The following is a 57,671-nucleotide window of genomic DNA, read 5'->3' on the forward strand; positions in this document are numbered from 1 at the left end:
GCGCAGTCGGCGAATTAATCGTTCGCGGACCTAACGTTATGAAAGGATACTATAATGCACCAGAAGATACAGCTGCGACATTGAAAGACGGCTGGCTATATACAGGTGACTTGGCGAAAATGGATGAAGAAGGTTACTTCTATATCGTGGATCGTAAAAAAGATATCGTCTTAGTTGGCGGTTATAACGTATACCCTCGTGAAGTAGAAGAAGTATTATATACGCACGAATCAGTAGCGGAAGTTGTCGTAATCGGTGTTCCTGATGAAAACTTAGGAGAAGCTGTGCGAGCGTACGTCGTTTTGAAGCAAGCAAACGTAACAGAAGAAGAGCTAATGCATTACTGCACGTTACATTTAGCGAAATATAAAGTGCCGAAAAGCATTGAGTTTTTAATAGAATTACCGAAGAATACGACGGGTAAGTTGTTAAGAAGAGCATTGAGAGAGAAAGCGATGCAAGTGTAATGAAGAAAAGGTCTCCTAAAAGATATTTTAGGAGACCTTTTCTTTGTTTATCGTAATAACTTTTTCTCATATGAAATGTAGTAGGAAATTTGTATATATAATAGCGGAGCGTGTTCAACTATTTGATATGAGTAGTAATGAAGATATTCTTCCTACTTTCTTACATAAAATTTTTAATTTTGGATATTTGTATCATATGTTTCTGCAACAAACACAAAGTCTACATGCTCTTTATCAATAAAAATACTTGTTTTAGATGGAAGACCTGTTATGGTAGAAACAATATCAACCTCAACAAGGTCAAATCCTACACGATAAGCATCTTCAATTTCAATTCCACCAGTTAGAAAATGCAATCCATCCCCAAATGACTTAAATACAAATACATTTTCTTTCAAACTTTTATTATCCATTTCAATCCATTCTTCGTTAATATAAATCTTAAATGTCGTGCACTTTGGAACACACTCGATGTGATGTATCCCTTTATAACTATTAAGCGAAAACATATAGGTATGAGTTTCTTTAAAGTTAATATCTATCCCGTATTTAAAAGCAAAGGTTTTATATACCATTTCATAAAACAATGGCATTACAATATCATCCCATGCGTCATAGGCAAAAGCATGAATTGGTATTAGATGAGGATATAAACTTACAATCGCTTTTTGAAAATTAAGTAAGATGGTTGTATCTGTAATTTCTTTTAAAGAATCATCTATTTCATGATCATAATCTTTCGAAATTCTGTTATCAATCATATGAAAAACTCCTTACATAGTCTTCTATATACTACGTTTTTCCGCATCATCAGTTTGTGCCTTCTTCAACTAAATTGCAAGTTTAACCGATGATTCCAAAAAAGCCCTTGTCTTATTTTATCAATTGTTAAATGTGTTTATCTTTAAACTTCAATACGAAGATTAAACATGAAGGTGCGGGCGGAAAAGTAACAGAAACAAACTTTGTATACGACCCGATTAACCAATTATTAAATGAAGCACTACCAAACGGAACAAGTAAATCTTATACATATGATGGATTTGGAAACCGTACAAGTGTGAAAGTTGTAGAGAATGGAAAAGAAACAAAGTCTATAGCGGCAACGTTTAATGAAGGAAATCAACTTGTCAAATTCGGAAACGAATCGTTAACGTATGATGCGAATGGAAATCGTACATCTGATGGAAAGTACAAGTATACATGGAATGAAAATGACCAACTTGTAGCGATTACAAAACAAGGTGAGAGCAATGCATTCGCAACGTATAAATATGATGAAAATAATCGTCGTATTGAAAAGAGTGTAAATGGTCAAGTAACACGCTACTTCTATGATGGAGACAGCATTAACCCATTATATGAGACAGATGGTAGTGGAAATGTTCTTCGTCAATATGTATATTCCACAAGTGGTACACGCTTAGCTATAAAATCAAAAGGGCAAACGTTATACTACTACTACAATCCTCGTGGTGATGTTATTGCGATGACAGATCAAAGCAGAGAAGTTGTAGCAACGTATGAAGATGCGTGGGTAATGTTTTGAAAAGTGATACGAAAGGTATTTTAATAAATATTATATCGCTATATTAATAATATATAATACGATTCCTTTATTACAAAGAACAGAGAATTAGGCACATAAAAAAATCTTTTCCATAACATGAAAAGAACGAAAGAATTTTGTTATTTAAATAAAAACCGAGCCACCCTCTAAATGGCGGTTCGGTTTTCTTTATCTATTTTTTCTCTACCAATTTCTTATTCTTCCAATCTAGTGTGAACAATTTATTAAATGTTTTTTGATCAACGTCTTTTACGTTGTTTCCAACCCAGTTTGCAGTTCCGAATGTGTAGCCTGGACGAAGTTGGTAGTCGTCGGCGTGTTTTGTATAAGCGACCTGTAAGTTAGATTGATCTGTATTTTTTTCAGAGATAACAACAGCGATCATACCAGGAGAGAAACCGCTATTTGTTAATGCTGGAAGTTGATCCATCGGTATTAAATTACCTTTTGCATCAGATTCATATAGGTATGTGCGAGAGTACATAAACAGTTGGTTTCCGTATAAAGAATGGTAGGAATCACGTGTGTAAATACCCCAGTTTTGATTGTTAAATCCGTTAAAGAATACGTTCCATTTTACGTTTTTGTTTGTTTGGTCAATTAAATTTGTTTTATAACTAGTTTGTTTATAGCTTACAGAGTCCGACCAAGTGACTTGACCAGTTGCACCCGCTTCAGCGCTAGGGCCATTAGGCGTTACAGAAGCTTTAACAGAGCCACCAAGTTGATAAGATACGCTAGATGTTACAGTCGTTTCTTCTACAGCATTTGTAGGTGCTACGTTAAAGAAACGAGCGCTGTTATCTTGAAGGTTAAATGCAACATCATATTGTGAAGGATAACGTAATGTTGCACTAGCGCCAGGGATTGGGTAGTTATCAATAGGTGCATCACTTATAGTAGAATTTGCTTTTAGAAAACTACCAGTTGTATTAATAACGGCAATCTGTTTATCAGCGCTTGGGTCATCGATAAAAGTCACCTTTAAAGACATTGTCATATTATCAGCTTGATCATTATTAAATGTATTATAGCTCGTATGTGTTTTTGCATTTTGCCCGATATCTGTTACAACTTGCGATGTTGTTTGAGCATAAGCAGCAGGTGTTGAAAGAGTTACAGCGCTACTAGCAAAAACAGCGGATAATGCTAAACATTTTAAGTATGTTTTAGAACGTTTCATACAATCACTTCCTTTTATCTTTGTCGATATATGTCGTATTACATTTATATCGTAACATGAAAATAAAACGGAATGGATGGTTATGCATAATTGCATAGATGAGTTTTGAAGGATAAAGATAATAGAATTTCATCCAACACTTAAGACTCAAAAATGTCCATTACAGCCGTTCTTAAAAATTTTAAGACAATATGTTTATCAATGTTCTTATTCTGAAGATTGAAGCGCTTAATATTTACGTTATAAGTGCATAACAAGTTATAATAGAAGAAATCAATAAGGAGGCTGGCTGTGAAGAATCTTCGTTATCTCAATATATTTACCATATTAATTATATACACACTACTTATGTTTTACATCGGCTGGAACGGATGGATTTGGCTTCATGCGGTATTTGGCTGGGAATCTTGGGGATATTATGCTTTTATAGTTGCATTTATTTCATATGCGTACATTCTCGTGCAAGTGTTTAAGTTTTTGCCATTTCTGCGAACGATAGGTTCGATTTGGTTTGCGGTTATACAATATGCGCTTATGCTGTTGCCATTAGCTAATATTATGGTCTTTCTTTTACAGTTTTCAGTAGAGAAAGAAGCGGCAATTATTTGGACAGGGGCGGCTGTGATAGCTGCATTTATCTTTATCTTTGCGTATGGAGTATTTAATGCGTATAGCCCGGTAGTAAGAAAGTACGAGGTGCACATACCGAAAAAGGTAGAGGGGCGTAAAAGTTTACGCATTGCGATGGCTTCTGATATGCATTTCGGTAAACTGTCTGGCGTTTCGCATTTAAAAAGACTTGTTCGTCATGTAAATGAGATGGAGCCCGATATTATTTTGCTACCAGGTGATATTATCGATGATCATCCAGGTGTGTTCATTCAAAAGAATATGGGACCAATCATGAAACAAATAAAAGCACCATTAGGCGTATATGGCGTATTAGGAAACCATGAATACTACGGTAGAGCGGTTCCAGAGTTTCTACAAGAGATGGATAAGATTGATATTCGTATTCTTTTAGATGAAGTAATTACAATTGAAGATGACTTTTATCTCGTTGGAAGAAGAGATAAAACAGAGCGAGATCGTCAAAGCTTTGAACAATTAATGAGTACGGTAGATAAATCGATGCCTGTTATCGCAATGGATCACCAGCCATTTGAGTTAAAACAAGCAGCGGATGCTGGCGTAGATTTATTATTATCCGGTCATACACACCGCGGACAAATGGCGCCCAATCATATTGTAACGAGAAGAATGTACGAGCTAGACTGGGGATACGCACAAAAAGGCGCGTTCCATGCAATTGTTTCTTCTGGATTTGGATTTTGGGGACCACCGCTTAGACTTGGTAGTAGGTCGGAGATTGTGCAGGTTGAGGTTACGTTTGAATAGGTGTTATGAAATAGAGAGCTGATGGCTCTCTATTTTTTCAATAAAAACAAATAACAATAAATACTTATGTTGGTGCTAATTTCATAAAAGAGACTCAATTAAAATAAAGGGGGATTGTAAGTGATCATATCAGATGTACTATACGGAGAATTTGAAGTGGATCAAGTAGTAGAAGAATTAATTTTAAGTAAGTCTGTGCAAAGACTAAAGGGAATTCATCAAGCAGGCGCAAGTTACTTAATGAACGAGAAATGGAATGTAACGCGCTTTGATCATTCAGTTGGTGTTATGTTATTAGTGAAAAAACTAGGTGGTTCAGTAAAAGAACAGATTGCTGGTTTACTGCATGACGTATCGCATACTGCTTTTTCCCACGTGATTGATTACGTTTTTGATAATGAAGATGAAAGTTATCATGAAGAGATATTTAGTTCTGTTGTGAAAAACTCAGAAATTCCAGCGATTCTTGCGAAGTATGGTTATAACTATGAAGATATTTTGTTAGATGATTCGAAATGGACGTTACTCGAAAGGTCAGCACCAGAATTATGCGCAGACAGAGTGGATTATACATTACGAGATATGTATACATATGGGTATGTTTCTTTAGAAGAAGTTCACAGTTTTTTAGAAGATGTCATCGCTGTAGATGGGAAAATGGTTGTTCAAAGTGTCGAAATGGTAGAATGGTTTACAGAAACGTATTACAAGGAAGTAATCGATTTCTTTATGGAACCAATGAATATTTACGGAAATGATATGTTAGCGAAAACGTTAAAGGTAGCTCTTCATAAAAGGATTATTCATGCAGATGATTTTCTTCTTGAAGATGAGGAGCTTATTTCGAAATTGCAACAATGTAATGACCCCGAAGTAGAAGCTTTATTAAGCAAAGTTCATCGAAATGTAAAAGTAAAAGAAGATAGAAACGATTATGATTTACATCAGAAAAATAAAGTGCGTCTTATTGATCCGCCGTTACTTCGTGAAGGAAAAATCGTTCAGTCGTCTGTTGTGTCAGAAAACATAAGACAGATGAGTGATATTGCTTATGAAAAAGCGGTGAGAGGGATGTATGTGAAATTGATTTCGGAATAAAAAAGAAGTAGCGCATCTTTTTTAGAGCGCTACTTCTTTTTTATTAATGATCAAACCAATTCCAAATCTCAATATCTCCAAGAGTCGCATAACGTACGTGCGGGGAGTTTTGTAATTTTAATAACTCTTTCGATGGGCCAGTAATAACAATTCCGTATACTTTTACACCGTTACCCTTTACATATTGATAACGTTTATCTAAGTTTAGTTCTTTCTCAGAAAGCGCTGCTATTTTGCTTACCGTTTTTTTATGGATAGAAAGGACGCGCATCATTTCGGTTACTTTGTCTTCTTGCGTTTTCTGCCCGTCAGTTTCATTATCGAGGAATCTTACATGTTCTGGAAACCCTATAGCTTCTCCGCCATGTAGGATATAGTCATCTACATTTTTTCTTTCTTGTCCTGTATCTAAAGCGTACCATACAGGAGTTGGAGGGAGTTCTTGTGCCTCGAATATGCTATATAAAAGCGGTTCTAATTCTTTTAAAGTGTAAGCTTTATCAAAAGAAATTGCTACTTCTGCAACGGTTCCATCATGTACTTTTGCAAGTGTATCCCATACTTTTTTTGATGAATCCTTTAAATAATCACCCTGCTCTGTTTTTGGATGAACAAAGAAGAGTTTTGGTTGATAGAACGGATTCATCCAAGTTTGCTTCGTGATATCTACAGATGATAAGAAGCTTTTTGTTTCTATTGTACCGAGGGGCATTTCTTTTTTACCGACGGTTCTTACTAAATCAAATTGGCTATTCGTACGGAAAAAAGCTTCTACACTTGTTCCGCCTGCCATAACGCGGCTATTTGGGATAGTTGCTTCAAGTGCAAGAGAAGGAACCTCTCTAATTTCTTTTAGCCTTTTATCATTATTAGCTTGAAAATAAAAGGCTGATAATACCCCGCCGATTATATAGATAACGATGCAAATTGATAATATAAAACCAAACGTTTGTAAACGATGTTTCCACTTAATTCTCCAAAAAGGAATTTTAAGATCTTTTGGAGGTAACTTTTTCTTAATTGGTTCTGTCTTTGTTAACAGCTCATCTAAGTAAGCTTCACACTCTTCACATGACTCAATATGACTTTCTAACAGTTCTTGTTCATCATACGTGAGCGTTCCGGTTTCATACTTCTTCCATAGTTTTTTTAATTCTGTACAGCCCATCTGTATCACTCCTTTATGCTTTTTATTTCTTTTCGTCCCCTGTGTAATTCAATTTTCACTTTCGCTAATGAGAGACCAGTCATTTCTGCTATTTCCTTATAGGAGAATCCATAGTAATCTCGTAGTAGCAGGGCATTTCGTCGTTCGAGCGGAAGAATGGATAAACTTTCTAACCAACTAGCAATCTCAAATTTTACGAAATATGCATGTTCTGTACTTGGAACGTTTGGTAAATGGAATTCTGCAACTTCTGTTGTTTTATATTTCTTTTCTTTACGATACCAATCGATAAAGGCATTGTAGGCAATTGTAAATAACCACGGCCTAATTTCTTCGCCTTTGTAATAGTCAATATGGACGAGCATTCGGTAAAAGGTTTCTTGCATGAGATCTTCCGCATAGTGGGAATCTCCGGTTAGGGAGAGAAGATAGCGAAATAAATCTTGCATATGCTCGGAGTAAATGTCTTCTAATGATTGTTTGCGTTTCACTACATTTCCCTCCCTTCATACATAACAACGAAATACATATAAAAAAGTTACAATTTTTTATGGAATTATAGTAAAAAACGTCAAGAATTGGATAGGATTCTCTTTTATCATAATACATATAAGGCGGGTGAACAGAGATGGAAAGCTATGAAACACAAATTCAAAGGTCAATTGATTATATTGAGGAAGATGTAATGGAAAAACAGACGCTGCGTAATTTAGCACGTATTGCAGGTTTTTCTGAGTCGCATTTTCATCGTGTATTTCAGGCATTAGTAGGTGATACAGTAATGGAGTATGTTCGAAAGAGGAGGTTAGCCCGGGCAGCTTATCAACTTTCTCATACGGATGAAAAAGTTATTGATATCGCATTTGAGCATGGCTTTCAATCTCACGAAACGTTCACGAGAGCCTTTAAGAAATTATTTCAAATGACACCGAGTGAATATCGAAAACAAGAAATTGAAACACCGATGTATTACAGCGTGAATGTAAAGCAAAGAAAATTAAATCCGTATTTAGGAGGCATACAAATGGAATATCGTATTGTAAATAAACCAGAATTTTTAATGGCAGGTTATGAACTGAAGACGACAAGTAAAGAAGGGAAAAACCATCAAGACATCCCAGCATTTTGGCAAGAATATTTACAAAAAGATCTTGGAACAACGATTCCGAATCGTAAAGATACGAGCCAATGGGTAGAGCTTGGATTATGTACTGATTTTAATTTAGAAACAGGGGACTTCACTTATATTATTGGAATGGAAGTTACAGACTTTGAAAATGTACCAAATGAAATTGCAAAGCGTACTTTCCCTGCAGCAACATATGCAGTATTTACAACGCCGAAAGTTCCTCATAAAGAAATGGTATCGTCTATTCACCAAACTTGGAATGCAGTATTCTCAGAATGGTTCCCGCATTCAGGATATGAACATTGCGGAGTTACAGAGTTTGAACTGTACGATGAGCGTTGCCACGAAGATAAGAGTGAGTTTGCACAAGTAGAGCTTTGGATACCGGTGAAGAAAAAATAATAGGGTAAGAGCGAATCATTGAGAGATGGTTCGCTTTTTTTATAAGTGGATTGTTAAATTTGTATTGTTTTATTTGTAATACATATGAAAATGGTAAAATAAAATAGCAATTAAATATTGCGGGTGGAAGGTTATGCCCTTTCTTCATTTGGTGAAGAAAGGAGGTGTAATCGTATGGAATTTCTTTTGCAAATTTTGTTGGAAATCACAAAAACTATAGCTAGAGAAGGTATAGTTTTGGGATTTAAGAAATTAACGGCAAAAAAGCGCAAAAAGAAGACCACCCGTCTGCCTGCGAAGCGTGGGAAGTCTTCTAAGCGCAAATAAGCTTTAGTTGCAACCTTCCACCTTACGGTAATTAGTTGCAGTGACGGGGTGTTGGAAGCACCTCGTCTACTTCATTTTATGCAAAACTTAGTTAGTTTATACTTCTATTTATAGTATAACAGTTTAGAAATGTATTTGTTAATAGTTTTATTTTTACTTTGTATAGTAGGGAGGTAGGTTAGTATTGTCGGTTTTTGTCGGTAAGTCGATATATTTCGGAAATCGCTGATATAATTCGAGTTGCGCCGATATATTCAAAAAATCGCCGATATAATTTCATATACCGCTAAAACACCTCAAAAAAACGATCCACATAATTTCAATTACCATAAAATTCTCCCAGAAAAGAAAAAAGACGCCACATAGCGTCTTTCCTACGAACGAAACGGAAATACAAGAATAATCGTCGTTCCTTTTCCGAGTGCACTATCAACGGAAATTGTCCCGTTATGAGCATGAACGAGCTGTTTTGTAATGGCTAGGCCAAGTCCAGTTCCGATGTTGCTTTCTTCTGTGTTTGTTCCGCGGTAATATCGTTCAAATAGAAGTTCTTTCGTTTTTTCATCCATTCCTTTTCCATCATCTGAAATGGAGAGTGTAAAGGAATTAGCGTTTTGTGATAGTTTTACGATGACATTAGTCGTTTCGTTATTATGTTTTACAGCATTTACGAGTAAGTTTTCGATAATACGCTGAAACCATTTTTCTTCAATGAAATATTGAATTTTATTTGAGCTCGGTACGAATTCAATATTTTGATTTTGGAGTGTTGGATTGTTAATAAATTGCAATAATACTTTTTGAACGAACTGATTGATTTCAACGTTTACGTGCTGTGCAGGAAGGCTATTATTTTTTAATTGATACGTTAAGCTTAAATCATCAATTAATGTCGTCATATATTGAGATTTCTCTTTCATAACACTACCAAATTGCTGAATATCACGATCAGTCCAGTTATATTGATTCGATTCAAGTAATAATGCGTAGCCATATATAGAGCTAAGTGGTGTTTTTAAATCATGCGTTAGACCAGTAATCCATTCTTCTCGTGTTTGCTGGAGTACTTGCCTCATCGCATCATTTTTTTTGAGTGTAATAGAAAGGTGTTCTAGTGAACTTGTCACATCTCTAAACAAACGGAATGACCATTTTTCTTTACCAGATCGCCGGAACCTGACAGGTTTTCCTTTTTTACTAATAGGTTCTTCATACTTTCCACCAGCGATATTTTTAAGCCAGCGCATCGCATGTAATAACGGTTTCCCGAATTTATTACCGTACCAAATAGAAAGAATGACTAAATAAACAAATACGATAAGAAGGATTAATCCGCATCCGATGAGAAACTTCTTAGTAAATACATCTTCCATTTCATCATCTGGATAGTAGTGCTCATTTTTTGCAGTTACAACGAGAAGGTTGCCACTATTTGCATCGTAAAAGCTAGACGTGTTTTCTTTATGATTCCACGGTTCTGTTTCATTAAGGGCAATTTGTATTGCTGAAAATGTTTTTTTCTTTCCAGTTGGATAGGAAAAAACCTCTTCGCCATTTTGATTAAATATTTGAAGTGCTGCTTTTTCTTTAGACAGTAACTGTTTTTCTTGATCTGTTAATGTGAACGAATCCATCGTTAAAGAGGAATGATCCTTTTGAATTGCTGTCAGTAACGCATTGCTTTTTAACATACCACCATAAATAACAAGTACTTTCTTTTCTTCTAATTCAATTTCCCAATATGTAAATTTATAATTACTTTCGATATGATGTTGTATGTATGCGACTAAAGATGTCTTCGTATAAGCATTCGGAACATCATTTGGTGTATTAAAGTGGTAGAGGATTTTTCCGTTTTCATCTACAACTTGGAGCCAATCATTTTTCTCTTTTATTAAATCTTGCACTTCAGATTGTAATGAAATATGCCCATCTTCTGAAGAGATGTATCTTGAAATTGTAAAACTATCAGAATCTGGAATATTAGGTTCGTATAAAGTACTAGTAAGAAGAAAAATTAAATAAGTAAAAGCAGCAACTACAGCGATAAGTAATGTAACTAAAACAAAAACGTGTTGCATGATAAATTGAATAATAAGTCGTTTATTAAAATTCATATCGTCACCCTACTTTGTAACGAACTTATAACCAAGCCCGCGAACGGTTTTTATATATTCTGGTTTACTTGGATCGTGTTCAATTTTTTCACGTAGTTTTCGAATGTGGACCATAACAGTGTTGTCATCGCCATTATAGGCAGGTGCTCCCCAAACTTTTTCATATATTTCCTCTTTCGAAAATACGTAGTTTGGATTCTCACAAAAGAAGAGTAGTAGTTGAAAGAGTTGAGCGGAACATTCGACAATATGCCCATCTACTGTTAGTTCTGCAGAGTGCTGATCAATTTCAAATCTTCCAAATGAAATCGAGTGTGATTTTTGCTCGTGTGGAACGGTTTGTTTCATATGTCTCCGAAGCTGTGCTTTCATGCGTACTACTACTTCTAATGGATTAAAGGGCTTCGTAATATAATCATCCGCACCGTATGAAAATCCAGATATTTTATCTAAATCAGATGCTTTTGCTGATAGGAAGAAAATGGGACAATCTGTTTGTTGGCGAATGATTGGACAAATATCAAAACCAGATTGTCCAGGAAGCATTACATCTAAAATAATTAAATCGTAATTGTTTTCCTTAGTTAGAGATAAAGCTATTTCAGCTGATGTTGCAGTTGTAATATGAGAAAAACCTTCTTTTTCAAGAATGGTAGTTAGTAATTGTAAAATTGCAGTTTCATCATCAACGAGTAAAATATTTGCTTGGTACATAAACATCCCTCCTAATTTTCTCGAATATCATATCATCCTTTTGTAACTTATGGAATTTTTAAGGAAATTTTAAGGTTTTCTTTCGCAAAAAATTAAGAATCAAATGATATGATAAAAGTAACATAGGGGAGGAGATGAGTGTGAATCCGTTTCAAGTGATGCGAGCTAGATATTTTTTAATTGTATTTGCACTATTAATTTTAATAGCGAGAAGTAGTGGCGATTTGCTAACAAGTATATTTCATATACAAAATTCTTCTTTTATAAATACCCTTATATTCTATATCCTTCCGATGGTATGGATTTTTTATGAGTATAGAAAGCATCACATTTCATTTTCATTGTTTATTAATAAAAATGAAACATTTAACTTGGTGCAAGTTTTATACATTACGGTTATGTTATGCATGTTTAGTTACGGGTATCTTATTTTGTATATGTATAGTTTTGCATGGATTACACCGGACTTTATTATGAATGCCCTGCATGAACCGATTGTAGATAGTACTGGGGGATATGTATCTCAAGTCATTAGGGTCGTATTCATCGCACCAGTTATTGGGGAATTTGTTTTTCGCGGATTTTTACTTCAACGTTTTGCCACAAAATGGGGAACGAGCATAGCGACCATCGTTGTAGCAATATTGTTTGCGTTGTTACATGTTGATTTCCTCGGTGCAGCCATATTCAGCATCGTATTGTCGATTGTATATATTCGTACGAAAAGTTTACTCATGCCAATTGCAATACATATGTTAAACAATGCATTTGTAATAGGTGCGTCTTTTCTAATAAGTAGAGAAAAAATTATGAGTTTTGCCGATTTCTCAAATTATACGACATTCTTTCCTGGACTTATTATTTTTATAACAGGATTAAACTTAGTACTTATCTTTTTATTTGTTAATCGCAAGTATTGGAGTAAAGAAGTGCCAGTTATATATGCAGAGCAGGAAAAGAGCTTTTCAGATGTAGTCGGGAGTAAATAAGATGAAGAAGACGGTTGAAAAAATATTAAAAGATATTATAGATGCTACGTCTATCACAGATATGTGTGATAAAAGCTTTTGTCATTGGCTTCAACCTGTAGTAGATACGATTGTGTTTCCAGAGTATTACTTATTTTCTAGTACTCATTTAAAAGAAAATATTATTTCTCTTCTTATTGTGTTCGGGGTTTTACTAATATTTGGTCTAATTGTAGAAGAAATGATGAAGCGCATCTTCAGAAAGAATGAAGAGAAGTATATGTGGATTCATAAAGTATTCGAGAAAGTAATGGTGGCTTTCCTTTTGTTTTATGGTATAAAAACAATCATTTACTTTATAGCTTTGAAACATCATTAATTCGAAATTTGAAAGGGATGTATAAAATCATATGAATGAAACGATATCATCAAATAAGTTTTTTTATTTGATTTTGCTTAGTCTAGTGTTAATAACGACAGTGAATGTTATTTTGCGCTGGGAGGAAGCTTACTTTTTCATGTATTTAGCGCTCCATTTGTTGGGGATTTTATGTATAAGTGGTGGAGTCGTTACTGAAAAAAAGAGTGAAGAAAGCGTTAACTATATGTGTGTGATCGGTCTTGTTTTACTTTTAGCTGTACAGGGTATTATGAAATATAGTTCTTTCTCTTTACAAGATTTTAGTTTATTAATAGATGTACTTCCTTAAAGAGGCTCTTTATGTTATCTAAACAGTAAGTAGGATACGTGTTGGTTTGTAAGTGTGATCCTTATTACGGATTGTGAACCGAAGAAAGTGTTTAAAGATAGGTAAAACTCTTCTTATGTAGAAGAGTTTTTTTATGTAAATAAAAAGATCCAGAGCAATTCACATAATAAGCTTGTTCTAATTTAGCGTGTACGAACTTACAATAATAATAGACAGGCAGCATAGAGGAGGGAATAGCGTGAGGAAGGTTATCGGTTGGTCGCTTTTTTTGTACGTTGGATTTGCGTTACTTATATATTGGTATTTATTTGGATGGAATCATGAACTTATTCCGGACATGTATAAAGGAACGAGTGCAGATCCAGAAACGTTTATGAGTGCTAGAGAGCTTACGCTAAGCCAAGATTATTCGCGCGTGAAAAATTTACTATACTTTTTAGCGACGCCTCTTGAATGGATTATTTTATTATTTGTACTTGTGCTAGGTATTTCAAGAAAGTTTGAGAAATGGTCGAAGGAAACGACTAAAATAAGTGTTTTGCAAGTTGCGATTTATTTCTTTTATTTATCATTATTGACAACAGTGCTTGCCTTACCGATGCAATGGATTGGCCGGAAAGTGTCCGTTGATTACGGCATTTCAACACAAAGTACACAAAGCTGGATAAAAGATCATGTTATCGGTTTTTGGGAAAGTTATGCGACTATGTTAATCGTAGTTACCGTTCTATTATGGCTTATCCGTAAATTTTCGAAGAGATGGTGGCTAGCAGGATGGGCGCTCTCTGTTCCATTTACAATCTTTTTAACATTCATACAGCCTGTCGTTATTGATCCACTGTATAACGACTTCTCGACGCTGAAAAATAAAGAATTAGAAACGAAAATTTTAGCGATAGCAGACAAAGCGGACATTCCTGCTAAACACGTATATGAAGTAAATATGTCAGAAAAAACGAATGCATTAAATGCTTACGTAACAGGAATTGGCCCTAACGCCCGTATTGTAATGTGGGATACAACACTTAAGCAGTTAAAAGATAAAGAGATTTTATTTATAATGGCCCATGAAATGGGGCATTATGTTATGAAACATATATATTTTGGCGTTGCAAGTTATGTGTTGCTATCGTTTATAGGTATGTTTTTAATTAGTCGTATTATAAATATGTGTATTCGCAAATGGGGAGATACATTGCAAATTTCAAAAGTGGCATGTTTCTCCATTTTACCTTTATTTTTCTTAATTTCTTCTATACTCTCTTTTGCAGCACAACCAGCAACAAACTACGTTTCACGTATAGAAGAAAGAGCCGCAGATCAATATGCTTTAAATATGACGAAGGACGGGAAATCTGGTGTGAAAACTTTTCAATATTTATCAAAAACAAGTTTAAGCCAAGTAAATCCGCCTGCGTTAGTGAAATTTTTCTTATACACGCACCCACCAATTTTTGAAAGAATTCATACGTTTGAACAATATGAGAAACAAAGCAAAAAGGAGTAGCATGATAGCTACTTCTTTTTTTATAGAGATATAAGTTTCATATTGGGAATATTTATCATTGCTTTTTATTGTGATTTTGTAAATAATAAGCTATAAAATTCTAAAAATCTATATATAAAGGAATAAAGGTGAAAAAATGTATTTTTTACAAAATTTAAAAGTGAAATATAAATTATTGTCGCTTATTTCATTAGCAGTTTTAGGTATGGTAATTATAAGCAGTGTAGCAATTAGTTCTATTAATAAGATTAAGCATGATACAGAGGTTGTAGTAGATGATTATCAATATTCTGCAATTTTATTAGAAGGAATGCTTCGCACACAAAATTCACTAGAATATAATTTATTAGAATTAATTACGGCATCACAAAATGAAGTAGCAAATAAAGAGGGAATAATTAATAATATTGAAAAGGATCTTAAAAAATATGATTCTTTATTAAAAGAATATGATGATGGTTTTAATTTAAGTAAGCAAGAGGATGAACTGTTTCAGAAGATGAAGAAATCTTTACCAAGTTATAAAGATACATATAAAAAAATATTTGAAAAGGCGAAGGCAACAAACGAGCCACAAATGGTACATGAATTTCAGAAGGAATTAAAACCGAAGGGAATAGAGTTAGCTGGTTATGCAGTGGATCTAGAATCGTATGTTTCAAACTTAGCTGATCAAGTATTTAAAGATTCTCAAAAAATGATTGATCGATCCGTTATTACCTTTATCATTCTTGTAGTAGTTACTACAATCGTTATATGTATAGTAAGTTATATTATTAGCAAGCTTATAGTTGCTCCTTTACAAACGGTTAGTCGTATGATGGAAAGAGCGAAAGAAGGAGATTTAACCGTACATGGTGATTATACTGCTAAGGATGAATTAGGTGTATTAGTAAGTAATTTTAACGAGATGATTGCAGGGCTAAGAACAAATATGCAAGAAGTAGAGAATAATATTCAGCTTTTATTCCAACATGCAGACGGAGTAGTATCTGCATCAGAAGTATCTAGTAGTGCAGCGAAGAAAATCACTATGGATATTGAAGAAGTTGCAAATGGTGCAGAAAGTCAAATGCAAGCAATGGAACAAACTGCGGGTGCGATGGAAGAGTTGACACAAGGAATGCAGAGTATAGTCAATACATCATCCTCTGTAAATGAATTATCTGCTCAATCAGCATTAGATGCAGAGAATGGTAACAAATTAATGAAACAAATGATTCAACAGATGGATACAATCCAAAATTCGGTACATAGCGGTGTGAAACAAGTAGAGACTATGAAAGAACAATCAGAAGAAATTGTTAAAATCATTGATGTTATGCAAGGTATTACCTCCCAGATTAACTTATTAGCATTAAACGCCGCAATTGAGGCTGCACGTGCTGGTGAAAGTGGTAGAGGATTTGCAATTGTGGCAGATGAAGTGCGGAAATTAGCAGAACAATCTAGTGATTCTGCAAAACAAATTGAGAATCTTATTACTCAAGTTATGGGAACAACGAACCATACGGTACATATGATGGGGAAAGTAGATAATGAGGTACAGGCAGGTACACAAGTAGTAATGCATACAGAAAAAGTATTTGGAACAATTACAGAAAAAGTACAGCAAGTATCTGAGCAAATTCAAACGGTATCTATGTCTACAGATGAAATTGCAGCGAGTAGTGAGGAAATCTCGGCTTCTGCAGAAGACATGGCTCAAATTTCCCAAAGATCATCTGACCGAACTGATAGGGTAAAAGAGTCTATTCAACAGCAAGAAAAATCTGTTCAAGAGATTTCGGTTTCAATTGAACATATGCATAACGCAGCAGGAAAATTAAAACAAATAGTTGCCCAATTTACTCTTCAAAAGTAGTAGCATATTTGAGTGTTAATAAAGATAAAAAAATCATCCTCTTTTAAGAAAAAAGGATGATTTTTTTATCCCGTTATTTGCTGGGCAGTAAGACCCCCACCTCAAAATTCAGCGAAAAATGCTACCCTTGAAATATAAACTATCAATATAGTAGCCTCCATTAGGTATCTCCTTTAGGTGCCAATAAAGGGAAGTTATAAAGTGAAAAGGAGTTTATAAAGAAATTGTAGAATGTTTTAGTATATAACACCTTAGATGTAACAACTTCCTTTTTGAAAAAGAAAGAAGGAGGCATAAAGCAGAAAGGTAGTGGAAATATTTCTTCTAGAAGATTTGCATTTTATCTTACATTCACCAAAAAATAGTACTCCTGAAACAATGAAGTTCATTTTATTTGAATGAAATAGGGAGAGAGGATAATGAAGAAAAAAATATTGGGTGTAATGATGATTGCGACAATGGCAGTAGGTATATTTGCAGGGGCGAATGTGACACCTGTAAAAGCGGAAGAGTATCCACAAATGATTGTGTTTGAAGATGTTCCATACGGATTTTGGGCATATGATGCTATTATGGATTTAGCGTATCATAAAATTATATTAGGGTATGGAAACGGGAAGTATGGTGTTAGCGATCTTATAACACGTGAACAAGTAGCTGGGACTATTTACAGAACACTTGAGATAAAAGAAGAAGGGCCAGTAGCGAATCCATATAAAGATGTTTCTGATAGTACAACCACTTTTAAAAAGGAAATTTTAGCGTTAACAAAACGTGGGGTTTTTACAGGGGATGGCCAAGGGGATTTTAGGCCGAAAGCACCAATCTCTAGAGCGGAAATGGCTGTCATTTTAAAACGAGCATTTAATTTTGAAACGAAACAAAAACATACATTTAAAGATATTCCAAAAGGTCACTGGGCAGAAGATGCAATTAGTGCGTTACAATCTAATAATGTTGTGAGAGGAACTGGGAATGGCATGTATGAATTAAATCGCCCTGTACCTAGAGAACAATATGCTCAGTTTATTAATAATGCGATTATTAATTATCATTTGAAAGAGGATTGGAAGTAGAGTGAAATATGAAAGCACAAATAGAAATAGTTGTGCTTTTTTGTTTGTTTAAAAAGAATTATTATTCGTATTTATGTATTTTTATGGTTATACACAAGCTTTATAATCAACCCGATGAAAAAGACATGATGTGTAATATGATTCACAAAACCGTCACGAAATGTGTCGAAAAATATATTGTCTCTATACCATTTATTCTGTATATTTTAAAAAAAACATATGCATATTGGGGAGATAATTGGATGAGCAAAAAATTATTAAAAACAGCTACAGCATTAACAATTATGGGTGGGGTGTTATTCTCAGCAGAGAGTGATAGTGTAAAAGCGGAAAGTGCACCGTTGCAAAAAACAAATACAATTGTATTTCAAGATGTACCAAAAGGACATTGGGCATATGAGGCAATTCATGAATTAGCGGAGCAAGAAATCATTTTGGGATATGGTGATGGAATATTCGGTTTTGGGGATAATGTAACACGTGAGCAAGTTGCAGCTTTAATTTACCGTGTGTTTGATATGGAAGAACAAGATGAATATGAAAACCCATATGGAGATATCGATGAAAATTCAACAAGCTTTATCGAGGAGATATTGGCTTTAACGGAAATCGGAATTTTCCAGGGAGACGAGAATGGAAACTTTAGACCGAAGGCAACGTTATCGCGTGCGGAAATGGCACAAGTTCTTACGAATGCTTTTGACTTACAGGCAAAAGGATCTCATAACTTTAATGATGTTTCAGCAAATTCATGGGCAACGAATGCAATTAGTGCAGTACAAACAAATGGTATTACAATGGGAATCGGAGAAGGTAAATTCGGTCCGTCTATGAAGGTAACGAGAGAACAATACGCACAGTTTTTACATAGAGCAATATTGCATGATATGGAACAAGGGCAGTAATAAAGTTTAACTAGTCAAAGTGAAATTTAAAAATAATACAAAAAGGTCGTTGTTGTATAACAGCGGCCTTTTTTTTATAAAATAAAGCGCGAAAGAATGACGTTTTGAAAAAAAATGAAATGAATTTTCAAAAAAAACTTCCTTTTCTGAAGATTTGTTATATAATATAAAACATGAAATCAAATCTGTTATAAAACAGTTTAAGAAGGGGATGCTAATATGTCGACGCAAACTTCACGGGTTACACTCGTTGGAGAAATGTTACCAGCGTACAACGAAATATTGACACCTGAGGTGCTTAGTTTTTTGAAGGAACTACATGAGAATTTTAATGAGCGCCGCATAGAACTTTTACAAAAACGTGTAGAAAAACAAAAGAGAATTGATGCAGGGGAGTTTCCGAAGTTTCTAGAAGAAACAAAACACATACGTGAAGCGGATTGGACAATTGCCAAGCTGCCAAAAGACTTAGAGGATCGTCGCGTAGAGATTACTGGACCGGTAGATAGAAAGATGGTCATTAACGCTTTAAATTCAGGAGCGCATCTTTTTATGGCGGATTTTGAAGATTCGAATGCACCAACTTGGGAAAACGCAGTTGAAGGTCAAATCAATTTACGAGATGCAGTAAAGGGAACGATTTCACATGAAAATGATAAAGGGAAAGAATATAGATTAAATGAGAAAACAGCTGTACTCATTGTACGTCCAAGAGGATGGCATTTAGAGGAAAAGCATATGCAAGTTGATGGGAAAAATATGTCGGGTAGTTTAGTAGATTTCGGCTTGTACTTTTTCCATAATGCGAAAGCTCTTTTAGCGAAAGGGAGCGGCCCATACTTTTACTTACCGAAAATGGAAAGTTATTTAGAAGCGAGATTATGGAATGATGTATTCGTATTTGCTCAAAAATATATCGGCATTCCAAATGGAACGATTAAAGCAACTGTGTTACTGGAAACGATTCACGCTTCGTTTGAAATGGATGAAATTTTGTATGAGCTAAAAGATCATTCTGCTGGCTTAAACTGCGGAAGATGGGATTATATTTTTAGCTTTTTAAAGAGTTTCCGTAATCATAATAAATTCTTACTACCAGATAGAGCACAAGTCACGATGACGGCGCCATTTATGCGTTCGTATTCTTTGAAAGTAATTCAAACATGTCACCGCCGTAATGCACCAGCAATTGGAGGAATGGCGGCACAAATTCCGATTAAAAATAATCCAGAAGCAAATGAAGCAGCTTTTGAAAAAGTGCGTGCTGATAAGGAACGCGAAGCTTTAGACGGTCATGACGGGACTTGGGTTGCCCACCCTGGACTTGTACCGGTTGCAATGGAAGTGTTTAATCACATTATGAAAACACCAAATCAAATTTTTAGAAAACGTGAAGAAATATGTGTAACAGAAAACGATTTACTAGAGGTACCGGTGGGAACGATTACAGAAGAGGGCCTTCGCATGAATATTAGCGTAGGTATTCAATATATTGCATCTTGGTTAAGCGGACGGGGAGCAGCACCCATTTATAACTTAATGGAAGATGCGGCAACAGCTGAAATTTCAAGAGCACAAGTATGGCAATGGATTCGTCATGAAGGTGGAAAACTAAATGATGGTCGTAATATTACGCTTGAATTAATGGAAGAGTTAAAAGAAGAAGAATTAGCAAAAATAGAAAGAGAGATTGGTAAGGAAGCCTTTAAGAAAGGGAGATTCCAAGAGGCGACAACGTTGTTTACAAATCTCGTTCGGAATGATGAATTCGTACCATTTTTAACATTACCGGGTTATGAAATTTTATAAAAAATGAAAAGGGGATGGAACAAATGAAAAACGAAAGAATCGAGAAGTTACAAGAAAGCTGGGAATTAGATGAGCGTTGGAAAGGGATCACACGTCCATATTCGGCAGAAGATGTAATTCGCCTGCGCGGGTCAATTGATATTGAACATACGTTAGCGCGTCGTGGTGCTGAGAAGCTTTGGACATCGCTTCATACAGAAGACTATATTAACGCACTTGGCGCATTAACAGGAAACCAAGCGATGCAACAAGTAAAAGCTGGGTTAAAAGCGATTTACTTAAGTGGTTGGCAAGTAGCAGCTGATGCAAACCTTTCTGGGCATATGTATCCAGACCAAAGTTTATATCCAGCGAACAGCGTACCTGCTGTAGTAAAACGAATTAATCAAACGCTTCAACGTGCGGATCAAATTCAGCATATGGAAGGAAGCGATGATACAGACTATTTCGTACCGATTGTAGCAGATGCAGAAGCTGGATTTGGTGGGCAATTAAATGTATTCGAACTGATGAAAGGTATGATTGAAGCAGGTGCATCAGGTGTGCATTTTGAAGATCAATTATCTTCAGAGAAAAAATGTGGCCATTTAGGCGGAAAAGTACTACTACCAACGCAAACAGCAGTACGCAATTTAATTTCTGCACGCCTTGCAGCAGATGTAATGGGAGTGCCGACAATTATCGTTGCAAGAACAGATGCGGATGCAGCTGATTTAATTACGAGCGATATCGATCCTGTTGATAAAGCATTTATTACAGGAGAAAGAACACCAGAAGGGTTTTACCGTACGAATGCAGGTCTTGATCAAGCAATTGCGCGCGGTTTAGCGTATGCACCGTATGCAGACCTCGTTTGGTGTGAAACGTCAGAACCAAATTTAGAAGATGCAAAACGATTTGCGGACGCAATTCATAAGGAGCATCCAGGGAAGCTACTTGCATATAACTGCTCACCTTCATTCAACTGGAAACAAAAACTAGATGAAAAAACAATCGCAAGCTTCCAAAAGGAAATCGCATCTTACGGTTACAAGTTCCAATTCGTAACACTTGCTGGATTCCATTCATTAAATTACGGTATGTTTGAACTAGCACGTGGCTATAAAGAGCGCGGCATGGCAGCATACTCTGAACTACAACAAGCAGAATTCGCAGCTGAAAAACACGGCTACTCTGCAACACGTCATCAACGCGAAGTGGGAACAGGTTACTTTGATGAAGTGGCACAAGTGATTACGGGCGGAACTTCATCAACGACAGCGTTAAAAGGATCTACAGAAGAAGCACAGTTTACGAAATAAAAGGAAGGGGCACCTTTTTGAAGGGTGCCCCTTATTATTTTCTAAAAGATTCGAAAAGAGAGATTGAGTTGTCGGCAAAAAACAATACTAACTTTTCTTTATTACTAAATCAACTCCACTCAGCCCTATGATCACGAATAAACTTCATATCTTTCTCATAATGCTCTAGATGTCCTTCATCAATCATTCTTTGGAAATTCAAGTCGCCTTCTTGCGCTTTTCGTTTCATATATGTACATAACCCTTCTAATCGAAGCAACACCATTCCTAAGTAATCTTCATCCATATTTTTATCATAGGACTGAACGAACAAATTCACTCTCTCTTTAATACGATCTGCATGTTGCGATGAGTCATAATGAACGGCTTCACCAGATTCTGTATAATACACTCTACTTAAAGGCACACAAGTATAGAGTGTATAAGCGATATCCCATAGTCTTGGACCAGGAGCAGCAACATCGAAATCAATAATCCCTACTGGCTTCTCATTATTAAAAATAATGTTATATATGGAAAAATCATTGTGACATAAAACCTCAATGTTATTTGGAGTGTGATCCATCGGTTTCCAATCATCTAATAACGGAAAATCACTTACGGCATCATGGTAAAGGCGGAGCATCTTTGCGATTTCTTTTAATACATCATTAGATCGCATATATTCTTTTAAAGGATAATTGCCAGCTTCTCCTTCAATAAAGGATAAAATCTCTCTATCTTTTTCATCTACACCTAAAAACTTTGGAGCATAATGAAATCCTTTGTTTTCTAAGTGTTGCAATAGCTTATGAATCTTTTCACTGCCTAGCTTTAACTCTCGCCGAACAGTATTTTCAGAACGATATACGTTTGAGACGTTTCCCCCTGTTAGTCTTTCTTCTTTAGCGTAGTTTGACATGTGAAAATTCCCCCCTGTGATTAAAAAATCCAATTCCAAATAGTGAATAGACCAATAATGGCAGAAAAGAGAAGGGAAGCAAGCAATGCTAGACAGCCAAAAGGAACTAGCTTATCTTGCCATGTTTCTTTATACTCATAAACTAAATTCTCTACTACTTCTTTCTGCACTGAAGATAAGGGCTTATCTTTATCCAAACCCTTTATATGGATAGAATCGCCTTTAAACTTTAAAGCACGTGCAATATGATGAGGACTATTTCCCATTGATTTTTCAAATAATAAACATGATTCATGCATAATATCTGTTTTATGCTCTTCTAGATACCAGTAACGTCCAGCCATTTCCGGATATTGTAATTTATAATAAATATCTCCGAGTTGTTTTCGAAGATGTAATTCATTTGGGTATGTAAAGATGAGGCCATGCAATCTATCTCTTGCTTTTCCAAGATTATTATTTTCAATATCCTCTTCAATTCTTTTTAATGTTTTTTTAGGAATTTTATTGGTCATAAACTCCTCCTTATTTAGAATAGAGATAATTATATTTTATAAGAAATACTAAAAATTAGAAATTCTATTTTCGAAAAAGATTGTACATTTTATTTTAATGTGCTATGATAATGTCAGTTGAATAGTTAAATTAAGCAATCCATATGTTATCAAGTGCTGAAAACGAACGAGAAAAAGTATGTGAGAACTAGTTTATGTTTCGTATTTGATAATGTGTGGATTCTTTTTTTAGACAGGAAGACTAAAAAATTTTAAATTTGTATTTTCTTAGGAGGAAATAATTATGGCAGTAACAGGACAAGTAAAATGGTTTAACAACGAAAAAGGCTTCGGTTTCATCGAAGTTCCAGGTGGAAACGACGTATTCGTACATTTCTCTGCAATCGAAACTGACGGTTTCAAATCTCTAGAAGAAGGTCAAAAAGTTAGCTTCGAAATCGAAGACGGTAACCGTGGACCTCAAGCTAAAAACGTAATCAAACTATAATTTTATAGTTGATGATGGAAAAAAGGATGGCTAATGCCATCCTTTTTTTAGGTTGTGGAGAAAATTTTTCCAGAGCCTGTTTTTATATGTAACTCTCTTTTTTTTATGTTAAAACTGGTAAAAAATTATCGGGAATGCGTATTAGTTTCTGTAGAAGAGTTAGTTCAGCAAGAGCATTTGCTGCGTATGATAGTAAATAACTATAAATTTGTTTTCTCTGTTGAAATGGGGAAATCTTTTCTAGATAGACCTTGAGTAACATCTTTTTTGTTAGCATTGTTGTTGGAATTTTGTACGTTTTGAGATGATGTTTCTAACAGTTGTTCTTGTTCCTTACTAGGGGTATTCAGAGCATCTGAGGGGATGCTATTAACCTGCTGGCTTAATAGATCTTCTTTATCCATAAGTATACAGCTCCTTTTGGGAATTCGATAAAAAGTAATGTAATTATAACTAGCTACTTATATATTGTGTTTTTGAATGAAATTATATACAAAACTTATATTACAAAGTTAACTAATTAACGAATTGTTAGTGATGGATAAAGATGTACAAATTTTAATTTTTTAACAAAAATTAAAAGCGGGTAACAAGTACAAATACTCTTTCTCATGTTTTATATAAGGAGCATATTACAAATCAAAAAAGATGTAGAGAACCTTGGAAGAAAATATAGTTGTTTTTTTTAAGGGTTAAGAAGAATAAATAAAATGATACTACAAATGTAAAAAGGCATTCCATAAAGGAAGGCCTTTTATTGTTCTTGCCCTGATTTTTTCTTCTCACGTTTTTTACATTCTGTACATTTTGATTTACGAAACGGTTTGGCAAAGAATAGCAGAATGAAAAATAAACCGAATATAATACTAGCTGAGTTTTTCACGATAATGATGCTACTATTTTTCATTTGAATCGATGGTTGGATTTCTTTTTCTTCCATAGTGGCCCTCTATATATTGGATTTACATTTTAATTATAGCAAAGTTAATTGTTTTAATGATGTGAAAATAGGAAGGGATAATAAATATTTATAGGTAGTATAAATGTTGTTTTTATAACTTTAAAATTAAAAAATCACTATATTGTGATTTTATTATTTAACAAATGTTTGATAAATGATAAAAAACTGTAAAAAAGCGGAGCTTGTAAGCTATTTCCTTTTCATAGATGCTAAAATTATATATGCAGCTGCTAATATAAATGGAAAAAAGGAGATAATGGAGTATGGAAAGTAAAGTGGAACGCTATGTCGAAAATTATGTTGTAACGAAAAATACGATGGCCTTACTTCCTGTTATTCTAAGTGAAAAGAAAATTGTTACGCGAGTCGTTGAAATGAATGATTCTTTTTTCGTATTTCAAAAACCTCTAGATATTATAGAAAGAAGTTGCCGCAAGCATGGCTCTAGTTTCTTAGGCAGAAAAGAAGGAACGAAAGAGTTAACTCATATTACACATAAAGCACCGATTGCGATTAGTCCAGCAGATCAACTTTATTTTTTCCCTACCTATTCTTACTCTAGAAAAGAGTGCGCTTGGTTGTCTCATTTTTATATTGAAAGTAACAAAGAATTAAAAGATGGAAATCTTATTATTAGATTTATAAATGGTTTTGCTGTGAAATTAGAAATATCAAAAACTAGTTTTGAAAATCAACAAAATCGTACAGCGAAATTACGTACTGAATATGAAGATCGTAGGAAAAAACAAGGGAGCCCTTGTTTTAAAGAGGTTGATAAAAAAGAGGAATCAACATTAAGACCCGCTTATGAGAGTGTGTATTTTGTGAAGGAAGGCGAAGTGTGAAAGGATGGGGGGAATCCCCATTCTTTTTTTGTTTATCCCGCTATTTGTGGGCAGTAAGACCCCCACCTCAAAATTCAGCGAAAGCAAAGAAGTTAAGCGGGGGATCAACAAAATCCCCACTGATTAAAGTTTCACTTTATCAGTCTTTGTAGATAAGGCGATATATTAGAGAAACCGAGTTGTAATTGATATATCTAGAAAATCACCAGTGTAATTTCATTTGCCGATAAAAAATCGAAAAACAATCTAAATAACAAAACGAACGACACGTCCTGTCGAATATTGATAGATTATCATAGCTAAATAATGAAGGAATTCTTATGAAAGATATGGAAACTTTAATAAATACATCTCCATATGTCATATCTACCATTTCCTCTTTCATATAAGCAATGATACAGTAGGGATAGTATTTAGAGTAAAGGGGTAAAGTGTAGAATGGATTTTCAGACAATCAAAGAGTATTTTTCACCAGAAAATATGGATCATATTGTTGAGAGTTATAAAGCGTTCGGACCACTTCTTGGTATTGGTTTACCGATGATAGAGGCGTTGATTCCAGCATTACCGCTTATTGTATTTGTACTGGCAAATGCTGTTGCATTTGGCTTTTGGCTCGGTTTTCTTTATTCATGGCTTGGATCAGTAATGGGTGCATTACTTGTCTTTTTCATCATCCGCCATTTTGGTCGCAGTCGTTTCTTTTCGTTTGTAAATAAGCATGAGAGAGTACGAAAAGCAATGGGATGGATTGAAAGAAAAGGATTTGCACCGATTTTTGTTATATTTTGTTTTCCATTTACACCGTCAGCATTAATAAATGTTGTCGCTGGTTTATCCCGAATTAGTGTAAAACAGTTTGGGCTAGCGTTAGCATTCGGAAAACTTGTGATGATTTTTATTTTAACGTATATCGGTCATGATTTAATGTCATTTATTCATAATCCAGTGAAATCAGTCATTGTAGCGATTGGTATTTTTATTTTATGGTATGTCGGTAAGAAAATCGAAGTAAAGTTAGAACTGCATTAAGAATAGTCTTCTTTGTAAAGGAAAGCTTCAGTATTAAAGGATAAGGGGAGAAGCAGATGAAGAAAACTTTGAAAAAAGAAGGCATAGAGTGGATACGAACAATTTTAATTGGTGTATTATTAGCTGTATTTTTTCGAACGTTTTTCTTTTCGACGTACGTTGTAGAGGGGAAGTCAATGATGCCGACATTACAAGATGGCAATATGCTCGTTGTAAATAAGGTGAGTTATCAAGTTGGGGACTTGAACAGATTTGACGTTGTGGTGTTTCATGCGAATAAAAAAGAGGACTATGTAAAGCGGATTATCGGTTTACCTGGAGATCATATTGAATATAAGCATGATAAATTATATATAAACGGACAATTCGTGGATGAACCTTATTTAGAGAAATATAAGAAGGAGATAAATGGACGACAACTAACAGGTGACTTTACGCTAGAAGAGTTAACTAAGGAAAAAACGGTGCCACCTGGATATATTTTTGTAGTAGGTGATAACCGCCTCGGGAGCTGGGATAGTAGACACTTTGGATTTGTAAAAGCTGATACAGTTGTCGGTAAAGTTGATTTACGATATTGGCCAATTCAAGAGGTGCAAACGAATTTTTCAAAAGGTTGATATAATAGGTAGAAGTATAAAAAAAGGCAAACTACTCCGTTTGTCTTTTTTCGTGTCCTATAATACAATTATAGTAGCAAACTAACGTTCGTTATGTAAGTGAAAGGTGGGGTTACATGTCACTTCGATTTGTGATTGGTAGAGCGGGAAGTGGAAAAAGTACACTTTGTTTACACGAAGTGCAAGAAGAGTTAAAACAGCGCCCGAGAGGGGAAACAATATTATATCTTGTGCCAGAACAGATGACATTCCAGACGCAGCAGGCGTTAATTGGAAGTGAGGATGTAAGAGGTTCTATTCGGGCACAAGTTTTTAGTTTTTCACGATTAGCGTGGAAGGTACTACAAGAAGTTGGCGGAGCGAGTCGTCTTCATATTGATGAAGCGGGTGTACATATGTTACTTCGTAAAATTGTAGAGTCTCGTAAAGATGGGTTATCGGTGTTCCAAAAAGCAGCGGAGCAAAACGGTTTCTTTGAACATCTGGGCAGTATGATTGCAGAGTTTAAACGTTACAATGTAACGCCATCTAACGTATATGAAATGTGGCAACAATTAGATGCGCATAGTAGCAGTGCCGAGCAAAAGCTATTAGCGAATAAAGTGTATGATTTACAACTACTATATGATGATTTTGAACGTGCTTTAATCGGAAAATATTTAGATTCAGAAGACTACTTGCAATTGCTAGTGGAAAAGCTTCCGCAGTCTGAATATGTAAATGGTGCGGAAATTTATATAGATGGATTTCATTCATTCTCCCCGCAAGAGTTAGAGATTGTAAGACAGCTTATGATTTGCGGAGCGAGAGTTACGATCACGTTAACGATAGATGAAAAAACGTTAGCGCAGCCAGTAAATGAACTCGATTTATTTTATGAAACGACGGTAACGTATGAAAAAATAAAACAAGTAGCGCGTGAAGAAAAAATAGAAATTGAAAAAACAATTCCACTTATGGAACAGCCGCGTTTTCATTCTCCAGCATTAGCGCATTTAGAAGCTCATTATGAAGCGCGTCCGAATGAAAAATTTAACGATGAAGCGAGTGTAACGATTAGTACAGCTGCGAATTTACGAGCGGAGGTAGAAGGTGTTGCTCGTGAAATTCGTAAACTTGTTGCGGATGAAAAATATCGTTACCGAGATATTGCAGTACTTCTTCGTAATGGGGAAAGTTATTACGATGTGATGCGAACGTTATTTACAGATTACAATATCCCGCACTTCATCGATGAAAAGCGCCCGATGTCACACCATCCATTAGTAGAATGTATTCGTTCTGCACTCGAGATTATTAGTGGGAATTGGCGTTATGATGCGGTGTTCCGCTGCGTGAAAACAGAGCTTTTATATCCATTAGACGTAAGAAAAGAAATGATGCGTGAAGAAATGGATGAATTTGAAAATTACTGTTTAGCGTACGGTGTACAAGGAAAGAGATGGACTTCAGAGGATCCATGGATGTATCGCCGTTATCGTTCTCTTGATGATACGAACGGGATGATCACAGACAGTGAACGTGAAATGGAAGAGAAAATAAATAGGCTACGTGACGTTGTAAGAACACCTGTTATTCGCATGCAAAAAAGGTTAAAGCGTGCAGGAACAGTTATGCAAATGTGTGAAGCAGTTTACTTATTTTTAGAAGAGCTGGATGTTCCAAAGAAACTAGAAGAATTACGTATACGTGCAGAAGAAAGTGGAGATTTCTTATTTGCGACAGATCATGAACAAGTATGGGAAGAGGTAATGAGCCTTCTTGATACGTTTGTAGAGATGCTTGGTGATGAGAAAATGTCTCTTTCTATGTTTACGGACGTTATGTCGACAGGTCTTGAGGCACTTAAATTTGCTAATATTCCGCCTTCATTAGACCAAGTATTAATTGCTAATATTGATCACTCCAGGTTATCTGACGTGAAAGCAACGTTTATTATAGGTGTAAATGAGGGGGTTATTCCAGCAGCACCTATGGATGAAGGTATGCTTTCTGATGAGGAAAGAGAAGTTCTTGGTGCGGCAGGAATTGAATTAGCGCCAACGACGAGACAAACTCTGTTAGAAGAACAGTTCGTTATGTATCAAATGGTAACGAGAGCATCTGAGAAGTTATACATTTCATGCCCGCTTGCAGATGAAGAAGGAAAGACGTTACTTGCGTCTAGCTTTATTAAGAAAATAAAAAGAATGTTCCCTAATGTGAAAGATTCATTTATTACGAATGACGTAAATGATTTATCACGTTCAGAACAAATTTCATACGTAGCAACGCCAGAAGTAACGTTATCTTACGTTATGCAGCAACTACAAACGTGGAAGCGATACGGATTTGAAGGGAATTTAGACTTTTGGTGGGACGTATACAACTTCTACGTAACTTCAGATGAATGGAAACAAAAAAGTAGCCGCGTCTTATCAAGTTTATTCTATCGAAATCGTGCGAAGAAACTAAGTACAGCAGTAAGTAGAGATTTATATGGAGATATAATTAAAGGAAGCGTCTCCCGTATGGAACTATTTAACCGTTGTGCATACGCTCATTTTGCGCAGCACGGTTTATCGCTTAGAGAGCGTGATATTTTCAAGCTTGATGCGCCAGATATCGGCGAATTATTCCATGCGGCATTAAAGAAAATTGCGGACAAGTTATTGCGTGAAAACCGTACTTGGGCGGATTTATCCATAAAAGAGTGTGAGCATCTTTCTGTTTTAGTAATAGAAGAAATCGCACCGTTATTACAACGACAAATTTTATTAAGTTCAAACCGTCATTTCTATTTAAAACAAAAACTACAACAAATCATTTTCCGTACGTCAATCATTCTTCGTGAACATGCGAAGTCGAGCGGATTCGTACCAGTTGATTTAGAAGTGCCGTTCGGTATGGGCGGTACAGGGCCACTTCCGCCGATGGAATTCTCACTACCAAATGGTGTGAAGATGGAAGTAGTCGGCCGTATTGACCGTGTTGATAAGGCAGAAGATGAAAACGGGACGTTCTTACGTATTATTGATTATAAATCAAGTTCAAAAGCGTTAGATTTAACGGAAGTGTATTACGGATTAGCACTTCAAATGTTAACGTATTTAGATGTTGTTACTTCGAATGCACAGACCTGGATGAAAAAAGGTCACACAGCATCACCAGCTGGTGTATTGTATTTTCATATTCATAACCCAATCGTTGAGATGAAAGGTGACGCATCTGAAGCTGAAATTGAAAAAGAAATTTTAAAGAAATTTAAAATGAAAGGACTCGTATTAGGAGATGCTGACGTTGTTCGTTTAATGGATAACAAACTTTCAACAGGAAGTTCAGATATTATTTCTGCTGGCCTGAAAAAAGACGGTAGCTTTAGTGCGCGTTCAAGTATTGCAAGTGAGCAAGAGTTTAACGTACTGCAAAAATATGTACACCATACGTTTGAAAATATCGGAAAAGATATTACAGAAGGTGTTATCGATATTGCTCCTTATAAAATGGGAAATAAAGCAGCATGTACGTTCTGTAACTTCAAATCTGTTTGTCAATTTGATGAGTCACTTGAAGATAATCAGTTCCGATCGTTAAAAGATATGAAAGATAGCGAAGCGATGGAGAAAATAAGAGAGGAGGTTGGCGGAGAATGATAGAAAATTGGCCTAAAAAACCAGAAGGTAGTCAATGGACAGATGACCAGTGGAAAGCTGTTGTAGCGAACGGACGTGATATTTTAGTTGCGGCTGCAGCTGGATCAGGTAAAACAGCAGTATTAGTTGAACGTATTATTAAAAAGATTATTAATGAAGAGAATCCAGTCGATGTCGACCGCCTGCTCGTTGTAACATTTACGAATGCAGCGGCGCAAGAGATGAAAAACAGAATTGGGGAAGCGTTAGAAAAAGTATTAATTGATGAGCCAGGCTCTCAGCACATTAGAAAGCAGCTGAGCTTATTAAATAAAGCTTCTATTTCGACGATTCATTCCTTTTGTTTACAAGTAATTAGAGGATACTATTACATGCTTGATGTGGATCCTCGTTTCCGTATTGCGAATCAAACAGAAAATGAATTGTTAAAAGAAGAAGTGCTAGATGACATATTAGAAGAAGAGTACGGAATCGAAGATAATACAATCTTCTTTGAACTTGTTGATCGTTATACGAGTGACCGTAGTGATGATGACTTACAACGTATGATTTTAGCGCTTCATACAGAGTCAAGAGCGCATCCAAATCCGGAAAAATGGCTCGATAAATTAGTAGAAGCATATGACGTAGAAGGAAAGACAATTGAAGATTTAGTGTACGCTTCTTACTTATTAGAAGATGTGAAATTCCAGCTTGAAACAGCGGAACAGCATATTCGTAAAGCGACGGAGCTCGCAATGCTTCCTGACGGTCCAGCGCCTCGCGTTGAAACGTTGCAAGCAGATGCAGCTTTACTTGGAACGCTATCATCAGCTGCTCGTGAATCGTGGACAAGTTTGTATGAAGCGATGCAAAACGTATCGTGGCAAACGTTAAAGCGCATTAAGAAAAGTGATTATAACGAGGATATTGTAAAACAAGTAGACTCTCTTCGTAATAAAGCGAAAGATGAAGTGAAGAAATTACAAGAAGAGCTATTTAGCCGCAAACCTGAAAGTTTCTTACGAGATTTTCAAGATATGCACCCAGTATTAGAAAAGCTCGTTCAACTTGTAAAAGTATTTACAGAGCGTTTCCAAGCGATGAAGCGAGATAAAGGAATGGTCGATTTCACAGATTTAGAGCATTTCTGTTTACAAATTTTAAGTGAACCAAGTGAAAATGGTGAAATGAATCCGTCAGCAGTGGCGCTCCAATATCGTAATAAATTTGCTGAAGTATTAGTCGATGAATATCAAGATACGAATTTTGTACAGGAATCCATTATTAAATTCGTAACGAAAGATTCTGAGAGTGCAGGGAACTTGTTCATGGTTGGTGACGTAAAGCAGTCGATTTATCGTTTCCGACTAGCCGAACCAGGACTATTCCTAGGAAAATATAAACGCTTCACACAAGAAGGATTGGGTGGCGGAATGAAGATTGACTTAGCGAAAAACTTCCGTAGTCGTCATGAAGTACTAGCAGGTACGAATTTTATTTTCAAACAAATTATGGGCGAAGAAGTTGGGGAAATTGACTACGATGTTGACGCTGAACTAAAGCTAGGTGCTACCTATCCAGAAGGTGAAGATGTAGCGGCTGAACTACTATGCATTCAGCAAACAGAAGAAGAATTAATAGACGGTGAAGAAGGTTCGGAAGTAGAAAAGGCACAGCTTGAAGCTCGCCTTATGGCGCAGCGTATTAAAGCGATGGTCGATTCAGGTTATGAAGTATATGATCGTAAAACGGATAGTATGCGCCCTGTACAATACCGCGACTTCGTTATTTTACTTCGCTCCATGCCGTGGGCCCCGCAAATTATGGAAGAGTTAAAATTACAAGGAATTCCAGTATATGCTGACCTCGCGACTGGTTACTTTGAAGCGACGGAAGTAAATATTATGATGAACGTATTCCGCGTTATTGATAATCCGATGCAAGATATCCCGCTTGCAGCTGTACTTCGTTCCCCGATCGTTGGATTAAACGATGAAGAACTTGCAATGCTTCGTGCTCATGGAAAGAAAGGCTCGTTTTATGAAGTAATGAGCTCATTCTTAAAAGGGGCACCGCTTGAAGAGGAGCAAGAACTTCATGATAAATTAGAGTGGTTTTATAACTTACTACAAGGATGGCGTGAATTTGCACGTCAACAATCACTTTCTGATTTAATTTGGAAAGTGTACGGTGAGACAGGTTATTACGACTTCGTTGGCGGTTTACCAGCTGGAAAGCAAAGGCAGGCAAACTTACGCGTACTATATGACCGCGCAAGACAATATGAAGCAACATCATTTAGAGGATTATTCCGTTTCTTACGTTTTATTGAACGTATTTTAGAACGCGGTGATGATATGGGGACGGCGAGGGCCCTCGGTGAACAAGAAGACGTTGTTCGCATTATGACGATTCATAAAAGTAAAGGGCTAGAGTTCCCAGTTGTATTTGTAGCTGGACTCGGTCGTCGTTTTAATACACAAGACTTAATGAAACGTTTCTTATTGCATAAAGATTTCGGTTTCGGTTCGCAATTTATCGATCCGCGCAAACGAATTAAATATACAACATTATCACAGCTTGCGATTAAGCGTAAAATGAAAATGGAATTAATTGCGGAAGAAATGCGCGTACTATACGTAGCATTGACGCGTGCGAAAGAGAAGTTAATTTTAATTGGAACAGTTAAGGATGCAAATAAGGAAATGGAAAAATGGCTTGATGCGAGGGAGCATAGTGAATGGTTATTACCAGATCATATACGTGCCGGAGCGTCTTGTTATTTAGACTGGATTGCACCTTCATTATATAGACACCGTGATAGTGAAATACTTCTTGAATTAGGACAAGGAAGTATTCCAGATGAAATTTACGGGTATGACACTAGCTGGAAAGTAGAAGTTGTGGACGGTAATACGCTACTTGCACCAGAGCCAGTTCAAGAAGAGAAACAAGAATTGTTAGAAGCGCTTCGTGAGAAAAAGGCTGTTCCCCTGCAAAGTGAACGGAAAGAAGAAGTGTACGACAGATTAATGTGGAAGTACGGATATGAGGATGCGACATCTCATCGCGCGAAGCAATCTGTTACAGAAATAAAGAGAAATTATCAATCTGAAGAAGGTAGCGATAACGCCTTTATTAAAAAACTACGTGCACCAATTAAAACACGCCCGCGCTTTATGGAGAAAAAAGGGTTAACGTACGCAGAGCGCGGAACAGCAGTCCATGCCGTTATGCAGCATGTTGATTTGAAGAAGCCGATTACGGTTGAAGTTCTTCAAGAACAAATTGCTGGAATGGTAAATAAGGAATTATTAACATTCGAGCAGGCGGAAGAAATAGCCATTGAAAAAGTAATTTCATTCTTCGACAGTGACTTAGGTAAAAGGGTATTAGCGGCGAAAAGTGTTGAGCGTGAAGTACCATTTACGATGATGCTTGCAGCAGAAGAAGCATATCAAGATTGGCAAGGGAAGAGTGAAGAAACGATTCTTGTCCAAGGGGTTATCGACTGCATGATTGAAGAGGAAGACGGCATTACGTTAATCGACTTCAAAACAGATACGATTGAAGGAAAATTCCCAGGCGGATTTGAACAAGCAAAACCAATTTTAGAAGATCGATATAAAGTACAGCTTTCGTTATATGCAAAAGCACTGGAGAAAAGCTTACAACATCCTGTGAAAGAGAAATGCTTATACTTCTTTGATGGCAATCATATTGTAAAAATTGAAGAATAGAGGGACTTGAAAATGGCAACGGAAAAAACGTTAAGAACGTGTGAAAAAGGACATGAATACTACAAAAGTAGCGACTGTCCAACTTGCCCAACTTGCGAGAAAGAAAAGAAGCCGAAAACAGGATTTCTTTCACTTCTTTCATCACCAGCACGAAATGCGCTGCAACATCACGGAATTCAAACGATAGAAGAACTCTCAAAATATAGTGAAAAAGAAATTTTAAAAATGCATGGTATGGGACCAGCGTCTTTGCCGAAGCTTAGGAAGGCTTTGGAGGAGAGCGGGTTATCATTTAAATAAAATGAAATAGTGCTTCTTCACTACTTACTTGTTTATACCACTATTTGTGGACAGTAAAGCTCTTGCTTATTAAAATTTCATTTTAATAATTTTGAATTAGATAAAAGAAAAAAGTAGGAGAATATCTCCTACTTTTTTTACGCTGTTCCAATCTGATCTTGATCTGCCACATCAGAATCAAACGTATTTGTTGCACTAACACCGTTAAACGTATTCACGACAAACCCAACATTAGAAGCTCCAGATCCGTTATAGGCTTTCGTGTTTTCTTTCGGAGATACGTTATAAAAATCTCCTAAGTTGAAAGAGCCGTTACTGTTTTGCACGACGAGATTTCCTACAACCGAAGGCATACCATCCACCTACTTTACTAAGCTTTTTAATTACTATATGAATTATTGTGCGGAAGGTTCATCCGTAATATATTGGCGGATTTGCATAATACGAGAGTTATTAAAAGCATAATCAACATTCCCAATTTGAAAGCAACCAGAATTTAAAAGTGTCCGCAATTCAACGTTATTCACTTCAATAAAAGGACATTCATTTACAATATTTAATTTTACATCTGTCGTTCGTTTTGGAATTGTAATGTGTTCATCTGTAAAGATTTCAAAAGCATCAAAGCGACCTTCTCCCCGTATATAACAAGGAATTTCACGGTGGACGGCAATAGCTCTACTTTTTAATTCCATTTGGTTTGCATCTCCAACTTGAAATACGGCAGTAATCCCTAAAGAAATAATAGAAACATTTTGGACAATGGACACATGATGCAACATAATTTCTCAGTCTCCTTAACCTGGAGTAGGAGCGACATCTGTTACTAATGGTACAAATGGACCCTCTGTAACTGTTTCAAATGGTGTATCGAGAATAGAAGATAGAATGAGGAGATTTGCATCTCCAATTAAAAAGAGTGCGGACGACGATACACCGTTCATTTTAATCTGTCCGACTTTTAACTCACGGTTTACAACGTTAAGGTTCATACATAATTACTCCTTTCGGAAATTTCCTGGTATGTGCTGAATAAAGGAGAGAAAGGCTTTGTCAATATCTTGTTTCATTGCCTGAATAATGATATCTCGTAAATAATCTGGATCTGTTGAAATACCTTCATATGATTGCGCTTGTGATAAATAATAAGGGAGTCGATGCTCCATCTGTTTTTTTATGTCATCCACCATCATTTGTCGATACATTTCATCAAGCGGTGTTCTCTCTTCTTGTTCAAAATGGAGAATACGATTATATGCTTCTTCATCTAAGTATCGATGCATTTCTTGGAGGATACCTTGATAAAAGTCTGGGTTTGTTTCGGTTTCAGGGTTTACCTTTAATGTTTCTGTATCCACTTGAAAATCTTCAATTTGTTGTCCTTTTGCTGAAAATGGGTTTAAACCAATATTTAAAGTACCATTTAAATTTTCGACTTTTAATTGATCGAATTTGTATTCCACTTTTCCTACAGAAGAGGAGGGGCGATTTTTTAATTCGTTAAGCTCTTCTTGGAGTTGGCGCACTTGATCTTCTAAATTCAAGATGGCTGCTTGTTGTGTTTGAAGAGCTTGTTGAAGTTGGTGTAAGTAAGTATATATATCTTGATTCATTTGTGAAACCTCCTTTTCAATAGGGAGGGTAAAAATATTCCTACTATATATTTATGACAAGGATGTCTTAAGAAGAACTAGTTGATGGTTTGATAGAAATAATTTGTCCTTTCGCCTGTAATGGGCGAAGCGGCTCCGTAAATCCGCCCGTATTTGAAAATTTAGATAGGGCTTTAATACTTCCGGCAGTACCAATTTGGAACACAGAAGAGGTTGTAATGCTATCAATTTTAATACTGTTGATGACGATACTTTGGTTTACATAAAAGTTCAATATAATCGCCCCCTTTAAGTTGAACCAATTATCGCTTGATCGACGACATCTGAATCGTTGACAGTCGTTGCACTTTGATAATTGTAGACAGAAACGTTATCTCCAACGTTAAAAGAGCCGGCCCCGGCGAAAGCACGTGAGTAACTAATAGGCCTAATCGCAAATACATCTCCAATATGAAAAATACCACTTGATCCAATATTGACGATACGAATATGTCCGACCATAGCTGGCATACAAAACACCCTTCGTTTTTAAAATTTTCTTTTCTACTATTGTATGGGCGTTTCCAATAAAATGTGTATTTTTTTGAAATAAAAGAAACACACGCATTATTGCGTGTGTGTTTTGAACGTTTGATTAGGGTGTAAATCCGTAGGTACATGACAAATTACATTTAAGAGCCTGTCCAGTTCTTGGCTACAATCCACTGTTTTTTGAGAAGTCATTCCATAGCGTTCAGCAAAATAAATCATTTTTTCACGTTTTTTTTCAATCGCTTGCTCAAACATTGAAATCGGCTCCATCTCTAAATGAAATTTTTAGTATATATGTAGTACATATTATACAAAAACTTCATAAAAAAGAAATGCATTCGCTAAAAAAAGTAAAATTTCTACATTTTATGCCAAATGATAAAGGAGTAACGAATCGGATATGAGAAGAATATTGTAAAAATTAGCGTGCATGAGAAGGTTTTTTTCTTGCGGATGCGAATACAATTAAAGTGTATGAGTTGTAGGATGGAGAGTGGAAATATTGCGTTTTGTAACGGCGAAAAAAGAAGAAAAGGTATTTGTAGGTATTGTGGATGAAGAAGAAGAAAAGGTATTACACTTAAGAGAAGCGCAAAGACAAAAAGGGGAAAAGGTTACAATCCCTATTACAATGCTAGAGTGTATTGAAAGAGGGACTGAATGCTTTGAGAAAGTATGTGAAATTGTAAATTGGGCAAAAGAGAACGGGGAAGCGGCGTATTATCCGTTAACAGAGGTGAAAATATTAGCACCGATTCCAAGGCCAAGAAAGAATATTTTGTGCGTTGGAAAAAACTATCGTGAGCATGCGGTAGAAATGGGCGGAGTAGAGTCTATTCCAGAAAATATAATGATCTTTACGAAAGCACCAACAACAGTTATTGGCATAAATGAGCAAATTAATGGTCACCCTCATGCAACGGACGAACTAGATTACGAAGGAGAATTAGCTATCATTATTGGTAAGCGAGGGAAACAAATTAAAAAAGAAAAAGCGCTTGAGCATGTTTTTGGTTATACGATTATCAATGATGTAACAGCTCGAGACATTCAAAGAAAACATAAACAGTTTTTCCTTGGGAAAAGCTTCGATACATTTTGTCCGATGGGACCGTATTTAATTCATAAATCGGTGGTTAATGCGCCGAATTCATTACACATTGAAACGGTAGTAAATGGAGAAGTAAGGCAAACTTCCAACACAAATAAAATGATTTTTCCAATAGAAGAAATTATTTCAACGATAAGTAAAGGAATGACTTTAGAACCAGGCGATATTATCGCAACAGGAACCCCGGCTGGTGTCGGAAAAGGTTTCACGCCACCAAAGTTTTTACATGCTGGTGATGAAGTGGTTATTACAGTAGAAGGAATTGGTACTTTGCGAAATGTAGTGAAGTGAAGAAAAGAGCTATCTTGTTAAAAGATAGCTCTTTTTTATGGCCTTGGGTTATAGAGGTAATCGATAACGGAAAAAGTGTAAAGACCAATGAATGCAAGTGTACAAATGCCAAATAGTATAACCGTAAGTGCGCTTTTTTCTCGTCCAAAACCAATGATAGTAAGAATAACAGCAGTCCAAAATGATGCTTTCAGTAGTGTGAATGTAGTAGAAGTTGAGTAGTGAGTAAGCCATGTTGTGGAAAGTAGGAAGCCAAAGAATGTAACTAAAATAAAAGATGTAGCTAAATAGTTAATATGTTTACCATATCTTAATAGCATATCGCACCTCCTTTACGATTTTAAAATACAGAAAATTACAATTTTATCTTAATATAAATGAATATAAAAAGAAAGAGGTTGTCCCAATATGTCGGACAACCTCTCTATCATTACGATAATACAGCTTTAATTTTTTGGAATGCCCACTCTAAATCTTCTTCAGAGATTACTAGAGGTGGTGCGATACGAATTACGTTTTCATGTGTTTCTTTACATAGTAGACCAGCTGCTTTTAGTTGTTCACAGTAAGGACGAGCTGGTTCGTTTAATTCGATACCGATGAATAAACCTTTACCGCGAACTTCAGTGATCATTGGGTTATCAATTTCTTTTAATTGCCCAACTAATTTTTCTCCTAATTGAAGAGAACGCTCTGTTAATTTTTCTTCTTCTAACACTTCAAGAGCTGCGATAGACACAGCACATGCAAGTGGATTACCACCGAATGTAGAACCGTGAGAACCTGGCTCAAATACACCTAAAATGTCACGGTTTGCTGCAACGCAAGAGATCGGGAACACGCCGCCGCCAAGCGCTTTGCCAAGTATGTACATGTCAGGAGTTACATCGTCCCAGTCACAAGCGAATACTTTACCAGTACGGCCTAAGCCAGTTTGGATTTCATCTGCTACGAATAAAACGTTTTCTTTTTTACATACTTCAAAAGCTTCTTTTAAGTAACCAGCTGGTGGGATGTTAATTCCTGCTTCACCTTGAATTGGCTCTAAAATGAATGCTGCTGTGTTTGGTGTAATTGCAGCTTTTAACGCTTCTAAATCACCGTAAGGAATTACAACGATGCCAGGAAGCATTGGACCGAATCCACGCTTGTATTCTTCATTTGAAGACATAGAAACAGAACCCATTGTACGTCCGTGGAAGTTATCTTCACAAACGATGATTTCAGCACGGTTTGCTTCTACTTTCTTCACATCATAAGCCCAGCGACGAACTGTTTTAATTGCAGTTTCAACAGCTTCAGCACCTGTATTCATTGGAAGTACCATTTCTTTATTAGTTAGTTTCGCAACTTTTTCGTACCAAGGACCTAATTGATCGCTATGGAAAGCACGAGAAGTTAACGTAACACGATTAGCTTGGTCAATTAAAGCGTTAATAATTTTCGGGTGACGATGACCTTGGTTTACTGCAGAATATGCACTTAATAAGTCCATATAGCGGTTTCCTTCAGGATCTTCTACCCAAACACCTTCTGCTTTAGAAATAACGATTGGAAGTGGGTGATAGTTATTTGCTCCGTATGTGTCTGTAAGTTCGATAATATCCTTAGTTTGAATCATGATTGTTCCCCCTTTTGTTATTACAAGAAGTTTGTAAATACTCTAAATATTATATCATTTAAATGTAAAAAAGCGAAACATTTCCTGAAAATAAATGAACATGTTATCATATAGAGTGAAAAAGTGTGAAAAGAGGAGGTAAGGGATACGATGGTACATATGCATATTACAGCATGGGCGTTAGGTTTAATTTTATTCTTCGTTGCGTATTCACTTTATTCAGCAGGAAGAAAAGGTAAAGGTGTACATATGGGGCTTCGCCTAATGTATATTATCATTATTGTGACAGGTTTCATGTTGTACATGGGTATTATGAAGACTGCAACAAGTAACATGCACATGTGGTATGGTTTAAAAATGATAGCTGGTATTTTAGTTATCGGTGGAATGGAAATGGTTCTTGTGAAAATGAGCAAGAACAAAGCAACAGGGGCAGTTTGGGGGCTATTTATTGTTGCACTAGTAGCAGTATTTTACCTTGGACTGAAATTACCGATTGGCTGGCAAGTATTCTAATAAAAAATAAAACCACCTTATAATCTCAAAGACTTGGGAGATAAGGTGGTTTTTTACGTTATCCCGTAAACACCAGATTGGTGAAGGTTAATAATTAGTGGGGTTGCCCCACTAATTAAAGTTTTACTTTATGTCGCATCAATATGCAACTCTTCTCCGTTTACTTTTGTAAAACGGAACATATTTTTATTTGATGTAGTGTGACGAACGAAATGATGCTGCAGTGTACAAATCATTTCTTCGTTATCAAACAAAAGAATATTTACTCCTTCGCGTGACTCCTCTTTCGGTAAGAAAGATAAATAATTATGACAATACATGCAATCATATAAAGAGTAGTGAAGTGATTGCAATGATTCCGTTAATAATGTGAAGACAGAGTCAGGTAATTCCTCCAGCCATTCATTATAGCTAAGAAGTAACTTTTTTCGAATACGTATCATTTCACCGTTTTGCAAATGGTGTTGCTCGTTGGCGATTTGTAATACATCTTGTTCATAGAAACGGGCTGGTAGCCAATTGTTATTATACAAAATTTCAAACCCATCTTCGGCAATATCTTCTAATAAAAACGCTTCATCATTTTCATCATCAAAGAATACCCACTCATTGTTTATATATTCTACATTACCGACTGTATGAGCACGGGGTTGATTATATAAAATATGTTTACGTTGTATCATACACGATTTCTCCTTTATGAAAAGTAGTTATTTCTGTTATAGACAGTTCGTGCATTCTTTATAACTAGGCACATCTAGACATAGGTGGGCATACAATAAAACACGTTTTACTGAGTGAAAATGCTATTCCATATGTGGATAGTAGGTTATCGTCAAGTTTTTCATTTTTTAATCCGCATTCTTAGGGTGGGGATTACTGCACGTTCAAGAAAAGAAATAAGATGGAAGGATGATTTATATGTGCGGGATTACAGGATGGGTGGATTATAAACGCTCATTAGAAGGAGAGCGGGACGTCGTTACGAAAATGGCTGAGACGTTAGCGAAGCGTGGCCCAGATGATAATAAAGTTTGGATTAAAGGCAATGTCGCATTTGGGCATAAACGTTTAATCGTTGTGGACCCTGAGGGCGGTAAACAACCGATGACTTGTTTAAAAGATGAAACGAATTACGCCATTTGCTATAACGGTGAACTTTATAACACAGAAGACATTCGAAAGGAATTATTAAGAAGAGGATATACGTTCAAAGGTCATTCTGATACAGAAGTATTATTAGCTTCTTATATTGAATGGAAAGAAGAATGTGTCAGTCATTTAAACGGTATATATGCGTTTGCAGTATGGGACGAACAGAAAGAACAAGTATTTATTGCGAGAGATCGATTAGGTGTAAAGCCACTTTTTTATAAATATGATAGCGGACGCTTATTATTTGGTTCGGAGTTAAAAGCGATATTGTCGCATCCAGATGTGAAGGCGGAAGTAACGTTAGAAGGATTATCAGAAATATTCGGACTCGGACCGTCAAGAACGCCTGGGCACGGTATTTATGCTGGTATAAAAGAATTGCGTCCAGGTCATGCGATGACATTTTCAAAGAACGGTTTATGTATATGGAGATATTGGAATGTAGAAAGTAAAAAACATGAAGACTCTTTTGAAGAAACAGTAGAGAAAACGCGCTTCTTATTACAAGATGCCATTACAAGACAGCTTGTTTCTGATGTACCACTATGTACTTTTTTATCAGGTGGTGTAGATTCGAGCGCTATTACAGCTATCGCAGCGAAAGAATACGAGAGATCAGGAAAAGGGCCATTACACACGTATTCTATTGATTACGAAGATAATGACAAATACTTTAAAGCGAATGCATTCCAGCCAAATTCAGATGCTCCGTTTATTAATTTAATGACTGAGACATTTCAAACAACCCATCATCGCTGCGTCATTTCGAATGAAAAATTAGCAGAGTATTTAACTGAAGCGGTACTCGTTCGTGATTTGCCTGGTATGGCAGATATCGATTCGTCATTATTATGGTTTTGCCGAGAAATTAAACAAGATTTTGTCGTTGGCTTATCTGGAGAATGTGCAGATGAAATATTTGGTGGATATCCGTGGTTTTATAGAGAAGATGATTTACAATCGAGTGCATTTCCGTGGATGCGTTCTACAGAGGCACGTGAACAACTTCTAAAAAAAGAATGGAGAAATAAATTAAATTTACAACAATATGTACAAAGGCGCTATGAAGAGTCGATTCAAGAAGTTCCTATTTTAGAGGGAGAAAGTCCGTTAGAAGCAAAAAGACGTCAATTATTTTATTTAAATATGGTATGGTTTATGACAACATTATTAGACAGAAAAGACCGTATGAGTATGGGGGCGAGCTTAGAAGTACGTGTTCCATTTGCAGATCATCGTCTTGTCGAATATGCGTGGAATATTCCTTGGGAAATGAAAATGTATAAAAACCGCGAAAAAGGTCTATTACGTAAAGCGTTAGAAGATGTACTTCCACATGACATCTTATATAGAAAGAAGAGTCCTTATCCGAAAACTCACAATCCACACTATACAAAAGCAGTAACAGTATGGCTTCAAAGTTTATTAACGGATAAAGGTTCAATTTTACACGAACTGTTTGATAAAGAGCAGTTGAACGAATTGATTCAGTCTGGCGGCAGTGCATTTCAAACACCATGGTTTGGTCAATTGATGACTGGGCCGCAGCTTTTAGCTCATTTAGCACAAATTCACATTTGGTTTAAAGAATATGGGGTAAATATTAAGGAATAACGGAAAAGCGGCTTACAATTATGTAAGTCGCTTTTTATTAAAGAAATTGTCATATAAAATTCAAGATTACCTTGTAAATAATATTTAATTAGAATTATTATTTTGACGTACTTATTATTACTTGTTATAATTGGAAACAAACGTTCTGAAAAGGATTCTCATTTATAAAATTGAGGTGTTATATAGATGACAAAGAAAAAAATAGGTTTACTCGTAATGGCGTATGGAACACCGGAATCATTAGACGATGTAGAGGGATATTATACACATATCCGTCACGGGCGTAAGCCATCAGAAGAAGCGCTTGAAGATTTAATTGGGCGCTATAAAGCGATTGGTGGAATTTCGCCACTTGCAAAAATTACGAAAGAACAGGCGCATAAATTAACAGATTCAATGAATAACATATTTATAGAGTATGAATTTACTTGTTACTTAGGTTTAAAACATATAGCTCCATTTATAGAAGATGCAGTAGAAGAGATGAAGCGTGATAAGATTGGGCAAGCGATTAGTATCGTATTAGCGCCGCATTATTCTACATTTAGCATTAAAGCGTATAATGACCGTGCTATTCGTCTTTCAAAAGAAATCGGTGGTCCTGTTATTGAACCAATTGAACAATGGTATGATGAACCGAAATTTATTTCGTATTGGGCAGACCAAATAAAAGAAACGTTTAAAGAAATTGATGATAAAGAGAAAGCAGTCGTAATTTTTTCAGCACATAGTTTGCCAGAAAAAATTATTGCAGCAGGAGACCCATATGTAGAACAACTAAAGCATACGGCAGATTTAATTGCAGAAGCTGCAAATATTCAAAACTATACAATCGGTTGGCAAAGTGCTGGGAATACTCCAGATCCGTGGATTGGTCCAGATGTGCAAGATTTAACGAAAGATTTATATGAAGAGCATGGGTACGAATATTTCATATATTGCCCAGTTGGTTTTGTAGCGGAGCATTTAGAAGTTTTATATGACAACGATTATGAATGTAAAGTTGTAACGGATGAATTAAATGCCAAATATTTTAGACCAAATATGCCGAATGCGCAATCGGCATTTATCGACTGTTTGGCTGAAATTGTTTCCAAAAAAGTGAAGGAAATAGTTGACAAAGATTTAGTTTTGAATAATAATTAATTTATAATAATTTTAAATAAATAATAATTACTATGAAATAAAGAGGAGGATCCCCCTAGATGAATCCAAATAATCGCTTAACAACAAACCAAGGTGCTCCAGTTGGAGACAACCAAAATTCTCGTACAGCTGGTCGTCGTGGACCGGTATTATTAGAAGACTATCATTTAGTAGAAAAACTTGCACACTTTGATCGTGAACGTATTCCGGAGCGTGTTGTACATGCACGTGGTGCAGGTGCTCACGGTGTATTCGTAACGAAAAATAGTATGAAGCCATATACGAAAGCTGCATTTTTACAAAATGAAGGAACTGAAACACCTGTATTTGTTCGTTTTTCAACGGTTATTCATGGTCAAGGTTCTCCTGAAACAGCACGTGACCCACGTGGGTTCGCTGTTAAATTTTATACAGAAGAAGGAAACTACGATATCGTAGGTAATCATTTACCAGTTTTCTTCATTCGTGATGCAATTAAATTCCCTGATATGGTACATTCTTTAAAACCAGCACCTGATACGAATATTCAAACGCCAGATCGTTACTGGGATTTCATGACGTTAAGTCCGGAATCTACACATATGATGACATGGGTATTTTCTGATTACGGTACACCAGCAAGTTATCGTGAAATGGAAGGTTTCGGCGTCCATTCATTTAAATGGATTAATGAAGAAGGTAAAATTGTTTATATTAAATACCACTGGAAACCACAGCAAGGTGTACGTAACTTAAATGCGAAAGAAGTGCAAGAGGTACAAGGGAAAGACTTCAATCATGCTACTCGTGACTTGTTCGACGCGATCGAAAAAGGAAATCACCCGAAATGGGATTTACACGTACAAGTTATGCAATTAGATGAAATGGATTCTTTAGACTTTGATCCACTAGATCCAACGAAAGTATGGCCAGAAGATCGCTTCCCGTTAATTGAAGTAGGGACAATGACATTAAATCGTAATCCGAAAAACTTCTTTGCAGAAGTAGAACAAGTAGCGTTCTCTCCAAGTGCAACTGTAAATGGTATTGAGCCATCGGAAGATAAATTATTACAAGGTCGTTTATTCTCTTACCCAGATACACAACGTTATCGTCTTGGTGCAAATTACTTGCAAATTCCTGTAAACTGCCCATACGCAGCTGTTCATAATCAACAACGTGATGGTGCGATGCAAGTGAAACAAAACCCATCTACAATCAACTATGAACCTAGTCGTCATGCTGAAAATCCAGTTGAAGACAAAGCTTACCGCGATTCAACTATGAAAGTAGAAGGCTATGTATCTCGTGAAAAAATTGAGAAACCAAATGACTTCAAACAAGCAGGTGAGCGTTACCGTTCATTCTCTAAAGAAGAGCAAGATAACTTAATTGCAAACTTAACAAATGATCTAAAAGACGTAAATGAACGCACAAAATTATTAGCTGTTTGTAACTTCTTCCGTGCAGATCAAGAATACGGTATGCGTTTAGCGCAGGCATTAAATGTTGATATTACGCAATATGTAGGAAATGCTCCGAAATAAATAGGAAAAGACGACCGGGCTTCGGTCGTCTTTTTTGTGTGTAAATTTATGCCGGGGTATTTTTCATCTTCTTCATGTCGGAATTTGTTGGTAAATTGATATGTTGTGTCGAACCGTTGATATATTGAAAGAAACAATCGATATATTTGAAAAATCGTTGATATATCCAAAAAAACGTTGATATATTTACAGTTATACTAGGTGGGGTATGTTGCCTCGTGCGCAAAAAAAGGGATGCAATCTATTAGTAATAGATTGCATCCCTTTTTAGTTTGCTCGCTCTGCATGTTCATAAGCCTTCTCACCATGCATTGAAATATCAAGACCCATGTGTTCTTCGTGTTCATCTACTCGAACAGGGAGGAAGAAGTTGATCGCTTTAATAATGGCATACGTCATGATGATTGTGAATGCATATGTTGCGCCAATCGCTATAAGTTGTTTAAACAGTAACGTGGCATTTCCGTAAAACAATCCGTTCGCACCATCCCCGTTTACGGTAGTAGTTGCAAATAGTCCTGTTGCAATACCGCCCCAAGTTCCTCCGATGCCGTGGCATCCAAAGGCATCAAGTGTATCGTCATACCCAAATTTTGTTTTTAAGAAGAAAACGGCGCCGAAGCATAATATGCCACCAATTGCTCCGATAAGAAGGGCGGAGAAAGGTGTAACGAACCCGCAAGCTGGTGTAATAGCGACTAGACCAGAAACAACTCCGCAAGCAGCTCCCATCGCGGTCGGTTTTGATTGGAAGAACCATTCAGAAAGCATCCAAGTTAGAGCGGAGGCAGCAGCGGCTATATTTGTATTAATAAATGCAGTTAAAGCTACGTCGTTTAAGGATAATGCGCTGCCGACGTTAAAACCGAACCAGCCAAACCATAATAAGCCTGCGCCTAACATTGTAAATGGCAAATGGTGGGGAGAAGAACCATTTATGTTTTTTCGTTTTCCAAGGAAAATAGCTAATACAAGACCAGCAACTCCGGAAGTGATGTGAACGACGTTTCCGCCAGCGAAGTCTAGTGCACCAAGTTCCCTTAGCCACCCGCCGACGCCCCATACCCAATGAGCGACAGGATTGTAAACGATCGTTGTCCATAGAAGGATAAAAATAAGAAAGGCAGAAAATCGCATTCTTTCAGCGAATGCACCTGAAATTAAAGCTGGAGTTAAAATGGCGAACATGAGTTGAAACATCATGAATAAATTGTGAGGAATAGTAGATGAGTAGTCTGGATTTGGTGCGTAGGTAACTCCGTTTAGACCGAACCAATCAAGTGTACCGATAAGCCCGTGCCAATCTGGTCCGAATGATAAAGAATAGCCGATAACAATCCATTGAATCGAAACGATAGCCATTGCGCTATAACTATGCATCGTTGTGCTGAGTACATTTTTGCTGCGAACCATACCTCCATAAAAAAGTGCCAATCCTGGTGTCATCAACATGACCATTACTGTCGTCACAAACATAAAAACTGTATCTCCCATATCCATGATCTCTCCTCCTGTAATGTTAGAAAAAATAACATCTATTTGTTATGTTTCATATCATATTCGAAATTAAACTAAAAATCAACTAAAAATTCAGAAAATTATATGCATGATGTCATAAAACCTAACATGAATTATTTTATGAGGATTAAAATCGACATATGCGTTTCATTCGGATAATTGGTATAATATTCTTACAATTAAAAAGCTTGGGGGATGCGTGTGGGAAAAATACGGACTAGGAAACTATTCATTTGTTTTTGCTTAGCTGTTGTTTTGTTTGTACCAATACATACTTTTGCAGACGAAAAAAGAGAGTGGCGAGATGAAGTTATATACTCCATTATGATTGATCGCTTCAATAATGGAGAACCGAAAAATGACAAACAGTTAGAAGTTGGTAATTTAGAAGGGTATCAAGGAGGGGATATAAGAGGAATTATAAAAAGGTTGGATTACATAAAAGAAATGGGTTTTACTACCGTTATGCTTTCGCCACTTTTTGAAAGTGGAAAGTACGATGGATTAGACGTGCGAAATTTTAAAAAGGTAAATGAACATTTCGGGACAGACAATGATGTGAAAGAACTTGTAAAAGAAGTTCATGCAAAAGGAATGAAAGTTGTATTTCAATTTCCACTTGGAGAAAACGAACAACAGGTAATTGACGCAATGAAATGGTGGATAAAAGAAGTTGATTTAGACGGAAGTTATGTTATACATAGTGAAAAAAAGCCGCGTTCCTTTTGGGATAACGCGCAAAAAGATATGCAAGTGATAAAGAAAGATTTTCGTATTATGACAAAGAAGGATAGCGAATACAACGAAAAAATAGTAGAATCGTTTTCTAAAGCAGATGTATCGGTGAAATCGTTATACGATGTGAGTAAAAAAGAAGGGGAATTTGTTACGTTTTTAGATGATCAAGAAACAAAAAGATATGCGCGTATTGCAAAAGAAAATATGTATTATCCGCCATCACGTTTAAAACTGGCGCTTACATATTTGTTAACATCACCTGGAATTCCGAATTTTTATTACGGAACTGAAATTGCATTAGATGGAGGAAGTGTACCCGATAATAGACGATTAATGGATTTTAAGTCAGACGAAAAATTTATGCAGCACATAACAAAACTAGGTGAACTTAGACAGGCGAGACCGTCTTTACGACGCGGTACGTTTGAGCTACTGTATGATAAGAGCGGTATGAGCATACTAAAACGAAAATATAAAAATGAAGTAACTTTAGTAGCAATTAATAATACGAAAGAAACACAAAAAGTCTCCTTACCTGCAAGTATGATTGGTGAAAAACAAGAGTTAAGAGGATTGTTAGAGGATGAAATTATAAGAGAGGAAGAAGGGGAATTTTATCTCGTTTTAAAGCGTGAAGAATCAAACGTGTATAAAGTTAACGGAGAAACAGGTGTGAATTGGTTATTTATCTCCTTAATCGTTGGGGTGAATGTATTATTTATTGCGTTTTTAATTGCAGTTAAAAGGAAGCGTAGATAAGATGAGAAGTTGCTGGCTCTATGTTCATGTCTTCTTATTGTATATGTAAGTTTGTTCGGTGGCGCGATAGTGTTTATTCTGTTGATATGAAATTTCTTAAGAGAAACGATGTGAGAATGAAAACGTCCCTAGTGAGAGGAGGGCCAGGTTAGGAAGAGGATTTTCTTCCTAACCTGTTTTTTGTGTTAGCACCGATAGGGAAGAATCTTTGAAAAATCAATAATTGCAACTATATTAATTTTACATTACATTAAAAGTTAGAGAATACTCTTATACTAATACAGTGCTAAATAGTAGGTGGGAAAATGGAGTTTTACGATTTGGGTATTACCATTAAAGAGCTTAGAATTAAAAAAAATATATCACAATCCGAATTATGTCATGGAATATGTTCGCAAAGTCAAATTAGCAAAATAGAAAAAGGTGTGATTTATCCATCTAGTATATTGTTATATCAATTATCAGAAAGACTTGGTATTGACCCAAATAATATATTTGCATTAACTCAAAACAAAAAACTAAAATATGTAGAAAATGTAAAATGCGTAATAAAAGATTGCTTAAAGCAAAAACAATACAAAGAACTTTATGAAATAGTGAAAAAAGAGAAAAACGAAAATAACTTCCAATCAACAGAAGATAAACAATTTTTAATATGGCATGAAGCGATTGCTATATTTATGGTGGATAAATCAATAAAAACTGCTTTAGATTTTTTAAATAATGCATTAAAATTAACTGTAACTAATTCAGATTTTTTATCAGAAAGAGAAATAGATATTATGCAGACAATTGCTATATTCCATGGGGAAAATAAAGAATATGAAAAAAGTATTAATATATTAAGAAGGTGTTTAACTAATTTTAATAAGTTAGATTTTCCTAGAGATAAAGAAATTAAATTGAAAATTATTTTTAATTTAGCAAAAATTTTAGGTCATGCAAATCAACATGAAGAGGCAGTAAAATACAATGATATGGGTATCAAACTAGCTATTAATCTAAATACTTTATATTTACTAGGTGAATTATACTATGGAAAAGCTTGGAATTTATTGAAACTTAAACAACCTAATGAAGAAGATGTTGCAAATAACATGAAAAAAGCATTATTTATATTTGAACTAACAGAAAAAGAAAATCTGATAAAAATGGTTAAAGAAAAATATTTTGAAAACCAAACTGAAAAAAGTCACTCATAATTCATTTGGAAATCACTTGAAATATAATAAAACCTACAGGGAAAATCCCTGTAGGTTCTAAACTTATAAACTTTCTTCTAAAATATTAGTGTTTAATATAAATTTTTGAATAAGAGTTTACTTAGTGTACTTTTTATTTTGAAGTCTGCATCTTTATTAACGATGTATGCTTCTTTTTAAATCCATCCGAATATTATTGGTTCAAGTCGGAGGAAGGCACTTTGAGGTGTCTTTTTTTATGACCTTTATCATTAACTATTTAATGTTTTTTTAAATGATTACATGACATATTTTTTTTGTACCAAGCTTTGTTGATACAGTTAGACTTATCCGTTAGTGTATTCGTATTATTAGAACATCCTACAGTATTTAGGGAGAATGTGGCCAATAAAAACCATAATATTAATTTCTTCAAATAACCACTTCTAACTCTTTTTTAATTAACATTTTTTAAGATCCTTACTAATTTTACATTACATTAAAGGTCGGGAAATATTCTTATACTCATAAATTGTTACGTTTTGGCGTGGAGAGGAATTATGAGTTACAGCGATTTTTAAGATGACTTTGGTCTAGGATGTAGTTACTAAGAAAAGTAATTCAAATCGAAGGGAAAACGTCTTAAGGTGTCTTTTCCTTATTTTCAATTTACTTAGCGATTTTTACCACACATACCCTTTTTCTATAGTTTGTTCTCGTAATATTGTCTCTACAAGACAAAAAAGAAAACTCCTCTAATTAAGAGGAGTTTTCTTTTTAGCGGTAGTTAATGAACTGTACGTCGATTGGTAAATCAGCGCTACGAACAGCTGCGATTACTGCTTGTAAGTCATCACGGCTTTTTGCTGTAACACGTACTTGATCATCTTGTACTTGTGTTTTTACTTTTAATTTCATTTCTTTAATGATGTTGTTAATTTTTTTCGCGTTATCTTTATCGATACCTTGTTGAAGTGTTGCGCGTTGGCGAACAGTGTTGCCAGTTGCAGCTTCAACTTTTCCGTAATCTAAGTTCTTAATTGGAACGTTACGTTTTACAAGTTTAGAGATAAGAACGTCTTTTACTTGCTCTAATTTAAACTCGTCATCAGAAGTTAAAACAAGTACTTCTTTTTCTAATTTAATATCACTTTTACTTCCTTTAAAGTCATATCGGTTTTGGATTTCTTTTAATGCGATATTAATTGCGTTTGTTACTTCAGGTAATTCTACTTTCGAAACGATGTCAAAAGAACTATCTTTTGCCATAGTTAGCACCTCCAAATAAATTTCTAATCTTGTTATGTACTGTACATACTAAAGTATAGCTGAAAACGAGTCTAGACTTAAGTGTTTTCGTACTTATATTCATGGAACCTCATTTTATTATAGTGAATTTTGGGCAGTTGGACAAATATAGGAAAAATCATGTTATAATTAACTTTTGTTTGGAATGATAAAAAAGATAATTTTATATATATAGAAGGGAATTAAAAAATATGTATTTGCAAATAGGATCGATTGAACAGGTAACTGTTTTACGCGAAACGGAAATCGGATATATGGTTGGGAATGAAGAAGAAGAAATTTTCCTACATAAAAACGAAGTAGCTGGAGAAATTGAAGAAGGCGATACGATTGATGTATTCTTATACCTTGATCACCAAAATCGTATTTCAGCAACAATGAAGGAACCAATTATTACAACTTATGATTGGAACTGGGTAAAGGTTGTAGAAGTTATTCCTAGTTTAGGTGTGTTTGTTGATATTGGTGTGTCAAAAGATATACTAATTCCAGCTGATGAGTTCCCGATTTATATGCCAGTATGGCCAGAAGTAGGCGACGAATTATATTGTACGTTAAAATTAACGAATCGTGATCGTTTAATTGCTCTTCCGGCAAGAGACAGTGATATGCAAGAAATTATCGTAGATGCAACGCCATCTATGCGTAATAAAAACGTAAACGGACGTGTATATCGTTCACTTCAAGTTGGTTCATTCATACTAACGGATGAGCATTTCCGTGCTTTCCTACACCATACAGAAAGAAAAGAACAAGTCCGCATCGGTCAGCGTGTAACGGGCCGTATTATTGACGTAAAAGATGACGGTACAATTAACATTTCACTTCTTCCTCGTAAAGAAGAAGGAATGGAAGATGATGCTGCAGTAATTTATGCATATATGGAAGAACGAGGCGGAGCAATGCCGTTTTGGGATAAGAGCCATCCAGAAGATATTAAAGAACGCTTTAACATGAGTAAAGCTGCATTTAAGCGCGCACTTGGTAAGTTGATGAAAGAAGAAAAGGTTTACCAAGAAGAAGGTTGGACTTACTTTAAGAAATAAGATGAAAGATTAAAAAGCACACCCTTATCTAAAAAGATAAGGGTGTGCTTTTTTTAATTTCCTTGCGGAGAAACAAGAGTAAACGTATCTTTCAAATCACTATCATTTATTTTAATATTTGCCTTTTTTAATTCCTCTTGTAACAATTTTTTGCTGAATACAGGATCAGCAGTACGTTCTTCCTCTAAGTTTTTGCGAATAGAGTTTTTTACTTCATCGTAAGGTTTTAAATCTTTTTTATCAGTTAATTTAATAACGTGATAACCGTTTGATGATTTTACGGGGTTGCTAATTTGTCCAACATTTAGTTTGTAGGCAGCCGTTTCGAATTCAGGAGCCATTGTACCTGAATTGAAGTATCCAAGGTCTCCGCCTTTATCTTTTGATAGTAGATCTTGTGATTCTTGTTTTGCTAATTCTTCAAATGAAGCACCAGCATCTAGTTTACTCTTTATTTCTTTCGCTTCATTTTCGTCACTTACTAAAATGTGACTCGCTTTAATTTCTGGCTTATAGTGGTCTTTTACGTCTTTCTCTGTAATGCTTTTCTTAATCGCTTCATTCATAGCAAGTTTGAACTTAATTTGATTTTTATAATCCTCTTCATCTTTTAAACCATTATTTTCTAATACTTTTTTGAATTGATCTCCATATTGTTTTTTTACTTTTTCTACTTCTTTATTTACCTCTTCATCAGGTACTTTATATTTTTTTGTGATGACGTCTTGTGCCATCATTTCGTATAGCATGTCTTTTCCGTAACGATCTTTTAATTGTTTTTCGAAGTTATCCTTTGTAATGGTCGAGTCTGTTGCTGTAGCGACTGTAGCTGAGCCGTTTTTTTGTCCGCAAGCAGATAACATCAATATACTTATTAGTGCAGTAATAATGAAAATATGTTTCCCTCTCATGCCAACACCTCATCCGAATATGTTATCGCTATTGTAGAATATAGAAGTGAACATGAAGTGAATTTTTAATGTTTTTTCCTTTAAAATGTAAAAAAGTACATCAACATAATTGTTGATGTACGATGGAATCAAAGGTGATCGGTCTTTTTAGAGTATGCACGTTTACCTTGCTGAATATTTTTTTGCTCTTGCTCATTTTTTTGTGTGCGTTTTGCGTTATTATCGCGTGCTTTTTTGTCGTTATCACTCGTATGTGGCATATGTATCAACTCCATTTCTAAACGTTGTACGTTTATCATTTCCTTTTTCGTAAAGACTATGTATAGCGGTGCATTTATGAAGGGTAAAGGTGGATTCCAAATGGATTTGAAGTTGAATTATACTGAACTTATAAAGAAGTTAATCGTTGTAATCATCGCAGGTTTATTAAACGCGATTGGGATGAATTTATTTTTAACGCCAGCAAAAGTGTATGCGAGCGGCTTTGCTGGATTGTCTCAATTATTATCACAAATATTAGGTGATTTTTTATCGATTCACATATCTACGGGAGTATTGTTTAGCTTATTTAATATTCCTGTCGTTATTTTAGCGTGGAAAAAGGTTGGAAAGGCCTTCACCTTTTTTAGTTTTCTTTGTGTTATATTTATGACTCTGTTTCTAGAAATTATCCCTGTTAGAGCGGTTTCGAATGATATCATATTAAATGCGATTTTTGGCGGAATTATTTCGGCAATTGGAGTAGGGATTGCTTTAAAGTGGGGTGCTTCTACAGGCGGATTAGATATTATTGCCATGATTTTATCAAAAATAAAAGATAAGCCTGTCGGTACATACTTTTTCTTTTTTAATGCAATTATCATTATCGCTGCTGGCTATGTATATGGATGGGAAAAAGCGTTGTATACGCTAGTGACTTTATATGTGTCAACGAGAATTATTGATGCAATTCATACTCGTCATGTAAAGATTACAGCATTAATTGTTACGAAGAATGGGGCAGACGTAAGAAAGGCGATTCACTCGCGATTAGTAAGAGGGATTACAACGATACCAGCAACAGGTGCTTATACGAATGAAAATAAAGAAATGTTAATGATGGTTATTACCCGTTACGAGTTATACGAATTAGAGAGGATTATTAAACAAGTGGACCCAGGTGCATTTACAAATATACTGCAAACAGTTGGGGTGTTCGGATTGTTTCGGAAAGATTAAAGAGGACCAAAGTTGGTCCTCTTTTTTAATGTAAATTCGTAATGTTTTGCAATTGCTCTTGCATTTCACGGAGCTGAACTTTTTCAGCAGTTGAAGAGTTTGCGTAAGCGGATTGCAAAGCATTTTTTGCTCTATACACGAGATCTTGTTGCTCAGTACCGCTTGAACAAGATACGGCATTTTCAACAGCATCTCTAGCTTGTTGGAATAGTAAGTTCCCCATTTAAACCCCTCCAAAAGAAGAGTTACTTCTTGCTTTTTCTGCCTCAGCTAATGTACCTCTGTACGGGAATCTTGCATCATGCTTCATAACAGCATCGGCTCCTTGTTGGATAAAACGTTTTGATTTGTTCTTTTTACCCATTCGAAAAACCCCCTTTATTTAGCTGAAAACAATCGACGCGATGTCTCATGCGTCTACTTATAGTATGGACATTTGGCAGGAAACTATAAGTAGGGAATTTTTAGATTACAACCCAAGAACCTCTTCTAAATATAAAGCAATACCATCTTCTTCGTTCGTTAACGTCGTATGGTTTGCGAGTGATTTTAATTCAGGGATGGCATTTCCCATTGCAATGCCGTGACCAGCAAATTCAATCATTTCAAAATCATTATCTTCATCACCGAAAGCGATAATTCGCTCTTGTGGAATGTTGTAATGACTAGAGATTTTTTGTAATCCAACTGCTTTATTTAATCCACTTTTCACAATTTCAATAATCGGCCAAGGTGCGCCCCATTTTCTATGGTCGATTACTTCCGCATGCATATCCGTTAAATGTTGACGAATTGCAGTGGAATGCTCGTCATGTGCATCAATTAATAAGCAAGTTGGATGATCGTTTAAAATATTTAATAAGTCTCCCGTAAAAATCTTAGGAGAGCCGAATTCGAAAATATGTTTTTTATCTTCATCAATTTCACGAACATACACATCGTCCATTACTTCCGCGTATATATTTTTTACGCCGAAATCAAAGCAAGCTCGTACAATTTCTTGCGCTGTTGCTAGCTCAAGAGGAGAGTGGTGTGTTCCCCAGCTTGAATCAAGAGGATGATGTACGTAAGCACCGTTAAAGTTTACGATAGGTGTGTTAAGAGCAAGTTCTTTATAGTAATCATAACTAGCACGGAATGGACGTCCTGTTGAAATAACAACAATATGTCCCTGTTCCTTTGCTTTTGCAATTGTATGTTTCGTTCGAGTGGAAATTATTTTGTTGTCTGTTAATAAAGTACCGTCTAAGTCTAATGCGATTAAATGTTGTTTGTTCATAATTTCACCTCTTATAATAATTTTTTTGTATCTATCTGTATTTCCGTTTTTAATATGCAGAAATAAGAGGTTAGACTTGGTGAAATCACCATAGATGGAAATTTCACTATATATCCATCTTACGTCTCAAAGTGCTGTGGTGTCTACTATTTATCGTTGGAAATCAAGAGAAGTCAACATCTTTTTAGAAAGTTCAAACAATGTTTCTTTCATTATGTACAAATTGTGAAAAGGGTTACATTGCTCGTATAATGAGGCATATAATGAATATGTAATCTTCTCGTATATGTTTGACTCTCCTTTGAAACTAGCCTAGAGTAGGTTGGTTTCTTTTTTTCTACAAGTAGGAAAGAAATCCCTGCTTACGCTCGTGTCATTCATATATATGTACAAGAATGAGATGTAGTACTGTTTCCTAAACATGACAGAAAAGCTTTCTTTTAAAATGGATATACTAATGAGGCAAGACGTCATGGAAGGAGAATGAAGATGGGACAAAATCGCAGGTTTCGTTCTGGACAAAAAGCGCCGAATGATGGCATTTACGTAGAAATTGGTGAAACGGGAAGTATGGTGAAAGATCCGCAAATGGTGAAATTAACTGCCGGTGAAAAGTTTCCGGATAACACGAATCATAACCGCCAGTGGACATATAAAAGAAAACCGTAACAGGAGCCGCAATCGTTATTGCGGCTTTTTTGTCGTCACACATTGTAATTTCATTTACCGTATTTTTTTAGCAGTATAATGAATGCTCTCTTTTTCTTTTTCCAATAATAAGTTTGAAAATACATAATCAAAATTATTGTATAAAAAAGTCAGTTGGCGTATAATCAAATCAAAGGTCAAAGAAAGTCAAACTTTTGGAGGGCTGTAAAGATGGACTTAAATCAAATGACAACAAAAACACAAGAGGCGATTATGAGTGCCCAATCTTTAGCGGTATCTCATCATCACCAAGAGGTGGATACTGTTCATCTATTACTTGCATTATTAGAAGAGCAAGATGGATTAGCAGTACGTATATTTCAAAAAATGAATGTTGATATAGAAGCAATAAAGCAAGGTGCAGAAAGTTTAATTAAAAAGAAACCTTCTGTAACGGGGAGCGGTGCAGAAGTTGGAAAACTGTATGTAACGAGCGCTCTGCAACAACTGCTTGTAAGAGCAGGGAAAGAGGCAGAAAAACTGCAGGATGATTATATTTCAGTAGAACATGTATTGCTTGCTTTTTCTGAAGAAAAAGGCGATATAAATCAATTATTTACAAGATTGCATATTACGAAAGATAACTTATTACAGTCTTTAATGACAGTTCGGGGGAATCAAAGAGTGACTAGTCAAAATCCAGAAGCAACTTATGAGGCGTTAGAAAAATATGGTCGTGATTTAGTAGCGGAAGTGAGAGCAGGGAAAATTGATCCTGTAATCGGACGGGATAGTGAAATTCGACGTGTAATCCGTATTCTTTCACGTAAAACGAAAAACAATCCTGTTTTAATTGGGGAGCCAGGTGTTGGTAAAACAGCAATCGTTGAAGGGCTAGCACAGCGTATTGTGAAAAAGGATGTACCTGAAGGATTGAAAGATAGAACGATTTTTGCGTTAGATATGAGTGCGCTCGTAGCTGGTGCGAAATTCCGTGGTGAGTTCGAAGAGCGTCTGCAGGCTGTATTAAATGAAATAAAAAAGAGTGAAGGACGCATTTTATTATTCATTGATGAACTTCATACAATAGTTGGAGCTGGTAAAACAGAAGGTGCGATGGATGCAGGAAATATGTTAAAACCGATGCTTGCGCGTGGTGAACTGCATTGTATTGGAGCGACGACGCTCGATGAATATCGCAAATATATTGAAA

General features: G+C 35.7%; 59 protein-coding genes and 3 pseudogenes (2 of these 62 running past the window's edge). 34 read left to right on the top strand and 28 right to left on the bottom strand.

Annotated elements, in window-relative coordinates:
* On the top strand, positions 1-467 hold the 3' portion of the coding sequence (locus tag CGQ22_RS22805; protein ID WP_001055200.1) for a fatty acid--CoA ligase family protein. It extends 1,066 nt beyond the left edge of the window; 467 of the gene's 1,533 nt are visible here — the last part of the coding sequence; its start codon lies off the left edge, out of view; it ends in the stop codon at positions 465-467.
* Positions 468-640: 173 nt separating this feature from the next.
* Here CGQ22_RS22805 and CGQ22_RS22815 read toward each other — a convergent pair whose 3' ends face one another.
* Positions 641-1,228 carry a hypothetical protein gene (locus tag CGQ22_RS22815; protein ID WP_000566764.1) on the bottom strand — a complete coding sequence of 196 codons (588 nt, stop codon included), beginning with the start codon at positions 1,226-1,228 and terminating at the stop codon, positions 641-643.
* A gap of 155 nt (positions 1,229-1,383) precedes the next feature.
* Here CGQ22_RS22815 and CGQ22_RS22820 point away from each other — a divergent pair.
* Positions 1,384-2,036 (top strand): annotated as a pseudogene (locus tag CGQ22_RS22820) (hypothetical protein); the annotation flags it as partial.
* Positions 2,037-2,209: 173 nt separating this feature from the next.
* Here CGQ22_RS22820 and cytK2 read toward each other — a convergent pair.
* Positions 2,210-3,220 (bottom strand): beta-channel forming cytolysin CytK2, encoded by a 1,011-nt coding sequence (gene cytK2, locus CGQ22_RS22825; RefSeq protein WP_061883877.1) that lies wholly within the window; start codon positions 3,218-3,220, stop codon positions 2,210-2,212.
* A gap of 143 nt (positions 3,221-3,363) precedes the next feature.
* Positions 3,364-3,477: pseudogene (locus CGQ22_RS32805) on the bottom strand (TetR family transcriptional regulator); the annotation flags it as partial.
* Positions 3,478-3,511: 34 nt separating this feature from the next.
* Here CGQ22_RS32805 and CGQ22_RS22835 point away from each other — a divergent pair.
* The gene (locus tag CGQ22_RS22835) at positions 3,512-4,618 is read left to right on the top strand and encodes a metallophosphoesterase (protein ID WP_089149397.1); all 1,107 of its coding nucleotides are present in this window, start codon (positions 3,512-3,514) and stop codon (positions 4,616-4,618) included.
* 120 nt (positions 4,619-4,738) lie between these two features.
* Positions 4,739-5,716, top strand: coding sequence for an HD domain-containing protein (locus tag CGQ22_RS22840; RefSeq protein ID WP_089149398.1), 978 nt, complete (start codon positions 4,739-4,741; stop codon positions 5,714-5,716).
* A 43-nt stretch (positions 5,717-5,759) separates the two neighbouring features.
* On the opposite strand, the gene CGQ22_RS22845 is transcribed toward CGQ22_RS22840, so the two are convergent.
* Positions 5,760-6,884: an anti-sigma factor gene (locus CGQ22_RS22845; RefSeq protein ID WP_089149399.1), complete on the bottom strand. Its 1,125-nt coding sequence runs from the start codon at positions 6,882-6,884 to the stop codon at positions 5,760-5,762.
* A gap of 5 nt (positions 6,885-6,889) precedes the next feature.
* Positions 6,890-7,375 carry an RNA polymerase sigma factor gene (locus CGQ22_RS22850; RefSeq protein ID WP_000823979.1) on the bottom strand — a complete coding sequence of 162 codons (486 nt, stop codon included), beginning with the start codon at positions 7,373-7,375 and terminating at the stop codon, positions 6,890-6,892.
* A 137-nt stretch (positions 7,376-7,512) separates the two neighbouring features.
* On the opposite strand from CGQ22_RS22850, the gene CGQ22_RS22855 reads away from it, so the two are divergent.
* Both CGQ22_RS22855 and CGQ22_RS32135 read left to right on the top strand, forming a co-directional pair.
* On the top strand, positions 7,513-8,415 hold the full coding sequence (locus CGQ22_RS22855; protein ID WP_000446844.1) for an AraC family transcriptional regulator: 903 nt from the start codon (positions 7,513-7,515) through the stop codon (positions 8,413-8,415).
* Positions 8,416-8,589: 174 nt separating this feature from the next.
* Positions 8,590-8,742, top strand: a complete 153-nt coding sequence (locus CGQ22_RS32135) for a hypothetical protein (protein WP_000394945.1) — start codon at positions 8,590-8,592, stop codon at positions 8,740-8,742.
* Positions 8,743-9,116: 374 nt separating this feature from the next.
* Here the strand turns inward: CGQ22_RS32135 and CGQ22_RS22865 are convergent, their stop codons facing one another.
* Entirely contained in the window at positions 9,117-10,859 is a 1,743-nt protein-coding gene (locus tag CGQ22_RS22865; RefSeq protein ID WP_001010452.1) for a sensor histidine kinase, read from the bottom strand.
* A gap of 9 nt (positions 10,860-10,868) precedes the next feature.
* Positions 10,869-11,573, bottom strand: a complete 705-nt coding sequence (locus tag CGQ22_RS22870) for a response regulator transcription factor (RefSeq protein WP_000283861.1) — start codon at positions 11,571-11,573, stop codon at positions 10,869-10,871.
* Between the two features lie 140 nt (positions 11,574-11,713).
* On the opposite strand from CGQ22_RS22870, the gene CGQ22_RS22875 reads away from it, so the two are divergent.
* From CGQ22_RS22875 to aceA, 10 genes and pseudogenes are all read left to right on the top strand, one after another.
* The gene (locus tag CGQ22_RS22875; RefSeq protein WP_001067990.1) at positions 11,714-12,562 is read left to right on the top strand and encodes a CPBP family intramembrane glutamic endopeptidase; all 849 of its coding nucleotides are present in this window, start codon (positions 11,714-11,716) and stop codon (positions 12,560-12,562) included.
* A 1-nt stretch (position 12,563) separates the two neighbouring features.
* On the top strand, positions 12,564-12,920 hold the full coding sequence (locus CGQ22_RS22880; protein WP_000754328.1) for a hypothetical protein: 357 nt from the start codon (positions 12,564-12,566) through the stop codon (positions 12,918-12,920).
* 31 nt (positions 12,921-12,951) lie between these two features.
* On the top strand, positions 12,952-13,251 hold the full coding sequence (locus tag CGQ22_RS22885) for a DUF2101 family protein (RefSeq protein ID WP_002163887.1): 300 nt from the start codon (positions 12,952-12,954) through the stop codon (positions 13,249-13,251).
* Between the two features lie 238 nt (positions 13,252-13,489).
* Positions 13,490-14,758 carry a M48 family metallopeptidase gene (locus tag CGQ22_RS22890; protein WP_001233324.1) on the top strand — a complete coding sequence of 423 codons (1,269 nt, stop codon included), beginning with the start codon at positions 13,490-13,492 and terminating at the stop codon, positions 14,756-14,758.
* Positions 14,759-14,894: 136 nt separating this feature from the next.
* Positions 14,895-15,674: pseudogene (locus CGQ22_RS33020) on the top strand (MCP four helix bundle domain-containing protein); the annotation flags it as partial.
* A 156-nt stretch (positions 15,675-15,830) separates the two neighbouring features.
* Positions 15,831-16,622 (top strand): methyl-accepting chemotaxis protein, encoded by a 792-nt coding sequence (locus tag CGQ22_RS33025; RefSeq protein ID WP_406940645.1) that lies wholly within the window; start codon positions 15,831-15,833, stop codon positions 16,620-16,622.
* A 419-nt stretch (positions 16,623-17,041) separates the two neighbouring features.
* Entirely contained in the window at positions 17,042-17,698 is a 657-nt protein-coding gene (locus CGQ22_RS22900; RefSeq protein ID WP_139032721.1) for an S-layer homology domain-containing protein, read from the top strand.
* 137 nt (positions 17,699-17,835) lie between these two features.
* Positions 17,836-18,603 (top strand): S-layer homology domain-containing protein, encoded by a 768-nt coding sequence (locus CGQ22_RS22905; protein WP_139032722.1) that lies wholly within the window; start codon positions 17,836-17,838, stop codon positions 18,601-18,603.
* Between the two features lie 219 nt (positions 18,604-18,822).
* On the top strand, positions 18,823-20,412 hold the full coding sequence (aceB, locus tag CGQ22_RS22910; RefSeq protein ID WP_000107337.1) for a malate synthase A: 1,590 nt from the start codon (positions 18,823-18,825) through the stop codon (positions 20,410-20,412).
* Between the two features lie 23 nt (positions 20,413-20,435).
* Entirely contained in the window at positions 20,436-21,713 is a 1,278-nt protein-coding gene (aceA, locus tag CGQ22_RS22915; protein ID WP_000787346.1) for an isocitrate lyase, read from the top strand.
* A 109-nt stretch (positions 21,714-21,822) separates the two neighbouring features.
* Here aceA and CGQ22_RS22920 read toward each other — a convergent pair whose 3' ends face one another.
* Both CGQ22_RS22920 and CGQ22_RS22925 read right to left on the bottom strand, forming a co-directional pair.
* Positions 21,823-22,614 carry a phosphotransferase gene (locus CGQ22_RS22920; RefSeq protein WP_061883884.1) on the bottom strand — a complete coding sequence of 264 codons (792 nt, stop codon included), beginning with the start codon at positions 22,612-22,614 and terminating at the stop codon, positions 21,823-21,825.
* Between the two features lie 20 nt (positions 22,615-22,634).
* The gene (locus CGQ22_RS22925; RefSeq protein ID WP_089149400.1) at positions 22,635-23,129 is read right to left on the bottom strand and encodes a DUF6584 family protein; all 495 of its coding nucleotides are present in this window, start codon (positions 23,127-23,129) and stop codon (positions 22,635-22,637) included.
* A gap of 283 nt (positions 23,130-23,412) precedes the next feature.
* On the opposite strand from CGQ22_RS22925, the gene cspA reads away from it, so the two are divergent.
* Positions 23,413-23,616, top strand: coding sequence for an RNA chaperone/antiterminator CspA (gene cspA, locus CGQ22_RS22930; RefSeq protein ID WP_000301523.1), 204 nt, complete (start codon positions 23,413-23,415; stop codon positions 23,614-23,616).
* Between the two features lie 200 nt (positions 23,617-23,816).
* Here cspA and CGQ22_RS22940 read toward each other — a convergent pair whose 3' ends face one another.
* The gene (locus CGQ22_RS22940) at positions 23,817-24,020 is read right to left on the bottom strand and encodes a hypothetical protein (protein WP_000356609.1); all 204 of its coding nucleotides are present in this window, start codon (positions 24,018-24,020) and stop codon (positions 23,817-23,819) included.
* 350 nt (positions 24,021-24,370) lie between these two features.
* The gene (locus CGQ22_RS22945; RefSeq protein ID WP_000391367.1) at positions 24,371-24,556 is read right to left on the bottom strand and encodes a hypothetical protein; all 186 of its coding nucleotides are present in this window, start codon (positions 24,554-24,556) and stop codon (positions 24,371-24,373) included.
* Between the two features lie 284 nt (positions 24,557-24,840).
* On the opposite strand from CGQ22_RS22945, the gene CGQ22_RS22950 reads away from it, so the two are divergent.
* The 6 genes from CGQ22_RS22950 (at position 24,841) to CGQ22_RS22975 (ending at position 34,728) form a co-directional block, all read left to right on the top strand.
* The gene (locus tag CGQ22_RS22950; RefSeq protein WP_000444444.1) at positions 24,841-25,422 is read left to right on the top strand and encodes a competence protein ComK; all 582 of its coding nucleotides are present in this window, start codon (positions 24,841-24,843) and stop codon (positions 25,420-25,422) included.
* Between the two features lie 438 nt (positions 25,423-25,860).
* Positions 25,861-26,454 carry a TVP38/TMEM64 family protein gene (locus tag CGQ22_RS22955; RefSeq protein ID WP_000347517.1) on the top strand — a complete coding sequence of 198 codons (594 nt, stop codon included), beginning with the start codon at positions 25,861-25,863 and terminating at the stop codon, positions 26,452-26,454.
* A 56-nt stretch (positions 26,455-26,510) separates the two neighbouring features.
* The gene (gene lepB, locus CGQ22_RS22960; RefSeq protein WP_000751900.1) at positions 26,511-27,074 is read left to right on the top strand and encodes a signal peptidase I; all 564 of its coding nucleotides are present in this window, start codon (positions 26,511-26,513) and stop codon (positions 27,072-27,074) included.
* Positions 27,075-27,190: 116 nt separating this feature from the next.
* On the top strand, positions 27,191-30,706 hold the full coding sequence (gene addB, locus CGQ22_RS22965) for a helicase-exonuclease AddAB subunit AddB (RefSeq protein ID WP_089149401.1): 3,516 nt from the start codon (positions 27,191-27,193) through the stop codon (positions 30,704-30,706).
* Positions 30,703-34,428, top strand: a complete 3,726-nt coding sequence (addA, locus tag CGQ22_RS22970; protein WP_089149402.1) for a helicase-exonuclease AddAB subunit AddA — start codon at positions 30,703-30,705, stop codon at positions 34,426-34,428. Before addB ends, addA begins: the two co-directional genes overlap by 4 nt.
* Before the next feature lie 12 nt (positions 34,429-34,440).
* Complete coding sequence (locus tag CGQ22_RS22975) at positions 34,441-34,728, top strand: RNA polymerase alpha subunit C-terminal domain-containing protein (protein WP_074594665.1); 288 nt, start codon at positions 34,441-34,443, stop codon at positions 34,726-34,728.
* Positions 34,729-34,865: 137 nt separating this feature from the next.
* On the opposite strand, the gene gerPF is transcribed toward CGQ22_RS22975, so the two are convergent.
* The 7 genes from gerPF to CGQ22_RS23010 all read right to left on the bottom strand — a co-directional run bounded on the left by gerPF (position 34,866) and on the right by CGQ22_RS23010 (position 37,127).
* Entirely contained in the window at positions 34,866-35,081 is a 216-nt protein-coding gene (gerPF, locus tag CGQ22_RS22980; protein WP_001141566.1) for a spore germination protein GerPF, read from the bottom strand.
* Positions 35,082-35,123: 42 nt separating this feature from the next.
* The gene (locus CGQ22_RS22985) at positions 35,124-35,510 is read right to left on the bottom strand and encodes a spore germination protein GerPE (RefSeq protein ID WP_000902323.1); all 387 of its coding nucleotides are present in this window, start codon (positions 35,508-35,510) and stop codon (positions 35,124-35,126) included.
* A 15-nt stretch (positions 35,511-35,525) separates the two neighbouring features.
* On the bottom strand, positions 35,526-35,720 hold the full coding sequence (gene gerPD / locus CGQ22_RS22990; RefSeq protein ID WP_001052806.1) for a spore germination protein GerPD: 195 nt from the start codon (positions 35,718-35,720) through the stop codon (positions 35,526-35,528).
* A 6-nt stretch (positions 35,721-35,726) separates the two neighbouring features.
* Positions 35,727-36,341 carry a spore germination protein GerPC gene (gerPC, locus tag CGQ22_RS22995; protein ID WP_001070760.1) on the bottom strand — a complete coding sequence of 205 codons (615 nt, stop codon included), beginning with the start codon at positions 36,339-36,341 and terminating at the stop codon, positions 35,727-35,729.
* A gap of 67 nt (positions 36,342-36,408) precedes the next feature.
* Positions 36,409-36,615 (bottom strand): spore germination protein GerPB, encoded by a 207-nt coding sequence (gene gerPB, locus CGQ22_RS23000; protein WP_001012516.1) that lies wholly within the window; start codon positions 36,613-36,615, stop codon positions 36,409-36,411.
* A gap of 14 nt (positions 36,616-36,629) precedes the next feature.
* Complete coding sequence (gene gerPA, locus CGQ22_RS23005; RefSeq protein ID WP_001111188.1) at positions 36,630-36,851, bottom strand: spore germination protein GerPA; 222 nt, start codon at positions 36,849-36,851, stop codon at positions 36,630-36,632.
* 96 nt (positions 36,852-36,947) lie between these two features.
* Entirely contained in the window at positions 36,948-37,127 is a 180-nt protein-coding gene (locus CGQ22_RS23010) for an aspartyl-phosphate phosphatase Spo0E family protein (RefSeq protein ID WP_089149403.1), read from the bottom strand.
* Between the two features lie 247 nt (positions 37,128-37,374).
* Here CGQ22_RS23010 and CGQ22_RS23015 point away from each other — a divergent pair, with 247 nt between their 5' ends.
* Positions 37,375-38,274 carry a fumarylacetoacetate hydrolase family protein gene (locus tag CGQ22_RS23015; RefSeq protein WP_001213073.1) on the top strand — a complete coding sequence of 300 codons (900 nt, stop codon included), beginning with the start codon at positions 37,375-37,377 and terminating at the stop codon, positions 38,272-38,274.
* A gap of 35 nt (positions 38,275-38,309) precedes the next feature.
* Here the strand turns inward: CGQ22_RS23015 and CGQ22_RS23020 are convergent, their stop codons facing one another.
* Both CGQ22_RS23020 and rocD read right to left on the bottom strand, forming a co-directional pair.
* A complete protein-coding gene (locus tag CGQ22_RS23020; protein WP_000926865.1) occupies positions 38,310-38,594 on the bottom strand; it encodes a hypothetical protein in 285 nt (94 codons plus the stop codon).
* 110 nt (positions 38,595-38,704) lie between these two features.
* On the bottom strand, positions 38,705-39,895 hold the full coding sequence (rocD, locus tag CGQ22_RS23025; RefSeq protein ID WP_000616657.1) for an ornithine aminotransferase: 1,191 nt from the start codon (positions 39,893-39,895) through the stop codon (positions 38,705-38,707).
* A gap of 150 nt (positions 39,896-40,045) precedes the next feature.
* On the opposite strand from rocD, the gene CGQ22_RS23030 reads away from it, so the two are divergent.
* Entirely contained in the window at positions 40,046-40,411 is a 366-nt protein-coding gene (locus CGQ22_RS23030) for a YisL family protein (protein ID WP_000233490.1), read from the top strand.
* Between the two features lie 128 nt (positions 40,412-40,539).
* Here the strand turns inward: CGQ22_RS23030 and CGQ22_RS23035 are convergent, their stop codons facing one another.
* Positions 40,540-41,094: a DUF2777 domain-containing protein gene (locus CGQ22_RS23035; protein ID WP_000616044.1), complete on the bottom strand. Its 555-nt coding sequence runs from the start codon at positions 41,092-41,094 to the stop codon at positions 40,540-40,542.
* Between the two features lie 238 nt (positions 41,095-41,332).
* Here CGQ22_RS23035 and asnB point away from each other — a divergent pair, with 238 nt between their 5' ends.
* The 3 genes from asnB to katB all read left to right on the top strand — a co-directional run bounded on the left by asnB (position 41,333) and on the right by katB (position 45,852).
* Complete coding sequence (asnB, locus tag CGQ22_RS23040; protein WP_089149404.1) at positions 41,333-43,180, top strand: asparagine synthase (glutamine-hydrolyzing); 1,848 nt, start codon at positions 41,333-41,335, stop codon at positions 43,178-43,180.
* Positions 43,181-43,366: 186 nt separating this feature from the next.
* Positions 43,367-44,326 (top strand): ferrochelatase, encoded by a 960-nt coding sequence (gene hemH, locus CGQ22_RS23045; protein WP_000162631.1) that lies wholly within the window; start codon positions 43,367-43,369, stop codon positions 44,324-44,326.
* Positions 44,327-44,385: 59 nt separating this feature from the next.
* Entirely contained in the window at positions 44,386-45,852 is a 1,467-nt protein-coding gene (gene katB, locus CGQ22_RS23050; protein ID WP_089149405.1) for a catalase KatB, read from the top strand.
* Positions 45,853-46,119: 267 nt separating this feature from the next.
* On the opposite strand, the gene CGQ22_RS23055 is transcribed toward katB, so the two are convergent.
* Positions 46,120-47,352: an ammonium transporter gene (locus CGQ22_RS23055; protein WP_074593898.1), complete on the bottom strand. Its 1,233-nt coding sequence runs from the start codon at positions 47,350-47,352 to the stop codon at positions 46,120-46,122.
* Between the two features lie 213 nt (positions 47,353-47,565).
* On the opposite strand from CGQ22_RS23055, the gene CGQ22_RS23065 reads away from it, so the two are divergent.
* Both CGQ22_RS23065 and CGQ22_RS23070 read left to right on the top strand, forming a co-directional pair.
* Positions 47,566-48,867, top strand: a complete 1,302-nt coding sequence (locus CGQ22_RS23065; protein WP_089149406.1) for an alpha-amylase family glycosyl hydrolase — start codon at positions 47,566-47,568, stop codon at positions 48,865-48,867.
* A 305-nt stretch (positions 48,868-49,172) separates the two neighbouring features.
* Complete coding sequence (locus CGQ22_RS23070; protein WP_000397889.1) at positions 49,173-50,069, top strand: helix-turn-helix domain-containing protein; 897 nt, start codon at positions 49,173-49,175, stop codon at positions 50,067-50,069.
* 756 nt (positions 50,070-50,825) lie between these two features.
* Here the strand turns inward: CGQ22_RS23070 and CGQ22_RS23080 are convergent.
* On the bottom strand, positions 50,826-51,317 hold the full coding sequence (locus tag CGQ22_RS23080) for a YajQ family cyclic di-GMP-binding protein (RefSeq protein ID WP_001040149.1): 492 nt from the start codon (positions 51,315-51,317) through the stop codon (positions 50,826-50,828).
* Between the two features lie 230 nt (positions 51,318-51,547).
* Here CGQ22_RS23080 and CGQ22_RS23085 point away from each other — a divergent pair, with 230 nt between their 5' ends.
* A complete protein-coding gene (locus CGQ22_RS23085; RefSeq protein ID WP_000281260.1) occupies positions 51,548-52,402 on the top strand; it encodes a CvfB family protein in 855 nt (284 codons plus the stop codon).
* Positions 52,403-52,455: 53 nt separating this feature from the next.
* Here the strand turns inward: CGQ22_RS23085 and prsA are convergent, their stop codons facing one another.
* Both prsA and CGQ22_RS23095 read right to left on the bottom strand, forming a co-directional pair.
* Entirely contained in the window at positions 52,456-53,313 is an 858-nt protein-coding gene (gene prsA / locus CGQ22_RS23090) for a peptidylprolyl isomerase PrsA (RefSeq protein ID WP_086408172.1), read from the bottom strand.
* A 128-nt stretch (positions 53,314-53,441) separates the two neighbouring features.
* Entirely contained in the window at positions 53,442-53,573 is a 132-nt protein-coding gene (locus CGQ22_RS23095; RefSeq protein ID WP_001120851.1) for a DUF3941 domain-containing protein, read from the bottom strand.
* 100 nt (positions 53,574-53,673) lie between these two features.
* Here CGQ22_RS23095 and CGQ22_RS23100 point away from each other — a divergent pair, with 100 nt between their 5' ends.
* Positions 53,674-54,531: a YitT family protein gene (locus CGQ22_RS23100; protein ID WP_000364431.1), complete on the top strand. Its 858-nt coding sequence runs from the start codon at positions 53,674-53,676 to the stop codon at positions 54,529-54,531.
* 25 nt (positions 54,532-54,556) lie between these two features.
* Here CGQ22_RS23100 and CGQ22_RS23105 read toward each other — a convergent pair whose 3' ends face one another.
* The 3 genes from CGQ22_RS23105 to CGQ22_RS23115 all read right to left on the bottom strand — a co-directional run bounded on the left by CGQ22_RS23105 (position 54,557) and on the right by CGQ22_RS23115 (position 55,810).
* Positions 54,557-54,754, bottom strand: a complete 198-nt coding sequence (locus CGQ22_RS23105) for a DUF3813 domain-containing protein (RefSeq protein ID WP_000527407.1) — start codon at positions 54,752-54,754, stop codon at positions 54,557-54,559.
* Positions 54,755-54,895, bottom strand: coding sequence for a hypothetical protein (locus CGQ22_RS23110; protein ID WP_000516816.1), 141 nt, complete (start codon positions 54,893-54,895; stop codon positions 54,755-54,757).
* A gap of 105 nt (positions 54,896-55,000) precedes the next feature.
* A complete protein-coding gene (locus tag CGQ22_RS23115) occupies positions 55,001-55,810 on the bottom strand; it encodes a Cof-type HAD-IIB family hydrolase (RefSeq protein ID WP_001041231.1) in 810 nt (269 codons plus the stop codon).
* A gap of 489 nt (positions 55,811-56,299) precedes the next feature.
* Between CGQ22_RS23115 and CGQ22_RS23125 the strand changes: the two genes are divergently transcribed.
* On the top strand, positions 56,300-56,479 hold the full coding sequence (locus CGQ22_RS23125; RefSeq protein WP_000531421.1) for a YjzC family protein: 180 nt from the start codon (positions 56,300-56,302) through the stop codon (positions 56,477-56,479).
* Between the two features lie 210 nt (positions 56,480-56,689).
* Positions 56,690-57,671: the 5' end (the start) of an ATP-dependent chaperone ClpB gene (clpB, locus tag CGQ22_RS23130; RefSeq protein WP_089149408.1), read on the top strand. Its footprint extends 1,619 nt past the window's final position; the window shows 982 of its 2,601 coding nt (coding positions 1-982); it begins with the start codon at positions 56,690-56,692; the stop codon falls past the right edge of the window.

Origin of the sequence: Bacillus sp. M13(2017), from assembly GCF_002218325.1 — a bacterium.
In the GTDB taxonomy this organism is placed as follows: Bacteria; Bacillota; Bacilli; order Bacillales; family Bacillaceae_G; genus Bacillus_A; species Bacillus_A thuringiensis_K.

Coding starts and splice junctions, on each gene's coding strand:
- katB (WP_089149405.1), top strand. CDS start 44,386: ATGAATCCAAATAATCGCTTAACAACAAACCAAGGTGCTCCAGTTGGA.
- CGQ22_RS23035 (WP_000616044.1), bottom strand. CDS start 41,094: ATGATACAACGTAAACATATTTTATATAATCAACCCCGTGCTCATACA.
- gerPC (WP_001070760.1), bottom strand. CDS start 36,341: ATGAATCAAGATATATATACTTACTTACACCAACTTCAACAAGCTCTT.
- CGQ22_RS23020 (WP_000926865.1), bottom strand. CDS start 38,594: ATGCTATTAAGATATGGTAAACATATTAACTATTTAGCTACATCTTTT.
- CGQ22_RS23070 (WP_000397889.1), top strand. CDS start 49,173: ATGGAGTTTTACGATTTGGGTATTACCATTAAAGAGCTTAGAATTAAA.
- addA (WP_089149402.1), top strand. CDS start 30,703: ATGATAGAAAATTGGCCTAAAAAACCAGAAGGTAGTCAATGGACAGAT.
- CGQ22_RS23115 (WP_001041231.1), bottom strand. CDS start 55,810: ATGAACAAACAACATTTAATCGCATTAGACTTAGACGGTACTTTATTA.
- CGQ22_RS22940 (WP_000356609.1), bottom strand. CDS start 24,020: ATGGATAAAGAAGATCTATTAAGCCAGCAGGTTAATAGCATCCCCTCA.
- CGQ22_RS22985 (WP_000902323.1), bottom strand. CDS start 35,510: ATGTTGCATCATGTGTCCATTGTCCAAAATGTTTCTATTATTTCTTTA.
- prsA (WP_086408172.1), bottom strand. CDS start 53,313: ATGAGAGGGAAACATATTTTCATTATTACTGCACTAATAAGTATATTG.
- aceA (WP_000787346.1), top strand. CDS start 20,436: ATGAAAAACGAAAGAATCGAGAAGTTACAAGAAAGCTGGGAATTAGAT.
- hemH (WP_000162631.1), top strand. CDS start 43,367: ATGACAAAGAAAAAAATAGGTTTACTCGTAATGGCGTATGGAACACCG.
- lepB (WP_000751900.1), top strand. CDS start 26,511: ATGAAGAAAACTTTGAAAAAAGAAGGCATAGAGTGGATACGAACAATT.
- CGQ22_RS22815 (WP_000566764.1), bottom strand. CDS start 1,228: ATGATTGATAACAGAATTTCGAAAGATTATGATCATGAAATAGATGAT.
- CGQ22_RS23055 (WP_074593898.1), bottom strand. CDS start 47,352: ATGGATATGGGAGATACAGTTTTTATGTTTGTGACGACAGTAATGGTC.
- CGQ22_RS23085 (WP_000281260.1), top strand. CDS start 51,548: ATGTATTTGCAAATAGGATCGATTGAACAGGTAACTGTTTTACGCGAA.
- CGQ22_RS33025 (WP_406940645.1), top strand. CDS start 15,831: ATGCAAGCAATGGAACAAACTGCGGGTGCGATGGAAGAGTTGACACAA.
- aceB (WP_000107337.1), top strand. CDS start 18,823: ATGTCGACGCAAACTTCACGGGTTACACTCGTTGGAGAAATGTTACCA.
- gerPF (WP_001141566.1), bottom strand. CDS start 35,081: ATGCCTTCGGTTGTAGGAAATCTCGTCGTGCAAAACAGTAACGGCTCT.
- addB (WP_089149401.1), top strand. CDS start 27,191: ATGTCACTTCGATTTGTGATTGGTAGAGCGGGAAGTGGAAAAAGTACA.
- CGQ22_RS23125 (WP_000531421.1), top strand. CDS start 56,300: ATGGGACAAAATCGCAGGTTTCGTTCTGGACAAAAAGCGCCGAATGAT.
- CGQ22_RS22845 (WP_089149399.1), bottom strand. CDS start 6,884: ATGGGCTGTACAGAATTAAAAAAACTATGGAAGAAGTATGAAACCGGA.
- CGQ22_RS23080 (WP_001040149.1), bottom strand. CDS start 51,317: ATGGCAAAAGATAGTTCTTTTGACATCGTTTCGAAAGTAGAATTACCT.
- cytK2 (WP_061883877.1), bottom strand. CDS start 3,220: ATGAAACGTTCTAAAACATACTTAAAATGTTTAGCATTATCCGCTGTT.
- CGQ22_RS23095 (WP_001120851.1), bottom strand. CDS start 53,573: ATGCCACATACGAGTGATAACGACAAAAAAGCACGCGATAATAACGCA.
- CGQ22_RS22925 (WP_089149400.1), bottom strand. CDS start 23,129: ATGACCAATAAAATTCCTAAAAAAACATTAAAAAGAATTGAAGAGGAT.
- CGQ22_RS23110 (WP_000516816.1), bottom strand. CDS start 54,895: ATGGGTAAAAAGAACAAATCAAAACGTTTTATCCAACAAGGAGCCGAT.
- CGQ22_RS22950 (WP_000444444.1), top strand. CDS start 24,841: ATGGAAAGTAAAGTGGAACGCTATGTCGAAAATTATGTTGTAACGAAA.
- CGQ22_RS23030 (WP_000233490.1), top strand. CDS start 40,046: ATGGTACATATGCATATTACAGCATGGGCGTTAGGTTTAATTTTATTC.
- CGQ22_RS22880 (WP_000754328.1), top strand. CDS start 12,564: ATGAAGAAGACGGTTGAAAAAATATTAAAAGATATTATAGATGCTACG.
- CGQ22_RS32135 (WP_000394945.1), top strand. CDS start 8,590: ATGGAATTTCTTTTGCAAATTTTGTTGGAAATCACAAAAACTATAGCT.
- CGQ22_RS22865 (WP_001010452.1), bottom strand. CDS start 10,859: ATGAATTTTAATAAACGACTTATTATTCAATTTATCATGCAACACGTT.
- cspA (WP_000301523.1), top strand. CDS start 23,413: ATGGCAGTAACAGGACAAGTAAAATGGTTTAACAACGAAAAAGGCTTC.
- rocD (WP_000616657.1), bottom strand. CDS start 39,895: ATGATTCAAACTAAGGATATTATCGAACTTACAGACACATACGGAGCA.
- CGQ22_RS22885 (WP_002163887.1), top strand. CDS start 12,952: ATGAATGAAACGATATCATCAAATAAGTTTTTTTATTTGATTTTGCTT.
- gerPD (WP_001052806.1), bottom strand. CDS start 35,720: ATGAACCTTAACGTTGTAAACCGTGAGTTAAAAGTCGGACAGATTAAA.
- CGQ22_RS22955 (WP_000347517.1), top strand. CDS start 25,861: ATGGATTTTCAGACAATCAAAGAGTATTTTTCACCAGAAAATATGGAT.
- CGQ22_RS23065 (WP_089149406.1), top strand. CDS start 47,566: ATGCGTGTGGGAAAAATACGGACTAGGAAACTATTCATTTGTTTTTGC.
- CGQ22_RS23100 (WP_000364431.1), top strand. CDS start 53,674: ATGGATTTGAAGTTGAATTATACTGAACTTATAAAGAAGTTAATCGTT.
- CGQ22_RS22920 (WP_061883884.1), bottom strand. CDS start 22,614: ATGTCAAACTACGCTAAAGAAGAAAGACTAACAGGGGGAAACGTCTCA.
- CGQ22_RS22870 (WP_000283861.1), bottom strand. CDS start 11,573: ATGTACCAAGCAAATATTTTACTCGTTGATGATGAAACTGCAATTTTA.
- gerPA (WP_001111188.1), bottom strand. CDS start 36,851: ATGCCAGCTATGGTCGGACATATTCGTATCGTCAATATTGGATCAAGT.
- CGQ22_RS23010 (WP_089149403.1), bottom strand. CDS start 37,127: ATGTTTGAGCAAGCGATTGAAAAAAAACGTGAAAAAATGATTTATTTT.
- CGQ22_RS22900 (WP_139032721.1), top strand. CDS start 17,042: ATGAAGAAAAAAATATTGGGTGTAATGATGATTGCGACAATGGCAGTA.
- CGQ22_RS23105 (WP_000527407.1), bottom strand. CDS start 54,754: ATGGGGAACTTACTATTCCAACAAGCTAGAGATGCTGTTGAAAATGCC.
- CGQ22_RS22855 (WP_000446844.1), top strand. CDS start 7,513: ATGGAAAGCTATGAAACACAAATTCAAAGGTCAATTGATTATATTGAG.
- CGQ22_RS22945 (WP_000391367.1), bottom strand. CDS start 24,556: ATGGAAGAAAAAGAAATCCAACCATCGATTCAAATGAAAAATAGTAGC.
- asnB (WP_089149404.1), top strand. CDS start 41,333: ATGTGCGGGATTACAGGATGGGTGGATTATAAACGCTCATTAGAAGGA.
- CGQ22_RS22905 (WP_139032722.1), top strand. CDS start 17,836: ATGATTCACAAAACCGTCACGAAATGTGTCGAAAAATATATTGTCTCT.
- CGQ22_RS22975 (WP_074594665.1), top strand. CDS start 34,441: ATGGCAACGGAAAAAACGTTAAGAACGTGTGAAAAAGGACATGAATAC.